Source organism: Streptomyces sp. BB1-1-1 (assembly GCF_031597775.1).
Classification (GTDB): domain Bacteria; phylum Actinomycetota; class Actinomycetes; order Streptomycetales; family Streptomycetaceae; genus Streptomyces; species Streptomyces thinghirensis.
This window is the reverse complement of the sequence record NZ_CP134203.1, coordinates 1,708,252-1,763,454: the sequence shown is the minus strand read 5'-3', so window position 1 is coordinate 1,763,454 and position 55,203 is coordinate 1,708,252. Positions and strand designations below refer to the sequence as shown.

Annotated in this window: 57 protein-coding genes (2 of these 57 cut by a window edge); 28 read left to right on the top strand and 29 right to left on the bottom strand. The window is 73.4% G+C overall.

Features of this window, described 5'->3' with window-relative positions; genetic code table 11:
- The 10 genes from cysD to RI578_RS08155 form a co-directional block, all read right to left on the bottom strand.
- On the bottom strand, nt 1-922 hold the 5' portion of the coding sequence (gene cysD / locus RI578_RS08200; protein ID WP_310870478.1) for a sulfate adenylyltransferase subunit CysD. 17 nt of this gene lie to the left of the window's left edge; 922 of the gene's 939 nt are visible here — the first part of the coding sequence; its start codon is at nt 920-922; its stop codon lies off the left edge, out of view.
- Complete coding sequence (cysC, locus tag RI578_RS08195; protein ID WP_310870477.1) at nt 919-1,488, bottom strand: adenylyl-sulfate kinase; 570 nt, start codon at nt 1,486-1,488, stop codon at nt 919-921. Before cysC ends, cysD begins: the two co-directional genes overlap by 4 nt.
- Before the next feature lies 1 nt (nt 1,489).
- Entirely contained in the window at nt 1,490-2,200 is a 711-nt protein-coding gene (locus RI578_RS08190; protein ID WP_310870476.1) for a phosphoadenylyl-sulfate reductase, read from the bottom strand.
- Nucleotides 2,197-2,376, bottom strand: coding sequence for a hypothetical protein (locus RI578_RS08185; RefSeq protein ID WP_121749832.1), 180 nt, complete (start codon nt 2,374-2,376; stop codon nt 2,197-2,199). Before RI578_RS08185 ends, RI578_RS08190 begins: the two co-directional genes overlap by 4 nt.
- Nucleotides 2,373-4,070 (bottom strand): sulfite reductase SirA, encoded by a 1,698-nt coding sequence (gene sirA / locus RI578_RS08180; RefSeq protein ID WP_310870475.1) that lies wholly within the window; start codon nt 4,068-4,070, stop codon nt 2,373-2,375. Before sirA ends, RI578_RS08185 begins: the two co-directional genes overlap by 4 nt.
- 139 nt (nt 4,071-4,209) lie before the next feature.
- Nucleotides 4,210-4,293, bottom strand: coding sequence for a putative leader peptide (locus tag RI578_RS08175; protein ID WP_309475039.1), 84 nt, complete (start codon nt 4,291-4,293; stop codon nt 4,210-4,212).
- Nucleotides 4,294-4,407: 114 nt separating this feature from the next.
- Nucleotides 4,408-4,980, bottom strand: a complete 573-nt coding sequence (locus RI578_RS08170; protein WP_310870474.1) for a GNAT family N-acetyltransferase — start codon at nt 4,978-4,980, stop codon at nt 4,408-4,410.
- Nucleotides 4,981-5,053: 73 nt separating this feature from the next.
- Complete coding sequence (locus RI578_RS08165) at nt 5,054-6,361, bottom strand: hypothetical protein (protein ID WP_310870473.1); 1,308 nt, start codon at nt 6,359-6,361, stop codon at nt 5,054-5,056.
- A gap of 207 nt (nt 6,362-6,568) precedes the next feature.
- Nucleotides 6,569-7,858 (bottom strand): GAF domain-containing protein, encoded by a 1,290-nt coding sequence (locus RI578_RS08160; protein ID WP_310870472.1) that lies wholly within the window; start codon nt 7,856-7,858, stop codon nt 6,569-6,571.
- 273 nt (nt 7,859-8,131) lie between these two features.
- Complete coding sequence (locus RI578_RS08155) at nt 8,132-9,781, bottom strand: acyl-CoA dehydrogenase family protein (RefSeq protein WP_310870471.1); 1,650 nt, start codon at nt 9,779-9,781, stop codon at nt 8,132-8,134.
- A 99-nt stretch (nt 9,782-9,880) separates the two neighbouring features.
- Here RI578_RS08155 and RI578_RS08150 point away from each other — a divergent pair, with 99 nt between their 5' ends.
- Nucleotides 9,881-11,014: a YihY/virulence factor BrkB family protein gene (locus RI578_RS08150; RefSeq protein ID WP_310870470.1), complete on the top strand. Its 1,134-nt coding sequence runs from the start codon at nt 9,881-9,883 to the stop codon at nt 11,012-11,014.
- 22 nt (nt 11,015-11,036) lie between these two features.
- Here RI578_RS08150 and RI578_RS08145 read toward each other — a convergent pair whose 3' ends face one another.
- A complete protein-coding gene (locus tag RI578_RS08145; RefSeq protein WP_310870469.1) occupies nt 11,037-11,891 on the bottom strand; it encodes an NmrA family transcriptional regulator in 855 nt (284 codons plus the stop codon).
- 127 nt (nt 11,892-12,018) lie between these two features.
- Here RI578_RS08145 and RI578_RS08140 point away from each other — a divergent pair, with 127 nt between their 5' ends.
- Nucleotides 12,019-12,951 carry an AraC family transcriptional regulator gene (locus RI578_RS08140; protein WP_310870468.1) on the top strand — a complete coding sequence of 311 codons (933 nt, stop codon included), beginning with the start codon at nt 12,019-12,021 and terminating at the stop codon, nt 12,949-12,951.
- Between the two features lie 10 nt (nt 12,952-12,961).
- On the top strand, nt 12,962-13,654 hold the full coding sequence (locus RI578_RS08135) for a helix-turn-helix transcriptional regulator (protein ID WP_310870467.1): 693 nt from the start codon (nt 12,962-12,964) through the stop codon (nt 13,652-13,654).
- Here the strand turns inward: RI578_RS08135 and RI578_RS08130 are convergent.
- Entirely contained in the window at nt 13,634-14,038 is a 405-nt protein-coding gene (locus tag RI578_RS08130) for a VOC family protein (RefSeq protein WP_310870466.1), read from the bottom strand. The two genes, RI578_RS08135 and RI578_RS08130, sit on opposite strands and share 21 nt — an antisense overlap.
- A 148-nt stretch (nt 14,039-14,186) precedes the next feature.
- Here RI578_RS08130 and RI578_RS08125 point away from each other — a divergent pair, with 148 nt between their 5' ends.
- Nucleotides 14,187-14,516 carry a hypothetical protein gene (locus RI578_RS08125; RefSeq protein WP_310870465.1) on the top strand — a complete coding sequence of 110 codons (330 nt, stop codon included), beginning with the start codon at nt 14,187-14,189 and terminating at the stop codon, nt 14,514-14,516.
- Nucleotides 14,517-14,546: 30 nt separating this feature from the next.
- On the opposite strand, the gene RI578_RS08120 is transcribed toward RI578_RS08125, so the two are convergent.
- The gene (locus RI578_RS08120) at nt 14,547-15,176 is read right to left on the bottom strand and encodes a VOC family protein (RefSeq protein ID WP_310870464.1); all 630 of its coding nucleotides are present in this window, start codon (nt 15,174-15,176) and stop codon (nt 14,547-14,549) included.
- A 60-nt stretch (nt 15,177-15,236) separates the two neighbouring features.
- Between RI578_RS08120 and RI578_RS08115 the strand changes: the two genes are divergently transcribed.
- A complete protein-coding gene (locus tag RI578_RS08115) occupies nt 15,237-15,890 on the top strand; it encodes a hypothetical protein (protein WP_310870463.1) in 654 nt (217 codons plus the stop codon).
- Nucleotides 15,891-15,931: 41 nt separating this feature from the next.
- Nucleotides 15,932-16,576, top strand: a complete 645-nt coding sequence (locus tag RI578_RS08110) for a ThuA domain-containing protein (RefSeq protein ID WP_310870462.1) — start codon at nt 15,932-15,934, stop codon at nt 16,574-16,576.
- Here RI578_RS08110 and RI578_RS08105 read toward each other — a convergent pair.
- From RI578_RS08105 to RI578_RS08085, 5 genes are all read right to left on the bottom strand, one after another.
- Nucleotides 16,573-17,469, bottom strand: a complete 897-nt coding sequence (locus tag RI578_RS08105) for an ABC transporter permease (RefSeq protein WP_310875704.1) — start codon at nt 17,467-17,469, stop codon at nt 16,573-16,575. The genes RI578_RS08110 and RI578_RS08105 overlap by 4 nt on opposite strands.
- 47 nt (nt 17,470-17,516) lie before the next feature.
- The gene (locus RI578_RS08100) at nt 17,517-18,431 is read right to left on the bottom strand and encodes an ABC transporter ATP-binding protein (protein WP_310870461.1); all 915 of its coding nucleotides are present in this window, start codon (nt 18,429-18,431) and stop codon (nt 17,517-17,519) included.
- Nucleotides 18,428-18,787, bottom strand: coding sequence for a transcriptional regulator (locus tag RI578_RS08095; RefSeq protein WP_310870460.1), 360 nt, complete (start codon nt 18,785-18,787; stop codon nt 18,428-18,430). Before RI578_RS08095 ends, RI578_RS08100 begins: the two co-directional genes overlap by 4 nt.
- Entirely contained in the window at nt 18,784-19,296 is a 513-nt protein-coding gene (locus RI578_RS08090; RefSeq protein ID WP_310870459.1) for a hypothetical protein, read from the bottom strand. The genes RI578_RS08095 and RI578_RS08090 overlap by 4 nt, the downstream gene beginning before the upstream one ends.
- Nucleotides 19,297-19,380: 84 nt before the next feature.
- Nucleotides 19,381-19,719 carry an STAS domain-containing protein gene (locus RI578_RS08085; protein WP_310870458.1) on the bottom strand — a complete coding sequence of 113 codons (339 nt, stop codon included), beginning with the start codon at nt 19,717-19,719 and terminating at the stop codon, nt 19,381-19,383.
- Between the two features lie 160 nt (nt 19,720-19,879).
- Between RI578_RS08085 and RI578_RS08080 the strand changes: the two genes are divergently transcribed.
- Complete coding sequence (locus RI578_RS08080; RefSeq protein ID WP_310870457.1) at nt 19,880-21,376, top strand: carboxylesterase family protein; 1,497 nt, start codon at nt 19,880-19,882, stop codon at nt 21,374-21,376.
- On the opposite strand, the gene RI578_RS08075 is transcribed toward RI578_RS08080, so the two are convergent.
- Together RI578_RS08075 and RI578_RS08070 are read right to left on the bottom strand one after the other, a co-directional pair.
- Nucleotides 21,333-21,506: a DUF397 domain-containing protein gene (locus RI578_RS08075; protein ID WP_079160081.1), complete on the bottom strand. Its 174-nt coding sequence runs from the start codon at nt 21,504-21,506 to the stop codon at nt 21,333-21,335. The genes RI578_RS08080 and RI578_RS08075 overlap by 44 nt on opposite strands.
- A complete protein-coding gene (locus RI578_RS08070; protein WP_310875703.1) occupies nt 21,503-22,405 on the bottom strand; it encodes a helix-turn-helix transcriptional regulator in 903 nt (300 codons plus the stop codon). The genes RI578_RS08075 and RI578_RS08070 overlap by 4 nt, the downstream gene beginning before the upstream one ends.
- A gap of 28 nt (nt 22,406-22,433) precedes the next feature.
- Here RI578_RS08070 and RI578_RS08065 point away from each other — a divergent pair, with 28 nt between their 5' ends.
- A complete protein-coding gene (locus RI578_RS08065; RefSeq protein ID WP_310870456.1) occupies nt 22,434-22,895 on the top strand; it encodes an ATP-binding protein in 462 nt (153 codons plus the stop codon).
- Here RI578_RS08065 and mmuM read toward each other — a convergent pair.
- A complete protein-coding gene (mmuM, locus tag RI578_RS08060) occupies nt 22,861-23,769 on the bottom strand; it encodes a homocysteine S-methyltransferase (protein ID WP_310870455.1) in 909 nt (302 codons plus the stop codon). The two genes, RI578_RS08065 and mmuM, sit on opposite strands and share 35 nt — an antisense overlap.
- A gap of 162 nt (nt 23,770-23,931) precedes the next feature.
- Here mmuM and RI578_RS08055 point away from each other — a divergent pair, with 162 nt between their 5' ends.
- The 5 genes from RI578_RS08055 (at nt 23,932) to RI578_RS08035 (ending at nt 28,963) form a co-directional block, all read left to right on the top strand.
- The gene (locus tag RI578_RS08055; protein ID WP_310870454.1) at nt 23,932-24,768 is read left to right on the top strand and encodes a CPBP family intramembrane glutamic endopeptidase; all 837 of its coding nucleotides are present in this window, start codon (nt 23,932-23,934) and stop codon (nt 24,766-24,768) included.
- On the top strand, nt 24,765-25,961 hold the full coding sequence (locus RI578_RS08050; protein ID WP_310870453.1) for a histidine kinase: 1,197 nt from the start codon (nt 24,765-24,767) through the stop codon (nt 25,959-25,961). Before RI578_RS08055 ends, RI578_RS08050 begins: the two co-directional genes overlap by 4 nt.
- Nucleotides 25,958-26,617, top strand: coding sequence for a response regulator transcription factor (locus RI578_RS08045; protein ID WP_310870452.1), 660 nt, complete (start codon nt 25,958-25,960; stop codon nt 26,615-26,617). Before RI578_RS08050 ends, RI578_RS08045 begins: the two co-directional genes overlap by 4 nt.
- Nucleotides 26,618-26,756: 139 nt before the next feature.
- Nucleotides 26,757-27,854, top strand: coding sequence for a glycoside hydrolase family 43 protein (locus tag RI578_RS08040; protein ID WP_310870451.1), 1,098 nt, complete (start codon nt 26,757-26,759; stop codon nt 27,852-27,854).
- Nucleotides 27,851-28,963 (top strand): rhamnogalacturonan acetylesterase, encoded by a 1,113-nt coding sequence (locus RI578_RS08035; RefSeq protein WP_310870450.1) that lies wholly within the window; start codon nt 27,851-27,853, stop codon nt 28,961-28,963. Before RI578_RS08040 ends, RI578_RS08035 begins: the two co-directional genes overlap by 4 nt.
- Here RI578_RS08035 and RI578_RS08030 read toward each other — a convergent pair.
- Nucleotides 28,908-29,444, bottom strand: coding sequence for a hypothetical protein (locus RI578_RS08030; RefSeq protein WP_310870449.1), 537 nt, complete (start codon nt 29,442-29,444; stop codon nt 28,908-28,910). The genes RI578_RS08035 and RI578_RS08030 overlap by 56 nt on opposite strands.
- 119 nt (nt 29,445-29,563) lie before the next feature.
- Here RI578_RS08030 and RI578_RS08025 point away from each other — a divergent pair, with 119 nt between their 5' ends.
- The 3 genes from RI578_RS08025 to RI578_RS08015 are packed head-to-tail and all read left to right on the top strand — an operon-like array spanning nt 29,564 to nt 31,560.
- Entirely contained in the window at nt 29,564-30,046 is a 483-nt protein-coding gene (locus RI578_RS08025; RefSeq protein ID WP_310870448.1) for a hypothetical protein, read from the top strand.
- A complete protein-coding gene (locus RI578_RS08020; protein WP_310870447.1) occupies nt 30,043-30,831 on the top strand; it encodes an isocitrate lyase/phosphoenolpyruvate mutase family protein in 789 nt (262 codons plus the stop codon). Before RI578_RS08025 ends, RI578_RS08020 begins: the two co-directional genes overlap by 4 nt.
- A gap of 9 nt (nt 30,832-30,840) precedes the next feature.
- Nucleotides 30,841-31,560, top strand: a complete 720-nt coding sequence (locus tag RI578_RS08015; RefSeq protein WP_310870446.1) for a hypothetical protein — start codon at nt 30,841-30,843, stop codon at nt 31,558-31,560.
- Here the strand turns inward: RI578_RS08015 and RI578_RS08010 are convergent.
- Nucleotides 31,554-32,144 carry a TetR-like C-terminal domain-containing protein gene (locus RI578_RS08010; protein ID WP_310870445.1) on the bottom strand — a complete coding sequence of 197 codons (591 nt, stop codon included), beginning with the start codon at nt 32,142-32,144 and terminating at the stop codon, nt 31,554-31,556. The two genes, RI578_RS08015 and RI578_RS08010, sit on opposite strands and share 7 nt — an antisense overlap.
- A gap of 151 nt (nt 32,145-32,295) precedes the next feature.
- Between RI578_RS08010 and RI578_RS08005 the strand changes: the two genes are divergently transcribed.
- The 3 genes from RI578_RS08005 (at nt 32,296) to RI578_RS07995 (ending at nt 35,907) form a co-directional block, all read left to right on the top strand.
- Nucleotides 32,296-34,014, top strand: a complete 1,719-nt coding sequence (locus RI578_RS08005) for a PHP domain-containing protein (RefSeq protein WP_310870444.1) — start codon at nt 32,296-32,298, stop codon at nt 34,012-34,014.
- Nucleotides 34,011-34,544: a hypothetical protein gene (locus RI578_RS08000; protein ID WP_310870443.1), complete on the top strand. Its 534-nt coding sequence runs from the start codon at nt 34,011-34,013 to the stop codon at nt 34,542-34,544. Before RI578_RS08005 ends, RI578_RS08000 begins: the two co-directional genes overlap by 4 nt.
- Nucleotides 34,545-34,641: 97 nt before the next feature.
- Nucleotides 34,642-35,907 (top strand): MFS transporter, encoded by a 1,266-nt coding sequence (locus tag RI578_RS07995; protein WP_310870442.1) that lies wholly within the window; start codon nt 34,642-34,644, stop codon nt 35,905-35,907.
- A gap of 3 nt (nt 35,908-35,910) precedes the next feature.
- On the opposite strand, the gene RI578_RS07990 is transcribed toward RI578_RS07995, so the two are convergent.
- The gene (locus tag RI578_RS07990) at nt 35,911-37,167 is read right to left on the bottom strand and encodes an FAD-binding protein (RefSeq protein ID WP_310870441.1); all 1,257 of its coding nucleotides are present in this window, start codon (nt 37,165-37,167) and stop codon (nt 35,911-35,913) included.
- Between the two features lie 106 nt (nt 37,168-37,273).
- Here RI578_RS07990 and RI578_RS07985 point away from each other — a divergent pair, with 106 nt between their 5' ends.
- From RI578_RS07985 to RI578_RS07965, 5 genes are all read left to right on the top strand, one after another.
- Nucleotides 37,274-38,593, top strand: a complete 1,320-nt coding sequence (locus tag RI578_RS07985) for a radical SAM protein (RefSeq protein WP_310870440.1) — start codon at nt 37,274-37,276, stop codon at nt 38,591-38,593.
- A gap of 225 nt (nt 38,594-38,818) precedes the next feature.
- Nucleotides 38,819-40,366 (top strand): cellulose binding domain-containing protein, encoded by a 1,548-nt coding sequence (locus RI578_RS07980; RefSeq protein ID WP_310870439.1) that lies wholly within the window; start codon nt 38,819-38,821, stop codon nt 40,364-40,366.
- A 240-nt stretch (nt 40,367-40,606) separates the two neighbouring features.
- On the top strand, nt 40,607-41,725 hold the full coding sequence (rsgA, locus tag RI578_RS07975; protein ID WP_310870438.1) for a ribosome small subunit-dependent GTPase A: 1,119 nt from the start codon (nt 40,607-40,609) through the stop codon (nt 41,723-41,725).
- Nucleotides 41,726-41,759: 34 nt separating this feature from the next.
- Nucleotides 41,760-43,241 carry a DNA-3-methyladenine glycosylase 2 family protein gene (locus tag RI578_RS07970; RefSeq protein WP_399059676.1) on the top strand — a complete coding sequence of 494 codons (1,482 nt, stop codon included), beginning with the start codon at nt 41,760-41,762 and terminating at the stop codon, nt 43,239-43,241.
- Nucleotides 43,238-43,759, top strand: a complete 522-nt coding sequence (locus tag RI578_RS07965; RefSeq protein WP_310870437.1) for a methylated-DNA--[protein]-cysteine S-methyltransferase — start codon at nt 43,238-43,240, stop codon at nt 43,757-43,759. The genes RI578_RS07970 and RI578_RS07965 overlap by 4 nt, the downstream gene beginning before the upstream one ends.
- 195 nt (nt 43,760-43,954) lie before the next feature.
- On the opposite strand, the gene RI578_RS07960 is transcribed toward RI578_RS07965, so the two are convergent.
- Entirely contained in the window at nt 43,955-44,437 is a 483-nt protein-coding gene (locus RI578_RS07960; protein WP_310870436.1) for a DUF456 domain-containing protein, read from the bottom strand.
- A gap of 103 nt (nt 44,438-44,540) precedes the next feature.
- Nucleotides 44,541-45,524: a helix-turn-helix domain-containing protein gene (locus tag RI578_RS07955; RefSeq protein ID WP_310875701.1), complete on the bottom strand. Its 984-nt coding sequence runs from the start codon at nt 45,522-45,524 to the stop codon at nt 44,541-44,543.
- Nucleotides 45,525-46,495: 971 nt separating this feature from the next.
- Between RI578_RS07955 and RI578_RS07950 the strand changes: the two genes are divergently transcribed.
- From RI578_RS07950 to RI578_RS07940, 3 genes are all read left to right on the top strand, one after another.
- The gene (locus RI578_RS07950; RefSeq protein ID WP_310870435.1) at nt 46,496-48,193 is read left to right on the top strand and encodes a protein phosphatase 2C domain-containing protein; all 1,698 of its coding nucleotides are present in this window, start codon (nt 46,496-46,498) and stop codon (nt 48,191-48,193) included.
- 28 nt (nt 48,194-48,221) lie between these two features.
- Complete coding sequence (locus tag RI578_RS07945; protein WP_310870434.1) at nt 48,222-49,964, top strand: pyruvate dehydrogenase; 1,743 nt, start codon at nt 48,222-48,224, stop codon at nt 49,962-49,964.
- Between the two features lie 114 nt (nt 49,965-50,078).
- Nucleotides 50,079-50,477, top strand: a complete 399-nt coding sequence (locus RI578_RS07940; protein ID WP_310875700.1) for an ATP-binding protein — start codon at nt 50,079-50,081, stop codon at nt 50,475-50,477.
- A 33-nt stretch (nt 50,478-50,510) separates the two neighbouring features.
- Here RI578_RS07940 and RI578_RS07935 read toward each other — a convergent pair whose 3' ends face one another.
- A complete protein-coding gene (locus RI578_RS07935; RefSeq protein ID WP_310870433.1) occupies nt 50,511-51,569 on the bottom strand; it encodes a DUF2637 domain-containing protein in 1,059 nt (352 codons plus the stop codon).
- Nucleotides 51,570-51,861: 292 nt separating this feature from the next.
- Nucleotides 51,862-52,707, bottom strand: coding sequence for a (2Fe-2S)-binding protein (locus RI578_RS07930; protein ID WP_310870432.1), 846 nt, complete (start codon nt 52,705-52,707; stop codon nt 51,862-51,864).
- A 167-nt stretch (nt 52,708-52,874) separates the two neighbouring features.
- Here RI578_RS07930 and RI578_RS07925 point away from each other — a divergent pair, with 167 nt between their 5' ends.
- Nucleotides 52,875-53,726, top strand: a complete 852-nt coding sequence (locus RI578_RS07925) for a GntR family transcriptional regulator (protein WP_310870431.1) — start codon at nt 52,875-52,877, stop codon at nt 53,724-53,726.
- A gap of 78 nt (nt 53,727-53,804) precedes the next feature.
- Here the strand turns inward: RI578_RS07925 and secD are convergent, their stop codons facing one another.
- Nucleotides 53,805-55,203 carry the 3' portion of a protein translocase subunit SecD gene (secD, locus tag RI578_RS07920; RefSeq protein ID WP_399063054.1) on the bottom strand. Its footprint extends 884 nt past the window's final position, so 1,399 of the gene's 2,283 nt are visible here — the last part of the coding sequence; its start codon lies beyond the right edge, outside the window; the stop codon is at nt 53,805-53,807.

Below are 55,203 nucleotides of genomic sequence, written 5' to 3'. Positions count from 1 at the left end.
GCTTGCGGTCTTCCATCGCGGCCTCGGACATCTTGTCGTCGGCGCGGGTCGCGCCGCGCTCGGTGAGCCGGGAGACGGCGATCTCCGCGATCACCTTCTCGATGCTGTCGGCGTCCGAGTCGACGGCTCCGGTGCAGGACATGTCGCCGACGGTGCGGTAGCGAACCCGCCGCTTGACCACCGTTTCCTCGTCCTTCGGGCCGCCCCACTCGCCGGCGGTCAGCCACATGCCGCCGCGTCCGAAGACCTCGCGCTCGTGGGCGTAGTAGATCGCCGGCAGTTCGATGGACTCGCGGGCGATGTACTGCCACACGTCCAGCTCGGTCCAGTTGGAGAGCGGGAAGACGCGGACGTGCTCGCCGGGGGCGTGCCGGCCGTTGTACAGGTTCCACAGCTCGGGGCGCTGGCGGCGCGGGTCCCACTGGGAGAACTCGTCGCGCAGCGAGAACACCCGCTCCTTCGCCCGCGCCTTCTCCTCGTCGCGGCGCCCGCCGCCGAAGACGGCGTCGAACTTCTCCGCCTGGATCTTCTCGGTCAGCGGCAGCGTCTGCAGCGGGTTGCGGGTGCCGTCCGGGCGCTCCTTGAGCACACCGCGGTCGATGTAGTCCTGCACGGAGGCGACGTGCAGGCGCAGCCCGTGCTTCTCGACCGTGCGGTCGCGGTAGTCGAGGACCTCGGGGAAGTTGTGCCCGGTGTCCACGTGCAGCAGCGAGAACGGGACCGGCGCGGGGGCGAACGCCTTCAGCGCCAAGTGCAGCATGAGGATCGAGTCCTTGCCGCCGGAGAAGAGGATCACCGGCCGCTCGAACTCGCCCGCCACCTCGCGGAAGATGTGCACCGCCTCGGACTCGAGGGCGTCGAGGTGGGAGAGGGCGTACGGGCTGTCCGTACCCTCCGCCACTGTGGCCACGGACGTCGTCATGCCAGTCCCCTTTCGGTGAGCAGGGCGTGGACCGCCGCGGCGGACTCCTGGACGGTCTGGTCCTGCGACTCGATGCGCAGGTCGGGCGCGACGGGCTCCTCGTACGGGTCGTCGACCCCGGTGAGCCCGGTCAGCTCACCCGCGGCCTGCTTGGCGTACAGGCCCTTCACATCGCGCACCGAGCACACCTCGACCGGGGTGGCCACGTGCACTTCCACGTACGCCGTGCCGTTCGCCTCGTGCCGCTTGCGGACCGCGTCCCGGCTGTCCGCGTACGGTGCGATCACCGGGACCAGCGCCGTGACGCCGTTGCGGGCGAGCAGTTCGGCGACGAAGCCGATGCGCTGCACGTTGGTGTGCCGGTCCTCGCGGCTGAAGCCGAGGCCCGCCGAGAGGAACTCGCGGATCTCGTCGCCGTCGAGGAGCTCGACGCGCCGGCCCTGCTCGCGGAGCCGGCCGGCCAGTTCGTGGGCGATGGTGGTCTTGCCGGCGCTGGGCAGACCCGTGAGCCAGACGGTGGCTCCGGTCGTCACAGGGTTCTCCTGAGTCTCAGTGGTCGTCGTCATGTCAGCCGTGCAGTCCGCACTCGGTCTTGGAGCGGCCCGCCCAGCGGCCGGCGCGGGCGTCCTCGCCCTCCAGCACGCGGCGGGTGCAGGGCGCGCAGCCCACGGAGGCATAGCCGTCCATCAGCAGCGGGTTGGTGAGGACACCGTGCTCGTCGACGTACGTTTGCACATCTTCCTGTGACCACTTGGCGATGGGAGAGACCTTCACCTTCCGCCGCTTCTCGTCCCAGCCGACCACCGGTGTGTTCGCGCGGGTCTCGGACTCGTCGCGGCGCAGGCCGGTCGCCCAGGCCTGGTAGCCCTTCAGACCCTCCTCCAGCGGCTTCACCTTGCGCAGCGCGCAGCACAGGTCGGGGTCGCGGTCGTGCAGCCTCGGCCCGTACTCGGCGTCCTGCTCGGCGACCGTCTGCCGCGGGGTGAGCGTGATGACGTTGACGTCCATCACGGCCTCCACGGCGTCCCGGGTGCCGATGGTCTCCGGGAAGTGGTAGCCGGTGTCGAGGAACACCACGTCCACGCCGGGCAGGGCGCGGGAGGCGAGGTGGGCGACGACCGCGTCCTCCATCGAGGAGGTCACGCAGAAGCGGCTGCCGAAGGTGTCGGCCGCCCACTGGAGGATCTCCAGCGCGGAGGCGTCCTCCAGCTCGCGGCCCGCCCGCTCGGCGAGTGCCTTGAGTTCCTCGGTCGTACGCTCTTCCTGAACCGCAGTCATATCGGTTCCCCTCCCGTGGAGTTGGGCTGAAGACCCCGGGCGAGAAGCCCGAGGAACTTCAACTGGAATGCGCGGTTGCACGCTCCGCATTCCCAGGCGCCGTGACCTTCCTCGTGCGGACGCAGGTCCTCGTCCCCGCAGTAGGGGCAGTAGAACGGCGCGGCACGCTCCGTCACGACAGGGCCTCCTCGGAGGCGCGGGCCGCCCAGGTGGCGAAGCGCTCGCCGTCCTCGCGCTCGGCCTGGTAGCGGGTCAGGACGCGCTCCACGTAGTCCGGCAGCTCCTCCGCCGTGACCTTCAGGCCGCGCACCTTGCGGCCGAAGCCGGGCTCCAGGCCGAGGGCGCCGCCCAGGTGCACCTGGTAGCCCTCGACCTGCTCGCCCTCGGCGTTCAGGACCAGCTGGCCCTTGAGACCGATGTCCGCGGTCTGGATGCGGGCGCAGGCGTTCGGGCAGCCGTTGAGGTTGATGGTGAGCGGCTCGTCGAACTCCGGGAGGCGGCGCTCCAGCTCGTCGATCAGCGAGGCCCCGCGCGCCTTGGTCTCCACGATGGCGAGCTTGCAGAACTCGATGCCGGTGCAGGCCATCGTGCCGCGCCGGAAGGTGGAGGGCCGGGCGGTGAGGTCCAGTGCCTCCAGGGACTCGACCAGCGAGTCGACCTGCCCCTCCTCGACGTCGAGGACGATCATCTTCTGCTCGACGGTGGTGCGCACCCGGCCCGAGCCGTGCGCCTCCGCCAGGTCGGCGACCTTGGTCAGGATCGTGCCGTCGACGCGGCCGACGCGCGGGGCGAAGCCGACGTAGTAGCGGCCGTCCTTCTGCCGGTGCACGCCGATGTGGTCGCGCCAGCGGCTGGTCGGGTCGGCGGGTGCCGGGCCGTCGGTGAGCTTCCGCTCCAGGTACTCGTCCTCCAGCACCTGGCGGAACTTCTCCGCGCCCCAGTCGGCGACCAGGAACTTCAGGCGGGCGCGGTTGCGCAGCCGCCGGTAGCCGTAGTCGCGGAAGATCGAGATGACGCCCTCGTAGACGTCGGGGACGTCCTCGATGGGCACCCAGGCGCCGAGGCGCACGCCCAGCTTGGGGTTGGTGGACAGGCCGCCGCCGACCCACAGGTCGAAGCCCGGCCCGTGCTCGGGGTGCTCGACGCCGACGAACGCCACGTCGTTGATCTCGTGCACCACGTCCAGCACCGGCGACCCGGAGATCGCGGTCTTGAACTTCCGCGGCAGGTTCGAGTACGCCGGGTTGTTCAGGACCCGGCGCTTCATCTCCTCCAGCGCCGGCGTGCCGTCGATGATCTCGTCCTCGGCGATGCCCGCGACCGGGGAACCGATCATCACGCGAGGAGTGTCGCCGCAGGCGGTGACCGTGGACAGGCCGACGCCCTCCAGGCGGTTCCAGATCTCGGGGACGTCCTCGATGCGGATCCAGTGGTACTGGACGTTCTGCCGGTCGGTGATGTCGGCCGTGCCGCGCGCGAACTCCTGCGAGATCTCGCCGATGACCCGCAGCTGCGCGGTGGTCAGCGCGCCGCCGTCGATGCGGACCCGCAGCATGAAGTAGCTGTCGTCCAGCTCCTCCGGCTCCAGGATGGCCGTCTTTCCGCCGTCGATGCCCTGCTTGCGCTGGGTGTACAGCCCCCACCAGCGCATCCGGCCACGCAGGTCACCGGGGTCGATCGAGTCGAAACCCCGCTTGGAGTAGATCGTCTCAATACGTGTCCGTACGTTGAGACCGTCGTCGTCCTTCTTGGTCTGCTCGTTGGCGTTGAGCGGGGTGAAGTGACCGGCCGCCCACTGACCCTCGCCGCGGTGACGGCTCACCTTGCGGCGGGGGGTCGCGGCAGCAGGATTCGGCGGCGTGGCGGCCATGGTTTGACACGTCCTTCGGGACAGGCGGAAAGCGGCTCTGACCTGCGCGCACGGCGCATGGCATACGTGAGGCGTACGTGCGCTTCGTCGCGCGGGAATCAGGCGAATGCGGGGAATCCGGAGGTGCTGGAGGGGGCTCTCAGCGGCCCGGACAGATGGCGCTGGACATGCGGCCGAGGTCGACGTGCCGCCGACTCACCAAGGCAATTCCAGTTCCAGGCATGGCGGAAGCCTGGCACGGCGATCTGGACACAGTCCAGCTTCGTCCAAGATGCGGACACCCTTGTCTCGTGCAGCGAGACAAGGGTGTTGTGGATCACAGCGGAGCGGTGGTCGGTCAGGCGGGGAACGCTCCGGGCCAGGGCCCCGGAGCGGCCACCTCAGCCTCTTCCTCGACCTTGGTGTCGAACAGGCGGAAGCCCCGGCGCTGGTAGTTGTCCATCGCGAAGTCGCCGTCCTTGCTGCACGTGTGCAGCCACACCCGCTTGGTCGTGGCCAGCCCCGGCCACCGGTCCGCCAGGTCCCAGGCACGGGCGGCGCCGTACGAGAGCAGGTGGCCGCCGATGCGCCGGCCCCGGAAGGCCGGGATCAGGCCGAAGTACTCGATCTCCACGACCCCGTCGCCCCCGGGGGTCAGCTCCACGTACCCGGCGGGCGTGCCGTGGTCGTAGGCGACCCAGGTCTCCACGCCGGTCCGCTCCAGGTGCTCCCGCCACCGCGCGTAGCTCCAGCCCAGCCGGTCCGTCCAGCGGATGTCGCCGCCGACCGAGGCGTACAGGTAGCGGCTGAACTCGGGGGAGGGCACCCCGGCGCGGACGATCCGGACGTCCCCCTCCGGTGCGGCGGCCGGCAGCAGATCGGTCGGCGCCGTCTGCTCCAGGGACCAGGTGGTCACGGCGATGTTGGTCATGCCGGTCAGGGAATCATCCGGTCCGCGGATCTGTCGATCCCCGCCCGCGCGCACCCCCGGGGGCCCGTGGCCGTCAGTCGAGCGCGTCCTCGATCGAGGTCAGCGGCAGCGCGAACAGCATGCGGCCCGACTGGGACCAGACCTCACCGGTCTGCGCCCAGTACGACAGGGAGCCCGCCTGTCCGCTCCAGCACCGCTGCGAGCGGTCCGCCCCGCACTCCGTGGCCCGGGCCTCCTCCGTGTCCTGGCGCCACAGGGTCCCGCGCCCGTCGTGCCCGCCGGCCGCGCGTCCCAGGTACCAGTCGGACCGTGCCGCGCCGGCCGGGCGGTGCGAGAGCACGCCTCCGACCTCGGCCGCCCCGGTCTCGTACGCCTCCACCGCGTCGACGTGTCCGTACGGGTCGGTGGCCGGCAGTCCGGTGCGGGCCGGGTCCGTGCCGAACGCGTAGCGCCACAGCCGGGTGGGGCGGTCGTCGCCCGCGGGCACCCGCTCGCTCGCCACCAGGCTGTCGGGGACCGTGCCGCGGTCCAGGGAGATCGCGCCGGGGCGGGCGGCCCCGTCGGCGTCGGCCAGCCGGTACGAGGCGACGGCGGGCAGCACGTACGGGTGGCCGTCCGCCGCCCAGCCCCCGGGCACCCGCCCGACGGCGTCCGCGTCGGTGGTGGCGCGCTGGACCCGGTCCACGTCGTACACGTACAGCGCGTCGCGGTCCCCGGAACCGGCGGTGACCAGCAGCTTGTCCTGGTACCAGACCATGCCGGAGACGGGCGAGGCGAGCCCCCGGTAGTCGTGGCCGCCGTCGACCGGGACGGCGAGGAGCGCCGAGGTGTAGCTCAGGTGGTCGGGGTCGTCGGCGTCGACGAAGGAGACCCGGGCGAGGCCGCCCTCGGGCGTCCCGTCGTCGCGGGTCCAGGCGGACAGGATGACGCGGTGGGCGCCCCAGCGCCCGTCCTCGTCGGCGTCCCCGGAGGTGGTGACCGCGCCGGGCCGCCAGCCCTCGGTGTCGCCCTCCTCCCAGCAGTAGGCGCGGGTGGCCGCGGGGGAGACCGGCAGGGCTTCGCGTTCCCCGGCCGTGCAGTCGGCGGCCTCGCGCAGCGTGCGGTCGGCGGAGCCGAGGACGGCGTCGACGCCCACCGGGTCGCCCATCGCGGTGGAGAGCCGGTCCAGCCAGGGCCGCGGCACTCGGTGCTCCGTCAGCCGCAGCGCGTCGGTCTCGGCGGCGGAGGTGAGGGGTTCGAGAGCGCCGGGGTCGTCGGCGACCGTGGCCTGCGAGGCGCTGATCAGCGTGGCGGCACCCGTCAGTGCGAGGGCGGCCCCGGTCAGGGCCGCGCGCAGCGCCCTGCCCCGCCTGCGTCGGCGGTGTCTGCCGCGCTGCTTCATAGAACCTCCACGGGCACCGGACCAACTGGGCTCGACGGTGGCCACGTTGACCGAGGAGCGGATGGGGCGGTCCGTAGAGGATGCTACGACAGACGGACGGGTTCGCGGACGCGGACGATGCAAATATGCGAAAACGTGCCGTCTTTCCGGCCGTCCCGGACAGCCCGCCACGCGGTTGCCCGGGCCCCTGAAGGAGCCCGCGGCCGTTCAGGGCGCCGGCAGCGACGCCCTGCGTTCCGTCACCGCCGGGGCCGTCGAGTGGGGGAGGAGGTCGCGCGGGTCGTCCGGGAGGACCACTTCGATCTCCGCCTCCTCGCAGAAACGATACGGCCGGTGTTCCAGGTACGCCCCGAGGTACCTCCGCACCCGCGACATCTCGGCCCGTACCGTCACCGTGCGGGCCGGGTCGCCGAACATGTCCTCGGCCAGCCCCGACGCGCTGCGGCCGGCGCGGTGCACGGCCAGCAGATACAGCAACTCGGCATGCCGGGGACTCAGTTCCCGGACCCACGCCGCCGCGCCGCCCAGCACCCGGACCGACCAGCGGCGCGGCTGCCCGAGGTCCAGCACGATCCGGACGGCGCCCTGCGGCACCGGCTCCTCGGCCGCCCGCACCAGCCAGCCCTCGCCCAGCGGCTCCACGGTGCACGCCCCGAACGCCGGCAGCCACCTCGGCCCCGCCGCCGGGGACTTGGGCAGCGTCACCCGGTCCAGGTACGGCATCCCCGTCACCGCCGCCGTCCAGCCGTCGCGGTCCGTCACCAGGGCCCGCCCGCCGAGCCGGGCCAGCACCGGCGCGGCCACCGCACGCAGCCGCTCCAGCGTCAGCACGTGCGACTCGCGCAACCGGGCCTCGGCGAGCTTGGCCACCGAGTCGACCCAGGCGAGCGTCGCCGGGTGCATCGTCTCCAGCGGCCCGCTCACGTCGACCACGCCGAGCAGCCGGCCACTGCGCGGATCGGTGATGGGCGCTCCGGCGCAGGTCCAGGTCGCCTGGGACCGGACGAAGTGCTCGGAGGCGAAGACCTGTACGGGCCGCCGGGTGACCGCCGGCGTGCCCACGCCGTTGGTGCCGACCACCTCCTCGCGCCAGTCCGCCCCGAGTTCGAAGCCGAGACCGTCGGCCTTGCGCAGCACCGGCGCGCTGCCCTCCCGCCACAGCACCCGGCCCTCGTCGTCGGCGACCACCATGATGTGGTGCGCGACGTCCGCGACCGACAGCAGACCCTCCCGCAGCACCGGCAGCACATGCCGCAGCTCCGAGGCCTCCCGCCGCCGCTGTACCTCCTCGGGGGCCAGCAGCCCGGAGCGGAAGTCGTGCTCGGGATCGACCCCGCTGCGCAGCATCCGCTCCCAGGACTGCTCGATCACCGGACGCGGCGCCACCGGAGCCCGTCCGCCCGAGAGTTTCGCGGAACGGACCTCGTTGAGCGTCCGCGCCGCACGTGCCGTGTCGACGGCGGCGAACTGCGTCACGTCCATCGGCGAGAGAGCCACTGGTCCCCGTCCTCCCGGAAGCCGGATGTTCGGATACTCGAATGTTCGGACACTCGGATGTTCGTCTGATACTGACCGCCTGCCCGTGACAGGAGGACACAGTCCGCACACAGTCGGCAGCAAGTTGCAACCCCCTGCAACCCTGGTGGACGGCCGTACCGGTGTCCAAACTTGAACCACGTCGCCCCGAGCGGCGTACACGGCCTGAACAGGCCGGTGTGGCGGGGGTGGTGCCGTGTCGGCGCAGCACCACCCCCGCGCCACCCGGTGGGATCAGGCCACTGCCGGCGGCCGGGCCCGCTCCACCACCGACGCCAGGTCCAGCGTGGGCGGCAGCGTGCCGAAGGCCGCGCCCCCGTCACCGCCCAGCCGCGCGGCGCAGAACGCGTCGGCGACCTCCGGCGGTGCGTAGCGGACCAGCAGCGCGCCCTGGAGCACCAGCGCCAGCCGCTCCGCCAGCCGCCGCGCCCGCCCCTCGGCGGCCCCGAGATCGGCCAGCTCGGTCAGCAGGCCCCTGATCGCCGCGTCCAGCCGGTGATCGGCGCCGCGCGCCAGACCCACCTCCGTAAGGTACGCGTCCAGCGCCAGCGGCTCCCGCCCGAGCGCCCGCAGGATGTCCAGCGCCTGCACGTTGCCGGCGCCCTCCCAGATCGAGTTCAGCGGCGACTCGCGCACCAGCCGGGGCATCCCGGACTCCTCCACGTACCCGTTGCCGCCCAGGCACTCGGCGGCCTCCACCGCCACCGGCGCACACCGCTTGGTCACCCAGTACTTGGCCACCGGCACCGCGATCCGCAGCAGCGCACGCTCTCGCTCGTCACCGCCCTCGGCGGCGTCGTAGGCCGCCGCCAGCCGCACCGCGAGCGTGGTGGCCGCCTCCGACTCGATCGCGAGGTCCGCCAGGACGTTGCGCATCAGCGGCTGGTCGACCAGCTTCGCGCCGAAGGCCTCCCGGTAGGCGCAGTGGTGCACCGCCTGCGCGACGGCCTGCCGCATCAGACCCGCCGAACCCAGCACGCAGTCGAGCCGGGTCGCCGACACCATGCCGATGACGGTGCGCACCCCGCTCCCCTCCTCGCCGACCCGGCGCGCCCAGGTCCCCGCGAACTCGACCTCGGCGGAGGCGTTGGACCGGTTGCCCAGCTTGTCCTTGAGCCGCTGGATCAGGAACACGTTGCGGGTGCCGTCCGCCAGCACCCGCGGCACCAGGAAGCAGGTCAGCCCTCCCGGGGCCTGCGCCAGCACCAGGAAGCCGTCCGACATCGGCGCCGAGCAGAACCACTTGTGCCCGGTCAGCTCGTACGTGCCGTCCTCGGCCAGCGGCCGCGCCGAGGTGGTGTTCGCCCGTACGTCGCTGCCGCCCTGCTTCTCCGTCATGCCCATCCCGAAGAGGGCCCCGGCCTTGAGGTGGGCGGGCCGCAGTTCCCGGTCGTACACGCGGGAGGCCAGCCGCGGCTCCCACTCCGCCGCGAGGTCCGGGTCGGCGCGCAGGGCCGGTACGGCCGCGTGGGTCATCGACAGCGGGCAGCAGTTCCCGGCCTCGACCTGGGTCCACATGAGGAAGGCGGCGGCACGCCGCACATGCCCGCCCGGCCGGGACCAGGCCACGGTCAGGCCCGCCGAGACGCCCTTGCCCAGCAGCCGGTGCCAGGCCGGGTGGAAGCCGACCTCGTCGACACGGTGGCCGTAGCGGTCGTGGGTGCGCAGGACCGGCGGGTTCTCGTTGGCCTGCGCGCCCCACTCCTGGGTCTGGACCGATCCGCAGCTGCGGCCGAGACCCGACAGCTCCTCCAGCGCCTCCTCGTGCAGCCCGGGTGCCAGATGCCGCTCGACGGCGGCCGTCAGGGCCCGGTCGGCGGTGAAGACGTCGTAGCCGACCAGCGGCGGCGCCTGATTCGTCACGGTGTGGGTGCTGCCTGCCATGACCGTGAACCTACCGTGCCGGGGGCCTGCCGGGAGCCGTCACCGGCAGGAGGGCGTCAGTGGATGAGTGGGACCCCCGGCGACGGATACCTTTAGGTCGTGCAGCCAGCAAGTGAATCCCCCGAACGGCCCTCCGGCCGGCTCCATCGCGCCCGGGTCCTGTACCGGAACGTCTCCAAACGCAGGACCGCCTGGCTGCTGCTCAAGGACACGGTCAACTCGTGCATGGAGTACCGCATCCTCGGTCTGGCCGCCGAGGCCGCGTTCTTCACCCTGCTCTCGGTGCCGCCCCTACTGCTGAGCCTCCTCGGCCTGCTCGGCTACGTCGACTCCTGGATCGGCGCCGACACCACCGAGAGCCTGCGCACCAACATCCTGGACGCCTCCCGCGCGGTGCTCTCCGAGAAGGGCGTCCAGCAGATCACCGAGCCCATCCTGGACGACGTGATGAAGGGCGGCCGGCCCGACGTCATCTCCATCGGCTTCCTGTTCGCCCTGTGGTCGGGCTCCCGCGCGGTGAACGTCTTCATCGACACCATCACCGTGATGTACGGCCTGGACGGCGTCCGGGGGATCGTCAAGACCCGCCTGATGGCCTTCCTGCTGTTCCTGGTGGCCCTGCTCATCGGGTCGATCGCGCTGCCGCTGATGGTGGCCGGTCCGGACGCGGTGGTGCGGATCGTGCCCTGGTCGACGACGGTCGTCCAGGTGCTCTACTGGCCGGTCGTCATCATCCTGTCCATCGTGTTCCTGACCACGCTGTACCACGTCTCCGTGCCCGTACGGTCACCGTGGATCGAGGACGTGCCCGGCGCGCTGGTCGCCCTCGGCATGTGGGTGCTCGGCAGCTTCCTGCTGCGCATCTACCTCACCAACACCGTCGAGGGCCCCACCATCTACGGCTCGCTGGCCGCGCCCGTCGCCGTGCTGCTGTGGATCGGCGTGTCCGCGTTCGCCGTGCTCGTCGGAGCCGCGGTCAACGCGGCCATCGACCGGGTCTGGCCGGCCGCCGCCACCGCGGCCGCCCGTGAGGCCAACGAGCGGCTGCGCCAGGCCCAGGTCGCCGAGTACGTGGCCCGCACCGCCGCGAACGGCGAGGCGGACCCCGACATGCCCTCCGAGTTCCCGGAACGCTGGTCCCGCTTCCTGCCCCCGGAGGACGTCACGTCCCGCCTGCGCACCCACGTGAAGAACACGCCGCCCGCCAACCACAACAAGCCCGAGGCCTCGTAACCGGACCGCCCTCCCCGCCCTCCTAGGACCGGCCGGACGGGCCCGGGGCCCAGGCCCCCGCCGCCGCGCCCTCCCGCACGAAGTCCCCGAAGTCCCTCGGCGCACGGCCCAGCACCTGCTGGACACCGTCCGACAGATGCGCGTTGCGGCCGTCGAGCAGGGCGCCGAACAGCTCCACGAGGAACGCGACCTCCTGCTCGGGCACCCCGAACCCGGCCAGGGTCTCGCCGTACTCGTGCGGCGACACGGCCCGGTACGTCAGCGCGTGACCCGTCTCCTTCGCGATCTCGGCGACCGCCTCCCCGAAGGTCAGCAGCCGCGGCCCCGAGACCTCCAGCACCCGCCCGGCGTACCGGTCGCCGGAGGTCAGCGCCGCCACCACCACGTCCGCGACGTCCCGCAGGTCCACGAACGGCTCCCGGGCCTCGTCACCGGCCGGGAACACCAGCTCCCCGCGCTGCCGCAGCTCCGCCACCAGCGGCCCCTCGCTGAAGTTCTGCGCGAACCACGCGGCCCGTACGACCGTCCAGTCCGCGCCCGCCCCGGCCAGCGCCTCCTCGGTGGGCCGCGCCTGCTCCTCGCCGCGCGCCGACAGCAGCACCAGCCGCCGCACGCCGAGCCCGGCCGCCTCCCGCGCCAGTGCCCCGACCGCCCCGGCGGCGTCGGGGGCGCCGACGTCGGTGGGGTGGGCCAGATAGGCCGCGTCGGCGCCGCGCAGGACGTCCGCCCAGGTCGACCGGTCCCGCCAGTCGAAGCCGGTCGCCCGGGACGCCGCCCGCACGGTCAGCCCGGCCGCCCGCGCCGCCTCGGCCACCCGCCGCCCGGTGCGACCGGACGCCCCCGTCACGACGACCGTCATGTTGTCTTGGATATTCATGCCTGCCGTGTCTGCTGTGGCTGTCATGGCTGTCATGGCTGTCATGGCTTCAGTCAACTGCCGGGCGCCGTACGTTCCCATCGCCGAACGGCTCGTTCCCATACGCGTGCGTCTACGCTGGGACGCCATGGACGCACTCGCCGGTCTGCTGGAGGGCCCCCGCGCCCGGGGCGCGTTCATGATCCGCGCCTGTTTCGACCCGCCGTGGGCCGTGCGCATCGAGGACCGGGCGCCGCTGACGGTGATGCTGATGGTCCGCGGCGACGCCTGGATCGTCCCGGACACGGGCGAGCGGCTGCGGCTGCGGGCCGGCGACCTCGCCATCGCGCGCGGCCCCGACCCGTACACCTGCGCCGACGACCCCGGTACCCCGCCGCAGGCGGTGATCCTTCCGGGCGGCGTGTGCAGCTACCCCGACGGACGACCCCTCAACGGCTCGATGGACCTCGGCGTGCGCACCTGGGGCGACCGCCCCGACGGCGGCGCGGTGCTGCTGATCGGCACCTACCTGGTCCGGGGCGAGATCGGCGGCCGGTTGCTGGACGCCCTGCCGCCGCTGCTGTCCCTCACCTCCGACCAGTGGGACTGCCCGCTGACGCCCCTGCTGACGACGGAGGTCACGCGGGACGAGCCGGGGCAGGAGGTCGTCCTGGACCGGCTCCTCGACCTGCTGGTCATCGCCGCGCTACGGGCCTGGTTCGCCGGTCCGCGGGCCGAGCCGCCCGCCTGGTACCGGGCGCTGGGCGATCCGGTCGTCGGCCGGGCGCTGCGGCTCATTCAGGACGACCCGGCGCGCCCCTGGACGGTGGCGTCGCTCGCCGCCGAGGCCGGGGTCTCCCGCGCCGCGCTCGCCCGGCGCTTCACCGACCTGGTGGGCGAACCCCCGATGGGGTATCTCACCGGCTGGCGCCTCGCCCTCGCCGCCGACCGGCTGCGCGACACCGAGGACACGCTCGGCGCGATCGCCCGCCAGGTCGGTTACGGCAGTGCGTTCGCCCTGTCCACCGCCTTCAAGCGGGTGTACGGCGTCAGCCCGCAGGAGCACCGGACACCGGCGTAGCCTGGCAGGCGTGTACGCGGAACGGGCGTCCCGGCTGACCGGCGCGGTGGTGTGGACCAACACCCCGACCGCACCCGGCGGCCCGGGGCGTGTCCTGCCCGACGGCTGCATGGACCTGCTCTGGTACGACGGCCGGCTGCTCGTCGCGGGCCCCGACACCCGCGCCCACGTCACCGAGGGCGCCCCCGGCCCCTGGGCGGGCGTCCGCTTCTACCCCGGCACCGCGCCCGCCCTCCTCGGCGTCCCCGCCCACGAACTGCGCGACCGGCGCGTCGAACTCGCCGACCTCTGGCCGGCCCCCCGGGTGCGGCGGCTGACCGCGCGGGTGAACGCGGCCCGCGACCCGGCGAGCGGCCTGGAGGAGGCGGCGCTGTCCCGGGCGGCCGACACCGAGCCCGCCGACCCGATGCTGCGCCGGATCGTGACCGCCCTCGACGCCGGCCGCCCGGTGGCCGACACCGCCGACGAACTCGGCATCGGAGCCCGCCGGTTGCACCGCCGCTCCCTGGCCGCCTTCGGTTACGGACCCAAGACGCTGGCCCGCGTACTGCGGTTGCAGCGCGCCCTCGCCCTGGCCCGGGCCGGCACGCCCCTCGCCGAGACGGCCGTCCGGTCCGGTTACGCGGACCAGGCCCATCTGACGCGGGACGTGCGGCGGTTGGCGGGCGTGTCACCCGGGGAACTACTCGGCCGGCGTGGATAGCGGCGCGAACAGGTCGACGCCGTGGCCGTCCGGGTCGTTCACGACGGCGTAGCGCTGCCCCCAGACGGCGTCCCAGGGCTTGAGTTCGCCGTGGCACCCGGCGCCGGTCAGCTCGTCGTAGAGCGCGTCGACCTCGGCGGGTGTGTCGCACAGCAGGGCGAGCGAGTGCCGCCCGCCGCCGGCCGGCGGCTGCCATCCGGGGTGGAAGGAGCGGACGGTCTCCTCGGTGTCGAGCAGCAGCCGGATCCCGCCCGGCAGCTCGGCCTCGGCGTGCGGCTGGTCCCCGGCGTCCTCGGGGAACGCGAAACCGAGCCGGCGGTAGAAGGTCACGGACGCGGCCATGTCGGAGACGACGAGGCCGATGGCGTTGAATCGTGCGGTCATGGGGTCACCGTAGGCAGGGCCCGGCGGCCCGGTCTTGAAGGAATCGGACACGCGGGAACGGGTCCGGAAGGGCCGCCGGGAGGGGCCTTGCCTCAGAAGCCCCTCAAGTCACTTGAACCGCACAGGTCACGGCAACGACCATGGCTCCATGTTCGGACGCGGCAGACAACCGGAACTCAACGTCCTCGTCCTGCGCGACGCGGACGTCATCGCCCACGGCATCCGTCAGGCGCTCGCCGAGGCGACGCCCGAGCAGCGGCCCGGGCTGGAAAACGCCGCCGCCCTGGTCGAGCGGGCCGCCGCGGCCTCCGACGCGGAGCTGCGCGCCCGCTGGGTCCACGAGCGCTTCGCCATGGCCGGTTACCAGGGCCCCGCGGACTCCGTGCAGGCCGTCAAGGTCCTCCGCGAGGCGGCACCCGGCCTCAGCCTGCTCTCGGCCGTCCAGCTGACGAAGGACGCAGCGGCGCACCGACCCTGACCCTGGAGCGACGGTCCCGTCCCGGCCGCCTCACGGCGGGCCCAGCGACACCGGCCCCCGCGGCGTGTCCACCGTGCAGCACAGGCCCGTCGGACCGGTGGTGAGCGGGAGCGCCGTGCCGAGCGCGGACAGCGGTGGGCGGATCCCGGCAGGGTCGGGCGCGGTCGCGGTGAGGGCCAGCAGGGGAGTGACGGGCAGGCCCGCCGAGGGGTGGGGCGTGGTGCCCCAGTCGATGAGGAAGGGCACCAGGCCGGAAGGGTGGACGCCGTCGGTCAGGCGCCACTCCAGGAGCGTACCGTCGGGCCGGCGGCGGCTCATCGGGCGTACCGCGCCGGGGTCGTGGCCGCGCGCCCGGGCCGCCAGCACGGCCGCGTCCAGGTCGGGCGGGCGGATCGCCCAGGACACGAACCGCGGGGCGGTGAGCCGCTCGAGCCACGAGGGGCGCGGGCCGTCCGGCGGGGACTGCTCCGGGTCGGGGCCGATGATCTCCAGGTAGCCGGTGCCGCCCAGCCCGACCAAGTGGTTGCGGGTGCCCGAGCCGAGGTGCGAACCGCCGGGCGCGGGGGCGACACCGGTGCGCCGGGTGAAGTCGGCGACGGTCGCCGCGAGATCGGGGGTCGCCAGGACCAGGTGGTCCAGCAGGGCGGGAAGGGCGTTCATCGCGGCCGAGCGTAGGCGGCCCGGCCCTGCTGTGGAACACCTGTGCGGCAGGATGGCCGCATGATTCGTCCCACGCGCGTCCTGCCGGTGCTGCTGCTGGCCCCGCTGCTGCTCACCGCCTGCGGCTCCGAGAAGGCCGACGCCGACCCCGCGGCCGGCCCCACCGCAAGCGTGACCGAGGCCGCCGACCAGGGTGAACTCGACGCCCGCGCACAGGCGCTGGGCGTGGCGCCCGAGCTGGTCTACGTCACCGAAGCCCCCGGTTTCACCCTGGCCCAGCAGTCCGTCGGCGTACTCGGCGACGACGGGTTCTCCGCCACCTGGGTCTCCCGCGAGACCGGCGCCCACCTGCGTCTCTCCGTCGACCGGGGCTCGATCACCGACGGCACCTGCCCCGAGCAGCCGGTCGGCGACATGTCCGGCGAGCGCACGGCGTGCGAGCGGGACGGCGACGTCTGGTACCGCACCGGCGCCGGACGACACGAGTACGCCGTGCCCGAGGAGGGCCATGTCGTGCGCGTCTCCGCCGAGGCGGACGCCGTACCGCGCGACGTCCTGCGCGAGGCAGCCCTGGGCGCCCACCGCCCCGACGCCTCCGAGGCCGCCGCCCTCCTGCCCTCCGCCGAACCCGCGCCCAGCGCACCGGTGGAGCGCGGCGACCTGCCCTCGTTCGGCGACGGGGCACCCGACAACAACGTGGACGTGGGCGGCTGACCCGGTCCCACCGCCCGGTCCGGCCGTCTAGGGTCGGCGCCATGGCCCCCCGACTGCTCCTCTACACGCGTACCACCGCCTACCGCCACGACTCCATCCCGGAAGCGGTCGACGCCGTGGGGACGCTGGGGGAGTTCGAGGCCGACCACACCGAGGACCCGGCCGTCCTCGAGGGGCCCCTCGACGCCTACGCCGCCGTCGTCTTCCTCTCCACCAGCGGCGAGGTGCTCACCCCGGCCGGGCGCACCCGGCTCGCCGAGTACGTCGAGTCGGGCGGCGGCTTCGTCGGTGTCCACGCGGCGGCCTGCACCGAGGACGACTGGCCGTACTACGGCGAACTGCTCGGCGCCCGCTTCGACCGGCACCCCGCCCACCAGCCGGGCCGGGTGCTCGTCGAGGACCGCGACCACCCCGCGACCCGGGACCTGCCCGCCGTCTGGGAGTTCACGGACGAGTGGTACGACTTCCGCACCAACCCGCGCGGCGCGGTCCGGGTCCTCGCCCGCGCCGACGAGTCGTCGTACGAGGGCGGCGGCATGGGCGCCGACCATCCACTGGTCTGGTGCCGCGACCAGGGCGCGGGCCGCGTCTTCTACACGGCCCTCGGCCACGCCGCCGACGCCTACACCGACCCGGACTTCCGCGCCCATCTGCGGGGCGGCATCGACTGGGCGGCCAGGCCCTAGACGGACATCGCCCCGCTCCGTGCGGCCCTGCGGTGGCGCGCGGTCAGGCGGGAGCCGGACTCGCGGCGGGCCGCGCGGCGCAGGAGGGGTACGGCGAGCAGGAACCCGAGGACCGTCCAGGCGGCCAGTACCAGGGCGACCATGGGCAGCTCCCAGGAGCCCGCGACCTCGGCGGCCCGTGCGGAGTCCGGCAGCAGCGCCGAACGAAGCCCCTGCGCCATCCACTTGAGCGGGAAGACCGAGGCGACCTGCTGGACCGGCACGGGCAGCGAGGTGATCGGGAAGACCGCTCCGGAGGTGAACAGCAGCGCCATCGTGGGCAGCATGATCAACGCCAGCGCCTCGCGCGGGTTGGGCAGCACGGCGCCGATGGCCGCGCCCAGCGGCACGACGGCGAGCAGCCCGAGCGTGGTGACCCACAGCAGTGTCAGCCAGTCGCCCGGCCCGCGCGGCAGCGGCCCGTCCACCAGCAGCGCCGCGGCAGCCAGGAGCAGGGCCAGGGTGCCGGCCGCCATGACGACCACCAGCAGGCACTTGGCGATGAGGTAGGCCGGTATTCCGCCGGGCGTCGCGCGCAGTCGCAGCAGGGCGCCCTCCTCCCGCTCGGTCACGAGAATCTGCGGGAGGTTGATCAGCCCGATCTGGAACAGCAGGTAGGCGGCGAAGCCGGCGAGTACCAGGTGGGCCATCGGGGTGTGGGTGCCGGGCACGTCGTCGCTGATGTAGGCGGCGATCAGCAGTGCGACGACCACGTTGCTCAGGTGGCCGGACATCTCCTTGGGGTTGCGCAGGAGGTGCCGCAGCTCGATGCCGCCGCGGAGGAGGCCGGCCCGCCAGTGGTGGCGGGCGGGGCGGCCCGGCCGCTTCGTCCCTCCGGGCGTCTCGTCCGTCATCTCCGCCTTGTCGGCCGTACTCGTCTCGTTCGTCATGTGTGTCCCCCTCATGCGGCCCGTGCCTCCCGGTCCGCGGCCTCGTCCGTGCCGTCGGCCGCCCGGTGCACCATGTGCAGATAGGTGTCCTCCAGCGTCGGGCGGCGGACCTCCAGGTCGGTGATCGGGCCGTCCGCGTTCCGGTGGAGCTCCCAGACCAGTTGTGAGGGGTCGTCGGTGCGTTCGCGGCGGGGCGTCCCGTCGTCGGCCGTCCAGCGGACCTCGGCCCGGGCGGCGGCCCGACGGGCCAGCTCCGACGGGGTGCCGCAGGCCCGGATCCGGCCGCCGACCAGCATCGCGATCCGGTCGGCGAGCCGCTCGGCCTCCACCAGGTCGTGGGTGGTGAGCAGGACGGTGACGCCTTCGTCGCGGGCCAGCCGTTCGACCAGGAGGTGGAACTCGCGCCGTGCCTCGGGGTCGAAGCCGGTGGTCGGCTCGTCCAGGAAGAGGAGTTCGGGGCGGCCGACGATGCCGAGCGCGACGTCCAGCCGCCGGCGTTGGCCGCCGGACAGCCGGTTCACCTGCCGGTCGGCCTGGTCGGTGAGGCCGACCAGGGCCAGCAGTTCGGCCGGGTCGCGCGGGTCGGGGTAGTACGTCGCGAAGTGCGTCAGCAGCTCGGCGACCCGCCAGCGGGGGTGGTCGCGCCATGATTGCAGGACCAGGCCGATACGGCCGCGCCAGGTGTCGTCGCCCCGCTCCGGGTCCGCGCCGAGGACGCGGACCTCGCCGGCGGAGCGCTGCCGGAAGCCCTCCAGGATCTCGACGGTGGTGGTCTTGCCGGCGCCGTTGGGCCCGAGCAGGGCGAAGACCTCGCCGCGGTGGACGTCGAGATCGATGCCGTGGAGGACGTCGACGGCCCCGTACGCCATGGTCAGGTCGCGCACCTGGATCACGGGCTGGGCGGGCGAGTGCTCGAACCGCGTCATCGTGCTGCCTCCGAGTGGTGCTGCCGCTGTGGCTGTGGTGCCTCCTCGGCCGCCGTCGTGGGCCCGGCGCCCTCGACGATCGCCCGGAGCGCCGCCACATGCCCCTCGAAGGCGGTGCGGCCGCGGTCGGTCAGCCGTACCTTCGTGCGCCGCTTGCGGCCGCCGCCCTCCTTGTGGATCTCCAGGTATCCGGCCTCTCCCAGGGTGTGCAGTTGTTTGGAGAGCGCCGAGTCGCTGAGCGAGAGGCTGTCGCGGACGAACGCGAAGTCCGCCCACTCGGTGGTGGCGAGCAGCGCGACCACCGACAGCCGGGTGGCGGGATGGATCAGCTCGTCGAAGCCGGCGGGAATGCTCATCGCCCGGCCCCCTCGCGGGCCGCCCGTTCGCCGCTGCCCCGCAGCGAGCCCGCCGCCCAGCGGTTCGTCGGCCCGACGAAGACCAGGAACACGGCCGCCGAGACGGTGGCCTGGACGAGGCCGGAGAACATCGGGTCCAGTGGTTCGAGCAGGCGGCCGGACAGTACGACGGTCCCGGCGGTCACCACCGCGGCCGCGACGAACGCGGCGAGCATCCGCCAGTTGGAGCGGGAGTGGTGCAGTCGCATCCGGCTCCTGCGGCTGTGCACCACGGCCAGCGCGCTCAGCAGCCCGACGTACGCGGCGAGGACCAGCCAGACACCCCACCGGGGCAGATCCAGGCCCAGTACGGCCAGGAAGACCCACATGATCGCGGCCGTGACGTAGTTGGTCCACGGACGGCCGGACGTGGTCCGCTCGAACTCGTCGTACACGCGCTCCTGCGGCACCCGGATGCGCTGCAGGTCCCTCCACGCCTGTTCGGCGTCCACCGGCGTGCTCACGACCATCCCCTCCCCATGACGGACTCTACTTTCCCGCTGGGAAAGTTATCCTCGACTTTCCTGGAAGGCAAGTCAGGGGGCCGGGGCGCGTTACTCCTCGAAGGTGGCGACGGTGTCGAGACCGGCGTGCCGCAGGGTCCGGTGCACGGCCGGGCGGGCCCCGCGGACGGTGATGGCGGCCGGTTCCGGGGCCCGGGTGACCGCGCGCAGCAGCGCGTAGGCGCAGGCCAGGTCGATGTGGTGCAGGTCGCTCATCTCCAGCGTCCACGTGCCCGGCTCCCGCAGACGGTGGTCGAGGAGGAGTTCCTCCAGTACGCGCAGCCCGTGGGAGTCCAGGTCGCCGGAGAACGCCAGCACGGCGTGCTGCCCGTCGGCCTCCGCGATCCTCACGGGGGCGGGCCGGCTCGGGCGGTGAGGGTCGACGGTCACGACGGCCTCCTCGGCAGCGCATGGCGGGCGTGCGTGTCCTCCATTGTCCCTCAGTCGCGCACAGCGGGACGTGCGGAGCGGATCTCCGGAATAGATCGGCTCGCCGCGCCGCTATGACATGCGCAGTGCATCAGTGCGGCGAAGGGCTGGTGAGCGCGTGATGGCAGACCGGGCGAACCCCGTGGTCGGTACGCCGCACGGGGCCGTACGCGGCAGATACGAGCACGGCATCGCCGTGTTCCGGGGCATCCAGTACGCGGCGCCCCCCTTCGGACCCCGCCGGTTCCGGCCGCCTGTGCCGCCCGAGCCCTGGGACGGAGTACGCGACGCCGGCTCCTTCGGCCCCACGGCGCCGAAACCGCCGTACTCCGAGGCCTTCGCCCAGTACCTCTCCGACCCGGCGATCCCCGGCGACGACTGCCTCAACCTCAACGTGTGGACCCCCGAGCCGGGCCCCGGCGCCCGCCTGCCGGTCCTGGTCTGGCTGCACGGCGGCGCCCTCACCAGGGGCTCCTCCGCCGTACCCGTCTACGACGGCCGCACCTTCGCCCGGGACGGCGTGGTCTGCGTGTCGGTCAACTACCGGCTGGGCGTCGAGGGCTACGGACTGTTCCCCGACGCCCCCGCCAACGCCGGCCTGCGCGACCAGCTCGCCGCCCTGAAGTGGGTGCACGAGTCGATCGCGGCCTTCGGCGGCGACCCCGACCGGGTCACCCTCGCCGGGCAGTCCGCCGGAGCCATCAGCACCGGCGCCCTCCTCGCCGCCCCGCGGGCCCACGGCCTCTTCCGGCGGGCCGTGCTGCAGAGCGGTGCCCCGGAGGCCGCCGACCGCGACAAGGTGCGGCGGATGGTCCGCCGCATGGCCTCCCGCCTCAAGATCCCCGCCACCGCCGAGGCCTTCGCCGCCGCCGACCGCGACCAGCTGCTGCGCGCCCAGGCCGAGGTGGGCAGGCTCAGCAGCCCCGTACTCGGCGGACCTGCCTTCGGCATCGTCGTCGACGGGGACGTGCTTCCCCGCGATCCGCTGGAGGCGCTCGTCGAGGGCGGGGCCGCACCCGGCGTCGACCTGCTGATGGGCTGGACCCGCGACGAGTACCGGCTGTGGCTGGTACCCGGCGGCCTCCTCGAACGCGTCGACCGGCTCGGCGCCGTCGCCCTCGCCGGTGCGCGCGCCCGCGTCCACTGCGGCAACGAGGTCGTACGCGGCTACCGCGCCGTGCACGCCGGCGCCGCCGAGACCGTCGGTCAGCTGGTCACCGACCACCTGCTCCGCATCCCGATGCACCGCCTGGCCGACGCGCGGCCGGGATCGTCGTACGTCTACGAGTTCGCCTGGCCGTCCGGCCTGCCCGGCCTCGGCGCCTGCCACGCCCTGGAACTGGGCTTCGTCTTCGATTCCGGGGACACGCCCGATTCGCGCAGGCTCGCGGGCGAGGGGGCTCCGCGGGAGCTGGCCGACGCGATGCACGGGGCGTGGGTGCGGTTCGCGGAGTCCGGGGACCCGGGGTGGACGGCGTGGGACGCCACGCATCCCGTGCGGGTCTTCGGCGACGGCGCCCCGCACACGGCGTTCGGGCCGCGCGACGCCGAGTTCGACCTGTGGCAGGCCGACGTCACCATGCGAGGAATGCGGTCCAGGCGGCTGGTTCGACGGTGATGGTGTCGCCGACGGTTGTTTTGGAGTCGCGGATGTGGATGGTGGTGGGTTGGATGGCGACTTCTACGCAGGCGCCGCCTTCGCTTCCGCTGTAGCTGGACTTGAACCACTTGAGTTCGGTGCCGCTCATGCTTCTCCCAGAAGACGATCCAACATGGCCCTCGTCTCCTCGGTGTTGAGGGCCTGCGTTCGCAGCATCGCATACTTCTGAGTCAGGATCCCCACCCCATCGGGATCGGCGATCAACTGGCTGCCCCGCTGAGTTTCCATGTAGGCGAGCCGCTGGTATTCGGGTGTTTCGAGCAGGATGAACGGGCCATCGAGTCCGGCGTGGGAGGTTCGGCCGAGTGGCAGGACCTGGAGGGTGATTCCAGGTACGTCGACGTGCTCCCGCAGCTTCCGCACCTGCTCGACGTATACGTCGCGTCCGCCCAAGTGGTCTCGCAGCGCGGCCTCCCAGATGACGAAGCTCACGGTGGGCGGCACTTTGCGGTGAAGAATTGATTGACGGTCGATGCGACCAGCGACCAACTGCGCGATCGAGTCGTCGTCATAGACCGGTACCCGGCTCCGGAAGACGGCTTGGGCGTAGGCCTCTGTTTGCAGCAGACCGGGAATGGCCAAACCCTCATACCACGAGATCGCGAAGGCCTCCCGCTCCCTGTCGATGTACTCCTCCGCCCACAACGGAACCAGATCCACCTCCGGCATCCTGCTCAACGCAGTGGACAACGCCCCCTTCGTCCCCAGCAATTCGTCGAGCTGCTCGGCGAGGTCCGGCTTCAGTGGCCGTCTGCCCTGCTCGATCGACGCGATCTGCTGCTCGCCGATGACGAACCTCTCGCCCAGCGACCTCTGCGTGTGTCCGGCCGCCTGGCGGTAGAGGGCGAGCAGCGCCCCCACCATCTTCATCGCGGAGGCGTTCCTCCGTGTCGTCGTGCCCATGAGGTCGAACTCCCCACCCGCGCGCGTACGTTCACCGTCGCGCACCCGTACAGACCGGCCGTACGGCAGCGCGCTCTGTCTCATCATGGCCACGGAGCGTGACCCTCGTCACGTGAACAAGGAAACTCAACCCCCGTCCCCACGTGAACGCCTCTACCGCCGGGAACGCCGGTCGGTCCCCGCCGCGCGGGCGTTCGCGCGGGAGGCCCTCGCCGAGTGGGGCATGCGCGAGCGTGCGGACGACGTCGTGCTGTGCGTCAGCGAACTGGCGACCAACGCCCTGCTGCACGGCGTACCGCCCGGCCGGGGCTTCCTGCTGCGCCTGCTGCCGTACGGCGACGGTGACGGCGTCCGCGTCGAGGTGCACGACAGCGGGGACGGCGTACCGGCGATGCCGCAGGCGGAGGAACGGGAGCCCGGAGAGGGCGGGCGCGGGCTGCTGCTGGTGTCGGAGCTGGCGGACAAGTGGGGCGTGGGGGAGCGGGGCCCCGGCAAGATCGTGTGGTGCGAGGTGGGCGCCGCCTGGGCGCGGCCACCGGTCACGGCGAGGACAGCGCCGACGCGATCGACGTGATCGTGTCAGGGCCCACCCGGCAGCACCCGCCGACCAGCCGGGCACCGGCCGCCCGCCAGTCCCGTACCCGCTCGGGGGCGAACGACGAACTCCCCCGCCACGCCCGCGCCTGGGCGTCCCACGCCTCCCCGCTGTTGGGATAGACGACGACCGGCTTGCCGGTGACCCGGGCCGCGGTCTCGACCGCGCCCGCCACGTCCTCTGGGGCGCAGCAGTTCACGCCCACCGCGATCACCTCCTCCGCGTCCGCCGCCAGGGCGAAGGCCTCCGCCAGCGGCTGACCGGCGCGGGTCCGGTCGCCCGCGACGGTGTACGACAGCCAGGCCGGCACGCCCAGTCCGCGTACCGCCCGCAGCAGTGCCGCCGCCTCGTCGGTGTCGGGGACCGTCTCCAGCGCGAGCACGTCGGGGCGTGCGGCGGCCAGCACCTCGAGGCGCGGCCGGTGGAAGCGCTCCAGTTCACCGGCGCCGAGCCCGTACCGGCCGCGGTACTCGGAGCCGTCCGCGAGCATCGCCCCGTACGGGCCGGCCGATGCCGCCACCCACAGCGGACGGGCCGCCCCTGCCCGGCGGGCCGCGTCCCGGGCCAGCTCCACGCTGAGAGTGAGCAGTTCGGCGGCCCGCTCCCGCCCGATGCCGCGCCGGGCGAAGCCCTCGAAGGTGGCCTGGTAGCTGGAGGTGATCGCCACGTCCGCACCCGCCTCGAAGTAGGCGAGATGCGCCTCGGCGATCGCGCCCGGCTCCTCGGCGAGCAGCCGGGCCGACCACAGTCCGTCGCTCAGGTCGTGCCCGGCCGACTCCAGTTGGTTGGACAGCCCGCCGTCGAGCACGAGCGGGCGGCCGGAGGCGAGGGCATCGGCGAAGTCGCTGGTCATGCCGCCAGGCTAGCCAGTACGCGCGGGGACGCGGGGGGCTTGTCCCCCGTGCGAGCTACGGCCGGGTGTCCACCGTGAGGTGACGATCTTCGGCCGCCGGATCCGTAGCGTCCAGTGCAGTCCGCGGCACTCCGGCCGCGGTCCTGATCAAGGAGTTTCCCCGTGAGGTTTGTCTGGCAGTTCCTCGCCGTCATGGTGGTGTTCGCCATCACCGGCAGTGCCGTCGGCGCGGTGAAGGACAACGACTGGCTGTCGCTCGTCGTCGGTCTCACGTCGGCCGCGCTCGCGATCCTCGTGTACGCGTGGGTGGTACGGCGCACCGAGCACCGGGCGGCCCTGGACGTGGCCCGGGAAGGCGCCGCCGCCAAGACCGGCTGGGGGATACTGATCGGTGTCGGCATGTTCGGTGCCGTCATCGCGAACCTCTACGTCGCCGGTCACTACGAGATCGACGGCCTGGCCTCGCCGGCCGGGGCGGTGGGACTGGTCGGCTTCATGGCCGGCGCGGCCGTGGCGGAGGAAGTGGTCTTCCGCGGTGTCCTGTTCCGGATCATCGAGGAGCGCACCGGCACGTACATCGCGCTCGTGCTGACCGGCATCGTGTTCGGCCTCATGCACCTGTTCAACGAGAACGCGACCCTCTGGGGCGCGATCGCCATCGCCATCGAGGCCGGCTTCATGCTCGCCGCCGCCTACGCCGCCACCCGCAACCTGTGGGTCCCGATCGGCGTGCACTTCGGCTGGAACTACGCCGCGGCCGGCATCTTCAGCACCGAGGTGTCCGGCAACGGCGCCAGCCAGGGTCTGCTCGACACCGCGACGTCGGGGCCGGAGCTGCTCACCGGCGGCGGGTTCGGACCGGAGGGCAGCGTCTACGCGATCGGCTTCGGAGCACTGCTGACGATCGTGTTCCTGTGGCTGGCCCACCGGCGCGGCAACATCAAGCCCCGTTCCGGGCGAGCCGTGCGTGTCAACTCCACCGTTACACTTCCCCGGTGATCGACCGTCGGCGGGTTCCGGAGCTGTGGCACCGGCTCGACGTCACGGTCCGGGACCTCCCGTTCGGGGTGCTGCTCCTCGTCGCGTCGTTCCTGCCGGGGCTGCGCGGCAACGGGACGGAGGTCGGCGGCCTGCCGACCCAGCCCGTCGACACGCTGGGCGGCGTGGCGGCCGTGCTCCAGTGCCTTCCGCTCGCCCTGCGCCGGCGGTGGCCGGCCCTCTGCCTCGCGCTGGTCCTCCTCGGCTTCGCCGTCGACCAGCTCAACGGCTACCACCTGGTCGCGGGCACCGCGCTGCCCATCGCGCTGCTGAGCGCGGGCTCCTACCTGGAGCGGTACCGGCGCGTCACCCTGTTCGTCCTGTCCGCCGCGTACGTGCCGCTGGCGGTCGCGCTCCACCGGCGCGGTCCGGGTGAACCGCCGGCCGAGTTCGTGACGTTCTACCTGGCGGTCGCCCTCGCGTGGGGCGTCGGCGCGTGGATGCGCTCCGCCCGGACGGCGGAGGCCGAACGCCGCGGCCGCGTGGCCGAGGACGCCCGCGCCGCCGAACGCGGCCGCATCGCCCGCGAGTTGCACGACGTCGTCACCCACCATGTGACGGCGATGGTCGTGCAGGCCGAGGCGGCACGGTATCTGACCGCCGCGCCCGAGCGCCTCGACCAGACCCTGACCGCCGTCAGCGACACCGGCCGGCGGGCCATCACCGACCTGCGGCACCTGCTCGACCTGCTCAACCCCGATCACGGCACCGGCCACGACCGCGGCGGCGATCACGGCACCGACCACGGCACCGAGGCCAGGACGCCGCCCGTCGGCAGACTGCTCACGCTCGTCGAGCAGACCCGCCGCGCCGGGCAGCCGGTGGAGTTCACCGAGGAGGGCACGCCGGCGGCATCGACCGGCAGCGCCGATCTCGTGGCCTACCGGGTCGTGCAGGAGGCCCTGACGAACGCCCTCAAGTACGACCACGGCAGCCGCACCTCGGTGCTGGTGCACCATGGCGAAAGGGAGATCACCGTGGAGGTCGGCACGGACGGTTCCGGTTCGCCGGCCGCGTCACCCGGCGGCAGCGGACGGGGCCTGGCAGGGCTGCGCGAACGGGTCGACGTCCTGGGCGGCGACTTCGACGCGGACCGCCGGGCGGGCGGCGGCTTCGTCGTCCGGGCCCGGATACCTTCGGGGAGCCCGTCGTGAGCGCACCGGTCCGCGTCCTGGTCTGCGACGACCAGGTACTGATCCGCACCGGCCTGGCGACGATCATCGACGCCCAGCCCGACCTGGAGGTGGCGGGCGAGTGCGGGGACGGGCAGGCCGCGGTCGACCTGGCCGGCGAACTGCGCCCGGACGTCGTGGTGATGGACGTACGCATGCCGGTGCTCGACGGCATCGAGGCCACTCGCCTGCTGGCCGGTGCCGGGGTGCGGCACCCCGTCAAGGTGCTCGTGGTGACGACGTTCAACCTGGACGAGTACGTGTACGAGGCGCTGCGCGCGGGAGCGAGCGGGTTCCTGCTCAAGGACGCGCCGCCGGACCGGCTGCTGCACGGCATCCGGACCGTGGCCATGGGTGCGGCACTGCTGGATCCGGAGGTGACGCGGCGGCTCGTGGGCCGGTACGCCGCCCGCATCCGGCCCGCCCGTGGCACCCCGAACGACATCCCGCTGACCCCCCGGGAGACGGAGGTCCTCCGCCTCATCGCGGACGGCCTCTCCAACAGCGAGATCGCCGCCGCCCTCGTGATCAGCCCCGAGACCGTCAAGACCTTCGTCTCCCGCATCCTCACCAAGCTCGACCTGCGCGACCGCGTCCAGGCCGTCGTCTACGCCTACCGGCACGGGCTGGTGGCCTGACGCGCGCGCCGCGAGAGCAGCGGTGCCGGACCCGTTGACCTCTCCTCGTCACACCCTTACCTTTTCGACGTTCGTAATTACAGATGGTGTTCGACACCACGAACAAATCGTGTCGTGCACCCCCGTCGAGAGGCCCCGCATGAGCCGCGCCGACGATCAGCCCGTACAGCCCGCCCAGCCCGCGGCACCCGGCCGACGCCTGCTGTTGAAGGGTGCCGCGGCCGCGGGAGCCCTGGCGGCCGTCCCCGCCGTCGCCTCCGCCTCGTCCGCCGCCCCCGGCAGGTCGGCCCCGTACGTGAACCCGCTCGTCCGCAACCGTGCCGACCCGCACATCCGCCGGCACACCGACGGCTTCTACTACTTCACGGCGACCGCCCCCGAGTACGACCGCATCATCCTGCGCCGGTCCCGCACCCTGAACGGCCTCGCGACCGCCCACGAGTCCGTCGTCTGGCGCAAGCACGCCACCGGCGACATGGGCGCGCACATCTGGGCGCCGGAGATGCACCGCGTCGGCGGCAAGTGGTACATCTACTTCGCCGCCGCGCCCGCCGAACGCGTCTGGGACATCCGCATCTGGGTCCTGGAGAACTCCCACCCCAACCCCTTCCGGGGCACCTGGGTGGAGCGGGGCCAGGTGAAGACGGCCTGGGAGACCTTCTCCCTCGACGCCACCACCTTCACCCACCGCGGCACCCGCTACCTCGCCTGGGCCCAGTACGAGCCCGGCATGGACAACAACACCGCCCTGTGGCTGTCGGAGATGGCGAACCCCTGGACGCTGAAGGGCCCGCAGATACGGCTCTCCACGCCCGAGTACGACTGGGAGTGCGTCGGCTTCAAGGTCAACGAGGGCGCGTCGGTCATCGCCCGCAACGGCCGCCTGTTCATGACCTACTCGGCCAGCGCCACCGACGCCAACTACTGCATGGGCCTGCTGACCGTCGACGCGGACGCCGACCTGATGGACCCCGCGAACTGGTCGAAGTCGCCGGCCCCCGTCTTCACCAGCAACGACACCACCGGTCAGTACGGTCCCGGCCACAACTGCTTCACCGTCGACCGGGACGGCCGCACCGACGTCCTCGTCTACCACGCCCGCCAGTACAAGGAGATCGACGGCGACCCGCTGAACGACCCCAACCGGCACACCCGCGTCCAGAAGCTCGGCTGGAAGGCGGACGGCACCCCGGACTTCGGCGTCCCGGTCGCCGACACGGCGAGGGGACGGGCGTGAGACGCTTCGCCGCCACGTCGGCGGTGGCCGTCACGCTGGCCGCCGGTGCCCTGACGGTCGTACCCGCTCAGGCCCGGGCCCAGGACCAGGCACCGGACCGGCCCTCCGGGACGGCCAACTGCACGGCTGCGGCCTGCCACTTCGACGTCCCGCCGGGTACGTACGACGTCAAGGTGCTGCTCGGCGGCGAGGACGCCGCCGGTACCGCCATCGGCGGCGAGAGCAGGCGGGCCCTGCTTCCCGAGACCGCCACGGCGGCCGGCGAGCGGATCGCCCGCAGCTTCACCGTGGACGTCCGCACACCCGAGGGCGAGCCCACCGGGCCCGACGGCAGCCCGGGCCTGGACCTGACGATCGGCGGGTCGGCGCCCGCCCTGGCCGATATCAGGGTGACCCCGGCCCGGCACGCGCGGCAGATCATCCTCGTCGGGGACTCCACGGTCTGCGACCAGCCGGGGGAGCCGTACTCCGGCTGGGGGCAGCAACTGCCGCGGTACCTCCGCAAGGGCCTGTCCGTCGCCAACCACGCCGACTCCGGGGACAGCACGGTCAGTTACCTGGCCGATCAGCGGCTCTGGGGTACCGTCCGGTCGCGGATTCACCCGGGTGACCTGGTGCTCGTCCAACTCGCGCACAACGACAAGACGACGGACGAGGCCACCTACCGGGCCAACCTTCAGACGCTGGTGGCGGGTGTACGGGAGCGGGGCGGCCGGCCCGTCCTCGTGACACCGGTCGTGCGCCGCTGGTTCAACGCCGACGGCACCCTCAACAACGGCACCGCGCTGCTCGTCAACGGTCTCGGCGTCGACCACCCGGCCGTCGTCCGCTCGGTCGCCGCCGCCGAGGACGTGCCGCTGATCGACCTGACCGCGAAGACGAAGGCGCTCGTGGAGTCCCTGGGCGTGGAGGGCTCCAAGGCCCTCTACCTCTACGACGAGAAGCGGGACAACACCCACACCTCCGCGCACGGCGCCACCGTCTACGCGGGCCTGGTCCGGGACGGGCTCGTCGACCAGCACCTGGTGCCGCGCGGTGCCGTACGGGCGGGACTCAGCCCTGCAGCCGGCTCCGCATCTGCGACAGGCGCCGGTCGAAGCGGAGGTTGAACCAGGTCAGCCAGCCCAGGAAGGCGACTGCCAGGGCGAGGGTCAGGCTCCCTGCGGTGACGGAGCCGGAGATGAACCATGCGACCGACGTACCGGAGAAGACGACAACCAGGAGCGGGAACGCCCACCAGCGGTTGCGCCGCAGCCGCCGCTGACGGGAGTCGACCAGCGCCGCCATGGCCTGCCGCTGTCGCGGATCCTCGGGGGGCGGCCCGCCCTTGAGGATCCGCCGTTCCATGGCGGGCACATCGCCCGGCTCCGCACCGGTGTCCCGCGCGTCGTGCCGACGGCGGCGGCGTACCAGGAACACGATCCAGACGCTCATCAGGGCGGCACCGACGAGTGCCGACGGCCACGCGTCGGCACCGTTGAGGAGCAGTCGCACCACCAGTCCCACGGCCAGTGCGACCAGGCCGATGACCGACAGTCTGTCCCGCCACTTCGGCTCGGAGAAGTCGTCGGGTCGCTCGCGTCTCTTCATGTCCACCTCTCGGGGCAGTCGGAACCTGGGGTGACGCCGGGGTGACCGTCCAGATACCCGCCCGAAGGCCGGGAACACTTCGGCCGGCACCGAACCAACCGGCCCGTAGCGTGCGGGACATGAGCGACACGAACACCGTCACGGCCACCCCTGCCACCGCCCTCACGCCCGCCGACGCCGTCACCGGCATGGTCGACCACGTCCTGGCCCTGGCCGCCACCTGGACCCGCTGGGACGGGCGGCCCGCGCACGTCGACGACCGCGTCTACACCCCGCACAAGGCGATCCGGCGCGTCGCCGACCACATGGTCGACCATCTCGCGGAGCTGGAGGCGCGGTTGGCCGGAGAGGAGACGCAGCCCGACCACTGGCACGCCTCCATGGTCACCACGGACGCGGACCGCGCCCCCTTCACACAGGAGGACCTCGACGAGGCCCGCAGCCGCCTCACCCGGCTCGCCCGGATCTGGGCCAACCGCCTCGACGCGCTCACCGGCGAGCAGCTCGACCACTCGCCCGCCGAGGGCTGGAGCTTCCGTGAACTCGCCGTGCACCTCACGGAGTCCGCGTACTACGCCGACGCGGTGGGTGACCTGTCGTGACCGCCTTCGCCGACCTCCACCGTGCCGGTGAGCCCCTGCTGCTGCCCTGCGCCTGGGACCACGCCTCCGCGTTCGCCCTCGCCGGGCAGGGCTTCCGGGCGGTCGGCACGACCAGCCTGGGTGTCGCGGCGGCGGGCGGGCTGCCCGACGGGGCGTCGGTGACCCGCGACGAGACGCTGCGGCTGGCCCTCGCCCTGGGGTCGGGGCCGTTCCTGCTGTCCGTCGACGCGGAGGACGGCTTCAGCGACGACCCCGACGAGGTGGGGGAGTTCGCGCGGCAGCTGGCGGCGGTCGGAGCCGCCGGCATCAACCTGGAGGACACCCTGGGCCCCGCCGGCCGGCACGCGGCCAAGATCGCCGCGGTCAGGTCGGCGGCTCCCGGCCTGTTCGTCAACGCCCGTACGGACACGTACTGGCTCGGGGACCACGACGGTGACGGAGAGAGCCGCGTCGCCGAGACGATGCGGCGCCTCGACGCCTACCGGGAGGCCGGCGCGGACGGCGTCTTCGTCCCCGGCCTCACCGACCCCGGCCGGATCGCGGCCCTCGTCGCCCACTTCGACGTCCCGCTCAACATCCTCTACTCGCCCACCGGTCCGTCCCTCCCGCACCTCGCCGACCTCGGCGTGGGCCGGGTCAGCCTCGGCTCGCTGCTGTACCGGCGGGCACTGGGCGCGGCCCTGGAGACGGCGGCCGACATCGGCGCGGGCCGTGAAGTGCGGGGCGCGGCACCGGCGTACGACGAGGTGCGGGCGCTGAGCGGGGGGCCCGCGGACCCCGGATAGGGTCGGGGCATGTCGAACGAGTATCCAGCCGCACCGGGTTCCGACGGGCGGCCCACCGCCGACGGGCAGCCCACCGGGCACCAGGGCGGCCCGTACGGTCCTCCGCCGGGGGCCACTCCGCCGGGCGCCCACCCCGCACCGCCCGTCCCCGGCACGCAGGGAGGATTCGGCGCTCCCGGCGGATACGCCGCCCCCGCCGGGCACGGCGGCCAGGCCGGCTACGCCGCCCCGGCCGGGTACGGCGCCCCGGGCTCCTACGGTGCGCCCGGCGGCTACGGCGCCCCCGGCGCGTACGGCGGCGCTCCCGGCGGGTACCCGGGCGCCCCGTACCCCTACGCCCCCGTGCCGCCGCCGACCATGCCGGGCAGTGTGCGCGCCGCGCAGATCCTGATCTGGGTGATGGCGGGGCTGGTGATGCTGGTCGTGGTCATCTGGGGAGCCGGTGTCGGCGCGGAGGACGCGGGCCGGCTCTTCGCCACGAACCTGATGGGATGGGTGCTGTTCGTCCTCGCCTTCAGGTACGGCACGGGCGGCAACGGTGTGCGGGTCGCGTCCATCGTGCTGGCGAGCGTGCAGATCGTGATGTCGCTGGGCGGGATCGCCCAGGGGAACGGGGGCGGAGGCCTCCCGCTGTTCGGCGCGATCGCCATCGTGGTCCTGCTCAACCAGAGTGCCGCGGCGCAGTGGTTCAAGCGCCCGCGCGCGGGCGGACTGCCGTACGGTCAGTGACCGCGGGAGCCGTCCGGCTCCCGGGGCCAGTTCGCCAGCGCCACGTGCAGCGCGTCGACCGCCTTGTCCCAGGACGCCTGTACGTCGCGCGGGGCGCCGAAGCCGCCGGCGGCCTCCAGGGCGCAGTAGCCGTGGAAGGTGCTGCGCAGCAGGCGTACCGCGTCGGTGAGGTCGGGTTCGGCCAGGCCGTAGGCGCGGAGCATGCCGTAGGTGATCTCGGCGGTGCGGCGCAGGGCGGGGGAGTCGGCGACGAGGGACTGGTCGACGCGGATCTGGGTCGCGGCGTAGCGGCCGGGGTGGCGCAGGGCGTACGCCCGGTACGCGCCCGCGAAGGCGGCCAGCGCCTCCTTCCCGGCCCGGCCGGCCACCGCCGCCGCGATCTCGTCGATCAGCTCGCCGCCGGCCAGCAGCGCGACCCGGACGCGCAGGTCCTGGAGGTTCCTGACGTGCGTGTAGAGGCTGGCGTCCTTCACCCCGAAGTGCCGGGCGAGCGCGGAGACGGTGACGCTCTCGAACCCGGTCGCGTCGGCGAGGTCGGCGGCGGCCGCGACGACGCGGTCGGTTGTAAGACCCGCTCGGGGCATGGGCCACCTTCCCGGCTTCCTAGGGCTCCTAGGTTTCATGCTAGGGCAGGCCGGGCGGCAGTCGCGGCTCACCTCTGAGTCGTTAAACGTTCATCTTCTGCCTCGATTCTCCTCACAGCCGCGCACGGCGGCGGTATCCAGGAGGATCTTCATGGGGCACGGACACGGGCACGCGCACGGCCATCACCACCACGGACACGCACACACCCACGACCACGACCACGAGGCCGCGCAGCCCCTGCCCGCCGCCTTCGACACCAGCGTCCCCGACGAGGCCCTGAGCCCCGAACAGCAGTCGCGCCGCGGCCTGCTGCGCCGCGCGGGCCTGCTCGGCGCCGGACTCGCCGCCGGCACCGTCCTCGCCCAGACCGCGACCGCCGCACCCGCCCAGGCAGTGGGCAACGGCCGCCGCAAGAAGGGCTTCCTCTGGCTGGCCGGCGACCACCACATCCACACCCAGTACAGCAGCGACGGCAAGTACCGCGTCGTCGACCAGGTCCGCCAGGGCGCCCGGCACGGCATGGACTGGCTGGTCATCACCGACCACGGCAGCGTCACCCACGCCAAGATCGGTGTGGAGAAGGTCAACCCGGACATCCGCGAGGCCCGCGACGCCCACGAGGACACCCTCGTCTTCCAGGGCCTGGAGTGGAACATCCCGGCCGCCGAGCACGGCACCGTCTTCGTCCACCCCGGCCGCCACGAGGTCTCCGTCCTCAAGCAGTTCGAGACCGACTACGACGGCGGCGTCAAGGGCGCCGGCGACTCCACGCCCGCCAACGAGGCCCTCGCCGTCGCCGGCCTCTCCTTCCTCGCCGACCAGGTCAAGCGGCGCAAGGTCAAGGACGCCCTGATGCTCGCCAACCACCCGGCGCGCAAGGGCATCGACTCCCCGCACGAGATCCGCGCCTGGCGCGACGCCACCTCCCGCCACCACCAGATCGCCGTCGGCTTCGAGGGCGCCCCCGGCCACCAGGCGGCCGGCCTCCCGAAGCCGCTCGGCATGGGCCGCGCCCGCGGCATCTACGACGGCAGCCCCGGCGCCAACTCCTTCCCCGGCTACCCGCTGGAGAGCTACCGCACCTGGGGCGGCTTCGACTGGATGACCGCCACCGTCGGCGGCCTGTGGGACAGCCTCATCGCCGAGGGCCGCCCCTGGTGGATCACCGCCAACTCCGACTCCCACCAGGTGTACGCCGACACCGCCGCCCGCGGCGGCGGCGACTTCAACGCCAACGGCCGCTACGACGACCCCGTCTACGCCGGACAGATCGACGTCACCCAGGGCGACTTCTGGCCCGGCCAGTACAGCCGCACCCACGTCGGCTCCGACGGCTTCTCCTACGGCGCCGTCATGGACGGCATCCGCGCCGGACGCATCTGGGTCGACCACGGGCAGCTCATCAGCGGACTCGACGTCCGCGTCTCCGGCGGCGGCCGCTGGGCCACCCTCGGCGGCGCCCTGCACGTCCGCAAGGGCACGCGGGTCACCCTGTCGATGGACGTGGCCCTGGCCGGCGGCCCCAACTGGGCCGGGTTCACCCCGAAGCTGGCCCGGGTCGACGTCATCCAGGGCGACGTGACCGGCACGGTCGCCGACCAGGACACCTTCACCGCGCCGACCGCCCGCGTCGTCAAGTCGTACGAGGTGAACAAGGACACCGGCACCGTCCGGCTCACCTACGACCTCGGCCGCGTCGACCACCCCGTCTACCTCCGCACCCGCGGCACCGACGGCAACCGGTCCGCCGTCGGCGCCCTGGGCGCCAAGGTCGACCCGGCAGGCCCCGCCATCGACGTCGTCGGCGACGCCGACCCGTGGCGCGACCTGTGGTTCTACTCCAACCCGGTGTGGATCCTGCCGTCGTGACGCCGCCCTCCGCGCCGTACGCCATCGGCATCGACACCGACGCGACGACGCTGCGCGAGGCCGATCACCTGCTCCAGGCGCTCGCCGCCGAACTCGACCTTCCCGAGGGCGTCTTCGGCTGCACGCACCTGGTGCGGGACGGCCGTCCGCGCGTCGCCCTGTCGCTCGCGGCGGAGACCGCGGCGGCGGAGCCGGTCCTGCGCACCGCCCGGGACCGGCTCACCGCCCAGGGGTACGAGGTCCGCGACGGCGCCCCGGACGAGGTCGGCCGCGCCGTCCTCTACCCGGGCGCGGGCGCCCTCACCGGCACGCTGACGCTCGCGGAGCTGCTCGCCCGCTCCGCGATCGACCGGGTGACGGTACTGGGCACGCCGGACGAACCGGCCCCGGACGCCCGGCTGGTCACCCGGGACCACGTCCGCCCCCAATGGCAGCACGGCCGCCTCGTCCTGGCCGCCATGCCCGCCGCGGGCGGCACCCTGGTGCCGTTCGAGGACCCCGACCCGACGCCGTGCTGCGCGGACCACTGACCCGTCCGTAAGGTGGTCGCCGACCGGACAGGGGCGGGGCGGGGGAGGCGACCGGCATGCGAGGGCCGCTAGGGCGACGACGGACGGCGACGACCCGATGACCCACGAGGCACGGGACACCGGACGCGCCGCCGGCCGTTCCCCGAAGGAACCGCGCCCCCTGTGGCGGCAACGGGACTTCGGCGTCTTCTGGGCCGCGCAGACCCTCTCCGTCCTCGGTGACTCCTTCGCCCTGATCGCCCTGCCCCTGCTGGTGCTGGAGGCCACGGGTTCGATCGCGCGGATGGGGCTGCTGACGGCCGTCGGCGGCGCGGCCGCGGTCCTGGCGGCCGTGTTCGCCGGGGCCGTGGTCGACCGGGTGGACCGCCGCAGGCTGCTCATCGGCTGCGACCTCGTGCGGATGGCCGTCTACGGGCTGGTGCCCGTCGTCTGGCTGTTCGGCCCGCAGATCTGGCTGCTCTACGTCGTGCTGCCGCTGTGCGAGGCCGTCGGCATGCTGTTCGCCGTCGGCTACGTCACCGTCGTGCGCAGCCTGGTCGGCACCGAACAGCTCACCGAGGCCAACGGACGCCTCAACGCCACCGCCGCCGCGGCCGGCGTGCTGGGACCGCTGTGCGCGGGAGTGGTCGCCGGCTGGTCGGGACCGGCGACCGCCATCGGCGTGGACGCGGCCAGCTTCGGCGTCTCGGCCGCCTGCGTCGTCTTCGTCCGCTTCCGTTCCCGCCCCGCCGACGACGCCCCGGCCACCGGGAAGCGGCCCGGCCTGTGGCAGGACCTGCGCACCGGAGTCGCCTTCCTGTACGGGCATCCGGTGCTGCGCTCGCTCACCGTGCTGCTGTGCGGGTTCAGTTTCCTCACCCTCGGCCTGAACGACCTGGTCATCTACCACCTCAAGCACGACCTGGGCCGCGACGACGGCACGGTCGGCACCGTCATGGCGATCGGCGCGCTGGGCACCATCACCGGGGCGCTGCTGGTGGCACGCGCGCGCCGCGTGCTCGGCTTCGGCCGGACCTGGACCGGAGCGGTCGCGGTGTGCGGGCTGGCCTTCGCCGGTCTCGGCTGGGTGAGCGAGGTGCCCGCCGTCGCCGTGCTGAGCGCCGTCTTCCTCGCCTGCGTCGGCATGGCGGGCACCTGCTCGATGTCCCTGCGCCAGGAGGTGACCCCGGAGCACCTGCTCGGCCGGGTCACCTCCGCCTTCTGGACCCTTCAGTACTCGGTGGCACCCATCGGCGCGGCCGTGCTCACCTGGGCGGCGGAGCGGCGCGGCACCACGCCGGTCGCCCTGGCGGCCGGCGCGTGCTGCGTACTCATCGCGGTCGCCGCGCTGTTCACCCCGATCCGCCGGGCGGGCCGCGCTTGATCCTCAGCCCGCCAGCACCCCGCGCACGAACGCGTTGGTGAACTTCCCCGCCGGATCCAGCGCCTCGGTCAGCGCCCGGAAGTCGGCCAGCCGCGGGTAGAGCGCGCGCAGTTCGCCCGCCGGCGTCGTGAACACCTTCCCCCAGTGCGGCCGGGCCGCGAACGGGGCCAGCGCCTCCTCCAGCCGCCGCACCACCGGCAGCACCGCCGCCGTGTCCTCGACCCAGGTGAAGTGCGCGGCCACGGTGTCCCGCCCGTATGCCGGGCTCAGCCACTGCCCGTCGGCGGCGACCGTGCGCACCTCGCAGGTCTGCAGCACCGGCGCGACGGTCTCCCGTATCGCGTCCATCGCGCGCAGGGCGCCCAGGGCGTGCTCGCGCGGCATCAGGTACTCCGACTGGAGCTCGGCGCCGCTGCTGGGCGTGAACTCGGCACGGAAGTGCGGCAGCCGCTCGTGCCAGGGCCCAGGCACCCCGAACTGCTCGGTGCAGTTCACGGCGGGCATGCCCGGCACCGGATGCATCTTCTCGGCGGCCGGGGCGGCGTACGGGAAGTCGGGCAGCGGCTGGTCGGTGCGCCGTTTCAGCCACACCTGCCGGAAGCCGGGGGCCCGCCAGTCGGTGAAGAGGCTCACGCTGTACGCCGCCGCCATCACCGTGTCGAACGTCGCCGCGTCCAGTCCGGCGAGCGGCAGCTCGGTGAAGACGTGTTGCTCGACCTCGTAGGCCGGCTCCAGGTCGAGGGTGAGCGCGGTCACGACACCCAGCGCGCCGAGCGAGGTCACCGCCCCGCCGAACCGCTCGTCGCCCCGGGCGACGGTCACCGTGGAGCCGTCCGCGGTGACCAGCTCCACCTCGCGCACCACCGACGCCAGCGAGCCGTTGCCCACCCCCGAACCGTGCGTGCCGGTCGCCACCGACCCGGCGACCGAGATGTGCGGCAGCGACGCCATGTTCGGCAGCGCCAGCCCCCGCCCGTGCACCAGCCGGGCCAGCTCCGCGTACCGGACGCCGCCGCCCACCCGCACCGTACGGGCCGCCGTGTCGACGTCCACCTCGGCCGGGAGCGCGGCCAGCGACAGCAGTACGCCCTCGGGGCCCGGCTCGGCGATCTCGTTGAAGGAGTGCCCGCTGCCCAGCACCCGCACCCGCGCGCTGTCCGCCACCAGGGCCCGCAGCGCGTCCAGTGAGTGCGGCCGCAGCAGCTCCTTGGCCGTGTAGGTGATGTTGCCGGCCCAATTGGTCACGGTGATGTCGGTCATACCGCGGAAACCTACCCGGCGCGCCTGGAAGGGGCCCCGGGCGGGAAGCCGCACCGGCGGGGGCATACCGTGAGAAGTCGAACGCCTGAGCCGGGAGGAGACACGGATGGGCAGCCGCACCGCGCTGGTCGAGGATCTTATGGAGCGCTTTCCGCATGTGCCGCGGGAAGCCGTCTTCAAGGAGGACCTGCTCCGCGGCGGGGTGGCCTTCGACCCCTCCGCACTCAGTGACAACGAGGACGGCGAGGTCAAGCCGAAGTCGTACTTCATCTTCTCCTTCGACCACGGCACCCTGCCGGAGCTGGGCGAGGCCGCGCTGCGCCGCCCGCCCGAGGAGATCATCCTCACCGGCGGCCCCTACGACCTGCGCCGCACCGTCGTCTCGGTCCGCGTGAACCCGGCCTCCCCCTACCGGGTCGCCGCGGACGAGCACGGACAGCTCGGTCTCTACCTGGACGGCAAGCGGATCTCCGACGTCGGCGTGCCGCCCATGCCGGAGTACTACCGCCACAAGCTCGCCAACGGGAAGTCGGTCATGGAGGTGGCCCCGACCATCCAGTGGGGCTACCTGATCTACCTGACCGCCTTCCGGGTCTGCCAGTACTTCGGCGCCAAGGAGGAGTGCCAGTACTGCGACATCAACCACAACTGGCGCCAGCACAAGGCGGCGGGCCGCCCGTACACGGGCGTGAAGGACGTCGACGAGGTCCTCGAAGCACTGGACATCATCAACACCTACGACACGGCCAAGACGTCCACCGCCTACACCCTCACCGGCGGCGCCATCACGTCGAAGGTCCAGGGCCTGGACGAGGCGGACTTCTACGGGCGCTACGCCAAGGCCATCGAGGAGCACTTCCCCGGCCGATGGATCGGCAAGGTCGTCGCCCAGGCCCTGCCCAAGGACGACGTCCAGCGCTTCAAGGACTACGGCGTCCAGATCTACCACCCCAACTACGAGGTGTGGGACGAGTACCTGTTCAAGATGTACTGCCCCGGCAAGGAGCGGTACGTCGGCCGCGACGAGTGGCACAAGCGCATCCTGGACTCCACCGACGTCTTCGGCGCGCGCAACGTCATCCCGAACTTCGTCGCGGGCGTCGAGATGGCCGAGCCCTTCGGCTTCAAGACGGTCGACGAGGCCATCGCCTCCACCACCGAGGGCCTGCGCTTCTTCATGTCGCACGGCATCACGCCCCGCTTCACCACCTGGTGCCCCGAGCCCACCACCCCGCTCGGCAAGGCAAACCCGCAGGGCGCGCCGCTGGAGTACCACATCCGGCTGCTGGAGGCCTACCGCGCCACGATGGACGAGTTCGGCCTGTCCTCGCCCCCCGGCTACGGCCTGCCCGGCGCCGGCCGCGCGGTCTTCTCGGTCAGCTCCTTCATGGACAGCCTGCCGGAGGACGAACCCGTCGAGGTGTGAGCCGCGAGTTGAGACGTCCCGGCCCGGCTTCCGTACGACTCCTGCGGGGGCCGGGCGGCTCCGGGCCGGCGGTCCGCGCACCTCGGGCGCCGCTTGTGAACACGGCGCTTGTCAGTTGTGCCGGAGACGTGCGAAGCTCTGCGCCTGCCGTGCGGCCCTGCCCCAACTCCATCGCCGGTGCGGTGAGTTGGCCTCGCCCGTGGACGCAGTGGATGCAGGAGTCCGATGCCCGACCTGCCGAGCCCCCAGGACGCCGCCGAGACCGCGCTGCTCGACGAGTGCTGGGACACGGTGCTCTCCTACGCCGACCTGTGCACCGCCGGCTCGGAGGCCGCCGTCCGGCTCGCCACCGAGGCGTTCGCCCACGGCATGCGCGAGGTCCGCGCCGCCGACGCGGCCGAGGCGCGCAGCACCGCCCGCCGCCCGTCCCGACTGCCCCGCATCCCGCTGCTCCTGACCGCCGTACGCACCACCGCGGCCGCCTGGGAGGACGACGGGCGGGGTCACGAACTCGACGCCGAACTGCGGCTCTGGCTGGGCTCCGACCGGGCCGCCCGCTACGCCGGACCGCCGCCGCGCCGCCCGCTCGCGCTGCGCGGCCTCAAGGACATGCAGGCACCGGACGCGGAACTGCTGTGGCTGGCCGACGTGGAGGCCCTGCCGCTGCCCGTGGTGGCCCGCCGGCTCGGCCTCGACCCGGCCACCGCGTCCGACGAACTCGCCCAGGTGCGCGAACTGTTCCGGGACCGCTGCCGCCGGGGCCACCTCGACGCGCCGCCGGACGCGCGGTGCCGCGGCTACGCCCGGCTGCTGGACGCGGTGACCAGGTCGCCCGCCGCCGACACCCCCGAAGACCTCTCCCGCCACCTCGCCACCTGCCCCGACTGCGCCGAGGCCGCCGCCTGTCTGCGCCCGCACGGCGGCGGCCTGCCCGCGGCCCTCGCCGCCGGCGTCATCGGCTGGGGCGGCCTCGCCTACCTGGAACGCCGCCGCCGCGCCGCCGAAGTACGCCTCGGCGCCGGGCGCCCCGCACCGGCCGACGACGACCTCGTCGACGAGCCGCGGGACGGCGGCCACAAGGCACGCGTCGTCCGCGGCAGCCTCCTCGCCACCGCCGTCCTGGTCTCGCTGCTGGCGCTCACCGTCTCCCTGATGCCCTTCGGCGACACCACCGAGGACACCGCGGCGCCCACCGACACCGTGGACCGCCGCCCGCCCGCCGCCCCAAACCGCGCACAGCCGACGGACGCACAGCCGACGGCGGACGCACAGCCGTCGCCGGACGCGTCACGGCCACCCGCCGACAGCACCGTCCCCGCAGCCGGCAGGACCCCGGAGCGAAAGGACCCCGGCCCACCCGACCCGGAACCCCAGGGCACCGCCACGCCCACCGCGAGCACCGAGGCCCCGCCGGGCCGCGACCGGCACCCCGCCCCGGACCCCGGCACGGCCGCCCCCGCCACGTGCCGCGTCCGCTACGACCTCGTCAACCAGTGGCCCGACGGCTTCCAGGCCACCGTCACCGTCACCACCCGCAGCGCCCTCGACTCCTGGCACGTCGCCTGGACCTTCCCCGACGGCCAGCGGATCGGCCAGATGTGGGATGCGGACCACTCCCGGAGCGGCCCCCGGGTCACCGCCACCGCCACCGCCTACAACGGCTCGGTCCCCGCGGGCGGCCGCATCGCCTTCGGCTTCCTCGCCTCCTGGCGCGGCAAGAACTCCCCGCCGGACGACTTCACACTGAACGGCGGGACGTGCGAACGGGCCTGACGCCCCGGGCCCGGAAAAAGGCGTTGACGCACCGCGGTACCGACGGGCTACTGTGGCGGCACGTCACGCGGTGATCGCCGCGGGGTGAAGAACGCAGGAGTGAGGAGGTGTCGACCGATGGCTGTCGTTGCGAAGGGCGCTGCCCGCATCCAGGAATCCATCAAGTCCACCTCCGTGGCCACCGGCTGACCTCAGCCCTCCTGAGTCCTCCGCCGGGGCCGCCCCCCGAAGGGTCACCCCTTGTCTTCCACGTCTTCGACGTCTTCCACATCTCTCTTCACCGCTCACTCCGCGCTGACTCCCCACGGCTGGGACGAGGACTGGGCCGACGCGTTCGCCCCGTACGCCGCCGAAGGGCTGCTGCCCGGCCGCGTGATCCGGGTCGACCGCGGACAGTGCGACGTCGTCACCGCCCACGGGGTCCTGCGGGCCGACACCGCCTTCGTCACCCCGCACGACCCCCTGCGCGTCGTCTGCACCGGCGACTGGGTCGCCGTCGAACCGGACGGCAACCCGCGCTACGTACGGACGTATCTGCCGCGCCGTACGGCCTTCGTGCGCTCCACCTCCTCCAAGCGGTCCGAGGGGCAGATCCTCGCGGCCAACGTCGACCACGCGATCGTCGCCGTGTCGCTCGCGGCCGAGCTCGACCTCGCCCGGATCGAGCGGTTCCTCGCGCTCGCCTGGGAGTCCGGGGCGCAGCCCCTGGTGGTGCTCACCAAGGCCGACCTCGTTCCCGACCCGGTGACCCTGGGCCACCTCGTCCAGGACGTGGAGACCACCGCCCCCGGCGTGCCGGTGCTGTCCGTCAGTGCCGAGCAGGGGGAAGGGCTCGACGTCCTCGCCGCCGTCGTCGCCGGCGGTACGGCGGTGCTGCTCGGGCAGTCCGGCGCGGGCAAGTCCACCCTCGCCAACGCACTGCTCGGCGAGGACGTGATGGACGTCCAGGCCATCCGGGACGTCGACGGCAAGGGACGGCACACCACCACCACCCGCAACCTCCTCGTCATGCCCGGCGGGGGAGTGCTGATCGACACCCCCGGGCTGCGGGGCGTCGGGCTCTGGGACGCGAGCAGCGGGGTCGGCCAGGTGTTCGCCGAGATCGAGGAACTGGGCCGTGACTGCCGGTTCCACGACTGCGCCCACGAGAGCGAGCCGGGCTGCGCCGTCCTGGCCGCCCTGGACACCGGCGAGCTGCCCCAGCGGCGGCTGGAGAGCTACCGCAAGCTCATGCGGGAGAACCAGCGCATCGTCGCCAAGACCGACGCCCGGGTGCGCGCCGAGATCCGCAAGGAGTGGAAGCGCCGGGGCGCCATCGGCAAGGCGGCGATGGAGGCCAAGCGGGGCCGCGTGCGGTAGCCGCCACGGCCCCTGCCGCCGCCCCGCCAACGCCATGTCCGATTTCCGCCAGCCCGGTACCCCGGTCTGGCGGAGACTGGAGGGCGTGACGGTGAACGGGACGAAGACCGCGGAGCACCTGACGGACGAGGACAGCAGGTACGAGGCCGTACGCAGCCGGGACGGCCGGTTCGACGGCGCGTTCTTCTTCGCCGTCGAGACGACCGGCATCTACTGCCGGCCCAGCTGCCCGGCGGTCACGCCGAAGCGGCGCAACGTACGGTTCTTCGCGACGGCCGCCGCCGCGCAGGGCTCGGGATTCCGGGCCTGCCGGCGGTGCCGTCCCGACGCCGTGCCCGGCTCGGCGGACTGGAACGTCCGCGCCGACGTCGTCGGCCGGGCCATGCGGCTCATCGGCGACGGCGTCGTCGACCGCGAGGGCGTCGCCGGACTCGCCGGCCGGCTCGGCTACAGCGCCCGCCAGGTGCAGCGGCAACTCACCGCCGAGCTGGGCGCCGGACCGGTGGCCCTGGCCCGCGCCCAGCGGGCGCACACCGCGCGCGTCCTGCTGCAGACCACCGGCCTGCCGGTCACGGAGATCGCCTTCGCGTCGGGGTTCGCCAGCGTGCGCCAGTTCAACGACACGATCCGGGCCGTGTACGCGGCCACCCCGAGCGGGCTGCGCGCCGCCGCCCCCGCACGTGACCGGGCGGCCTCCCGGCGCGCGGCCACCCCCTCCGCCGGCATCCCCCTGCGGCTCGCCCACCGCGGCCCCTACCAGGCCGGCCCCGTCTTCGACCTGCTCCAGCGGGAGGCCGTCGCGGGAGTCGAGGAGGTCAGCGGCGTGCCGGGCCGCCGCCTCTACCGGCGCACCCTGCGCCTGCCGTACGGCACCGGGATCGTCGCCGTCGACGAACGGCCGGGCCTGCCCGGGACGGGCAGCGGCGGCTGGCTCGACGCCCGCCTCCACCTGACCGACCTCCGCGACCTGACCACGTCCGTACAGCGGCTGCGGCGGCTGTTCGACCTCGACGCCGACCCGTACGCCGTGGACGAACGGCTCGGCGCCGACCCCCGCCTCGCCCCGCTGGTCGCCGCCCGCCCGGGGCTCCGCTCACCGGGCGCCGCCGACCCCGACGAACTCGCCGTACGGGCCCTGGTGGGGCGGGAGGAGGCCGAGCGGCTGGTCCAGCGGTACGGCAAGACGCTGGACGCGCCCTGCGGCACCCTCACCCACCTCTTCCCCGAACCGGCCGTCCTCGCCGGGGCCGAGCCGGACGGCACCCCGGGGGCGCTCGCCGCCGCGCTCGCCGACGGCGCCGTACGCCTGGACCCGGGCGCCGACCGGGACGACGCCGAGCACGCCCTGCTCGCCGTGCCCGGCGTGGACGCCCGTACCGCCGCCGTGGTCCGCACCCGCGCCCTCGGCGACCCGGACGTCGCACCGCCGGACCACGCCGTCCCCGACACCTGGCGCCCCTGGCGCTCGTACGCCCTGAACCACCTGCGCGCAGCGGGAGAATGGGAACACCGATGACGACCACCAGCATGACCACCACCATGACCACGACGTACTGGACCGAGACCGACAGCCCCGTCGGCACACTGCTCCTCACCGCCGACCAGGGCGGGACGCTCACCTCCCTGTCCGTGCCCGGACAGAAGGGCGGCCGGAGCGTCCAGGAGGGCTGGCGGCACGACGCCGGGCCGTTCCGCGCGGCCGAGGAGCAGCTCGCCGCCTACTTCGCCGGGGAGCTGAAGGAGTTCCGGCTGCCGCTGTGCGCCGAGGGCACCGCCTTCCGGGAGCGCGTGTGGGCCGCCCTGGACGACGTGCCCTACGGGGCGACCACCACGTACGGCGAGATCGCCGCCCGCATCGGGGCCTCCCGGCCCGCGGTACGCGCCGTCGGCGGCGCGATCGGCGCCAACCCGCTGCTGATCCTGCGCCCCTGCCACCGGGTCATCGGCTCCGACGGCTCCCTGACGGGCTACGCGGGCGGCCTGGAACGCAAGACGGCGCTGCTCACCCTGGAGGGCACTGCGCCGGCCCGCTAGGGCCTGTCTGACAATTCCCGCCTGCCTCGCGACGCCATGCACGCACTCTCGCCGCACCGGGCGCAGAGCCGAGTACATCCAGTACGAGGCTCTACGCCCGGCACTCCCCCAGCCTCCGGCCGGGGGACCCCCAGAGCACGCACCTGACGCCGCGAGGCCGCCCTCCGGGCGACGACGGGAATTGTCAGACAGGCCCTAGCCCGCCAGTACCGCGCCCAGCCAGGCCCCGGTGATCAGCAGGCAGGCGAACAGCTCCGTCAGCACACTGGAACCGCCCGAGCGCATCGCCGTGCGCAGCGCCGCCATCGCCTCGCCGTGCCGGCCGAGCCGCAGCCGTTCGGCGAGGTAGATGCCGCCCATGAAGCCGGGTATCGCGCCGAGCACCGGGACCAGGACGAAGCCGAGGAACGCACCCGCGCCCGCGTACGCCGTGACGCGGCGGGTGGCGTCGTCCGCGCGCAGCCGCCGGGGCGGCAGTGCCCAGCGCACCGCCTGGGACAGGAGGAGGACGACCGTGGCGCCGACGAGCACGGCCCACGAGAGGGGCTGCGGATCCTTCAGCGCCCACCACAGGACCCCGGCCCACACCAGCCACGACCCGGGCATGCCGGGGAGCAGTACTCCGCACAGCCCGAGCAGGATGACCAGGCCGGACAGCAGGAGGTCCCACGCTCCCATCTGTCCAGGGTGCAGCAGCCGGGCGCGGTCCGCAGATGTCGGTCGGAGCGGGCGGAGTGGGCGGGGGCGGCCGGGGACCGGGGGTCTAGGGCCGGGGGCCGGTTCAGCGTTTCCGGGCCACCCAGTCCCGCTCGTACGCGTGCCAGCCCAGCTGGAGCCGGGTCGTGACCCCCGTCAGCTCCATCAGGCGCTTCACCCGCCGCTGTACGGTCCGCAGACCCAGGTCGAGCTGTTTGGCGACGCTCGCGTCGGTCAGGCCGGCCAGCAGCAGGGAGAGGATCTCCAGGTCGGTGGCGTCGGGCCCGTCCGGGCCGTGCTCGCTCACGCCGGCGGCGCCGAGCCGCAGCGGCAGCGCGTCCCGCCAGACCGACTCGAACAGGCCCGACAGCAGTTCCAGCAGGCCGCTGGCGTGCACGACCAGCGCGGCCGGCTCCGAGGAACGCGCCGTGAGCGGCACCAGGGCCAGGGCCCGGTCGGCGATCACCAGCTTGGTCGGCACCCGGTCCACCACCCTCACCTGCTCGTCGCGGCCCAGCGCGGCGGTCAGTTCGGTGATGCCGGTGGGCAGGTCCAGTACCGACCGCTCGACCACCACCCGGTACCCGACCCCGCGTCCGGCTGCCTGCTCCTCCGCGTCGTTCTCCATGCCGGTGACGGCGACGGGGTTGCCGGTGACCAGCGCGCACACCTCGTCGCTCGCCCCCAGCTGGAGCTGCAGGAAGCGCTGGGCGACCGCCGAGGCGCCGGTCACCACCTCCACCAGGTCGTGCACGGCGGGCTCGGCCGCCGCCGCCCGGTACTCCTCGGCCAGCAGCGCCGCCGCCAGCTCCGCCTTCTCCAGCTCGTGCCGCTGCTGGGTGAGCAGCGCGCCCAGCGCCACCCCCGGCGGCGCGGCGACCCAGCGGCCGGGCCGGGCCGACGACTGGGCCGCGAGCCCGTTCTGTTCCAGCCGGCGCAGCGCGTGCTCCGTGTCCCGCTCGCCGAGCGCCAGCCGCCGGGCCAGATCGGGCACGTCCGCCGCGCCCAAGGACACCAGTGCCCGGTACGCCGACTCGTGCGTGTTCTCCAGCCCCAGCACTCCCAGCATCAGGCGTTGCCCCTCCCCGAGAACAAACCTCACCACCACAACGTGCGGAGCGTCCGTGGCGGGAAACGGCCACGGCGCAAACCCGCCTCCGGACATCATCGCCGTACCGCCGGTCACTCTGCCAAGGTGGCGTCGCCGAGCGGTTCTCCCGTGGGGGGTGGGACCGCTCGGCCACCCCACCTCGCAACACGTGTTCGACACGTCCCCCGACACGCCGTCCGGCGCGGTGCCGGTCCGCCGGAATTTCCGGATGCCCCGTTTTCATACGGCTCCGTCGGTGGACAATCAGGAGCATGAGTCAGCAGGGGGGAACACCCACCGGTCGTGACGACGACTGGTGGGGGCAGCTGTACGACGACTCCACCGGCGACACCGGCCCCACGGCCGCGCCCGATTCCCTGGACGACCGCTTCGCCTCCGCGGCGGGAACGGTGGGCAGCCGCCCGGATCACGACACCAGGGTCACCACGAAACCGCCCTCGCCCGCGGCCGATCCCGCCCGGGCGGCGGGGGCCTCGCCCTCGCCTGTGGCAGATCCCGTCGGGGCGGCGGGGGCCTCGCCCTCGCCTGTGGCAGATCCCGTCGGGGCGGCGGGGGCCTCGCCCTCGCCTGTGGCAGATCCCGTCGGGGCGGCGGGGGCCTCGCCCTCGCCTGTGGCAGATCCCGTCGGGGCGGCGGGGGCCTCGCCCTCGCCTGCGGCAGATCCCGTCCGGGCGGCGGATGATCCGCCCTCACCCGCGGCAGGCCCCGTGCGGGCGGCGGATGACCCGCACCCGCCCCCGGCAGGCCGCCCCTGGTCCGGGGGAGGCCGGACCCCGCCTGCGGCGCCGCACCCTTCCGCCGAGCGGAATCCCTCTCCCGCCGCGGACCGGCCCCTCTGGTGGGCAGCCGCCGAGCCACCGAACATCCCCGCTCCCCGCACCGCGCCGCCAGCCCCGCCGCAGCCCGGAGCCTCGCCGTCCGTCCCGCCGGTGACCGGCCCGCGGGAGTCCGGCCCCGCGCCGTCCGCCCCGCCGCAGCCCGGCGCCCCTCCGCCCGTTTCGCCGGTGCTCGGCCCGCTGGAATCCGGTCCCGTGCCGTCCGCCCCGCGGGAGTCCGGCCCCGCGCCGTCCGCCCCGCCGCAGCCCGGCGCCCCTCCGCCCGTTTCGCCGGTGCCCGGCCCGCTGGAATCCGGTCCCGTGCCGTCCGCCCCGCGGGAGTCCGGCCCCGCGCCGTCCGCCCCGCCGCAGCCCGGCGCCCCTCCGCCCGTTTCGCCGGTGCTCGGCCCGCTGGAGTCCGGCCCCGTGCCGTCCGTCCCGCCGGTGACCGGTCTCCCGCCGTCCGTCCCGCGGGAGCCCGGCCTTCCGCCGTCTGCCGCGCCGCAGCCCGGCCGCGCGCCGTCCGCCCCACCGCAGCCTGACCCCCCGCAGTCCGCCCCGCCCCAGCCCGCGCGCCGACCAGGACCGTACGGGCGTACCACCTCGGGGACCGGTCCCGCCGACCTCACGGAACCCCCCGACCCGACCCTCCCGGCCGCCCGGTCGGCCCCGGGCACACCCCCGCCTCCGCCTCGGACCGCTCCGGGCCTGCCCCCGCTTCCGCCTCGGACCGCTCCGGGCCTGCCCCCGCTTCCGCCACCGTTCCTCCCCTCGCAACCTCCGGAGTCCCTGCCGACGCCGTTCCGGGACGGCGTCGGCGAGGGGTCGTCGGCCGCAGGTGACTTCGTCGGCTCCGGGCCGCCCACCTATGACGCCGAGCCCACCGCGCTGCCGTCGGCGGACCCCGACGGGCTCGACGGGCTGGTGGCGGACACGGTGCTGGAGGGTGCCCGGTACGGGACCTGCACGCTGCGGGCCGTATCCGTGCGGGGGGACTCCGCGCGGTACCGGGGCGACCCGCGTCGCGACGCGCTGCTCGTGGCGCGCTTCGGCGCGGGGGAGCAGGCACTGGTCCTGGTGGCGATGGCGACCGGCGCCCGTGCGACCGCCGGGGCGCACCGTGCCGCCGCCGAGGTGTGCCAGTGGATCGGCCGGGCCGTGGGACGCAGTCACGCCCGGCTGGCCGAGGATCTGCGGGCCGCCCGGCGCGGCGAGCTGAAGTCCGGGCTGCACCGCCTCACCGACCGCAGCCTCGGCAGGCTCCGGGCCGGCGCCGCCGAGCAGGGTCTGGCCCCGGACGAGTACGCGGCCACCCTGCGCTGTCTGCTGCTGCCCGCCGACCCCGAGTGCCGTACGCGGGTCTTCTTCGGCGCCGGCGCGGGCGGACTGCTCCGGCTGCGGGACGGCGCCTGGCAGGACATGGAGCCGGGGGTCGGCGAAGTGGCCGGCGAGCCCGTCGTCGGGTTCGGCTCGACGCCCCGGGCGAAGCCGGGCGGGACGCCGGACCAGACCTCCGGGGGCGACCGGCTCACCATGGACCTGGGCATCACCGCACCATCCGGACCGTACGACGGACCGCCCGCCGAGCCCTTCCGCTTCCGGGCCTCCATAGCCCGCCCGGGTGATGTGCTGCTGATGTGCACCGCGGGCCTCGCCGAACCCCTGCTGAACGAACCCGAGCTGGGTGAACTCCTCGCGCGGCGATGGGCCGGCCGCACCCCGCCCGGTCTCGCCGAGTTCCTCACCGACAGCCGGGTCCGGGTCAAGGGTTACGCCGATGACCGTACGGCCGCCGCCGTTTGGGAGGCGTGACGCCGCTCGCTGTGCCATAGCTGGAGCCATGGCCAAACAGAACGTCGCGGAACAGTTCGTCGACATCCTCACCCGCGCCGGAGTCAAACGCCTCTACGGAGTCGTCGGCGACAGCCTCAACCCGGTCGTGGACGCCGTGCGCCGCCACTCCGGCATCGAGTGGGTGCACGTCCGGCACGAGGAGACCGCCGCCTTCGCCGCCGGGGCGGAGGCCCAGATCACCGGGAAGCTGACCGCGTGCGCCGGCTCCTGCGGCCCCGGGAACCTCCACCTCATCAACGGCCTCTACGACGCCCACCGCTCGATGGCGCCCGTCCTCGCCCTCGCCTCGCAGATCCCGTCCAGCGAGATCGGCCTCGGCTTCTTCCAGGAGACCCACCCCGACCAGCTCTTCCGCGAGTGCAGCCACTACAGCGAGCTGATCTCCAGCCCGAAGCAGATGCCCCGGCTGCTCCAGACCGCCATCCAGCACGCCGTCGGTCAGGGCGGCGTCAGCGTCGTCTCCCTGCCCGGCGACATCGCGGACGAGCCCGCGCCGGAGAAGGCCGCCGAGACGGCCCTCGTCACCTCCCGGCCGACCGTCCGCCCCGGCGACGAGGAGATCGACCGGCTGGTGCGGATGATCGACGACGCCGACAAGGTCACCCTGTTCTGCGGCGCCGGCACGGCGGGCGCGCACGCGGAGGTGATGGAGTTCGCCGGGAAGATCAAGTCGCCGGTGGGCCACGCTCTGCGCGGCAAGGAGTGGATCCAGTACGACAATCTGTACGACGTCGGGATGAGCGGCCTGCTCGGGTACGGCGCCGCCTACGAGGCCACCCACGAGTGCGACCTGCTGATCCTGCTCGGCACGGACTTCCCGTACAACGCCTTCCTGCCCGACGACGTGAAGATCGCCCAGATCGACGTCCGGCCCGAGCATCTCGGCCGCCGTTCAAAACTCGACCTCGCGGTGTGGGGCGACGCGAAGGAGACCCTGCGCTGCCTGATCCCGCGGGTGAAGGAGAAGAAGAGCCGCCGCTTCCTCGACCGGATGCTGAAGAAGCACGCGGACGCGCTGGAGGGCGTCGTCAAGGCGTACACGCGCAAGGTCGACAAGCACGTCCCGATCCATCCCGAGTACGTCGCCGCCGTGCTCGACGAAATGGCCGACGACGACGCGGTGTTCACCGTCGACACCGGCATGTGCAACGTCTGGGCCGCCCGCTACATCTCACCCAACGGCCGTCGGCGCATCATCGGTTCCTTCTCGCACGGCTCGATGGCGAACGCCCTGCCGATGGCGATCGGCGCCCAGTTCACCGACCGGCACCGGCAGGTCGTCTCCATGTCCGGTGACGGCGGGTTCACCATGCTGATGGGCGACTTCCTCACCCTCGTCCAGCACGACCTGCCGGTGAAGGTCGTCCTCTTCAACAACTCCTCGCTCGGCATGGTCGAGTTGGAGATGCTGGTCGCGGGCCTGCCCTCGCACGGCGTGGCCAACGTCAACCCCGACTTCGCCGCCGTCGCCGAAGCCTGCGGTGCCTTCGGGGTGCGGGTGGAGAAGCCCAAGGAGCTGGCCGGGGCGCTGAAGGCCGCGTTCAAGCACAAGGGCCCTGCCCTCGTCGACATCGTCACCGACCCCAACGCCCTGTCCATCCCGCCGAAGATCAGCGCCGACATGGTCACCGGCTTCGCCCTGTCCGCCTCGAAGATCGTGCTGGACGGCGGTGTCGGACGCATGCTCCAGATGGCCCGCTCGAACCTGCGCAACGTGCCGCGACCGTGACCGGCGAGCGACCGTTCTGTAATCCACATGACTGGCGGGGGTCCGAACGGGCAAGGCTTCCCCGTGAACACGTTCGAACGGGAGGGAAGCGACATCAGCACGCGGACGGGGGACATGAAGGGACACACGGCACCACAGCTCAGGCGACGGCTGGGGCGGGCGGACCTGCGGGCGGTGCCCGAGGCCCGGCGCGCCCTGCGTGAGCTGCTGCGGCACTGGGGCGGGCCCGGAAGATCGGATGTCGCGGAGCTGCTCACCAGCGAGCTCGTCACCAACGCGCTCGTCCACACCGACGAAGGCGCCGTCCTGACCGCCACGGTCGGACCACGCGCGCTGCGGGTCGAGGTACGGGACTTCGTCGGCCGGCTGCCCCGGCCGCGCGCCCCGGAGGCGGAGGAGAGCACCAACGGCAGAGGCCTGGTCCTGGTGCAGTCCCTCGCCGACGACTGGGGCGTGCGCCCCTGCGAGGTGGGGAAGTCGGTCTGGTTCGAACTGGACGCCGAGGCCGTGTGAGGCGCCGGGAGCCCCCGGCGCCTCACACCTCGGCTAGCCGAACTGCTGCTCCAGATCCTTGAGCTTGCGCTCCAGGGAGTCCAGGCGCGGCAGGGCCTGGGTGTCGTCCTCCGCGGTGAGGTCGACCGTGACCTGGTCAGTTCCGTGGCGTACCGGCTGCAGGGAGGGCCGCCGGGCCGCGGGCAGGGGTTCCGGCGCGGATATGGCAGGCTCCGCGGTGGCGGCGCGCTCGGTGCCCCGCTCCACCTGCTGCACCTCGACCTCGACCGGCCGGCCGCCGCGACCGGGGAAGCCCCGGGGGCCGCCGTGGCCCCGGCTGATCGCCTTGAGCTGCGCCCGCTCCAGACGCTCCTGCTCGCGCCGGCGCTGCTTGGTCTCTTCCTTCTTGCGCATGTCGTCGCGCACCTCCTCGACGGCCTCGTCGAGGCTGCGCACGCCCTCCAGGAGCATCAGCGACCAGGCGCGGTACGTCTCCCGGGGCGCCCGCAGCCAGCGCACCATGCGGATCTGCGGGAGCGGGCGCGGCACCAGGCCCTGCTCGCGCAGGGCGGCCCGGCGGGTCTGCTTCAGGGCCCGGTCGAACAGCACCGCCGCCGACAGGGACATGCCCGCGAAGAAGTGCGGGGCACCCGCGTGACCGATGCCGCGGGGCGCGTGCACCCAGTTGAACCACGCCGCCGCGAACGCGAACGTCCACACGAGTATGCGGGAGCCGAGCGCCGCGTCACCGTGGCTGGCCTCGCGCACCGCGAGGACGGAGCAGAACATCGCCGCCCCGTCGAGGCCGAACGGGACCAGGTACTGCCAGCCGCCGCTCAGGCCGAGGTTCTGCTCGCCGAAGCCGACCAGACCGTGGAAGGAGAGCGCCGCGGCGACCGCGGCGCAGCAGAAGAGCAGGACATAGGAGAAGGTGCCGTAGAGGGCCTCCTTGCGCCTGCGGCGCTCCTCCATGCGCTCCCACGAGTCGTCAGCGCCCGCGTCCTTCCCCGAGGAACGCTTGCCGCGCGCGAGCACCGCCACCGCCGCCAGCATGCCCAGGAGCAGCACGGCGCCCGGAAGCAGCCAGTTCAGCGATATGTCGGTCAATCTCATCTGGGGGTCCCTTGCATTGGGATAGGGCGTAACGCCCGCCATGGTGGCCCAAACCCGGCGGCCCTCAGAGGGTTTCGGGGCAAGAGGCAGCCAAGGGAGTGCGAGGGGATGCCCAGGGCGGCGTTCTGCTCGAACTGCCGCATGAGGGGCGGGAGTTGAGTTCGAATAAGACTACCCGTACGAGTGGTTCCACGGAAAGTTCCCGCGACGCGTGAGGGAGTTGTGAAACGACGCCGGTGATCTTAGCCGACGATCATAGGAGTGACCGCGCGTGAGTACGCCCGGGGAAGGCTCAACCCGCCGTGGCGAGCAGCTTGTTGACGCGGTCCGCGTCACAGGTGCGCGGGCAGGTGGCGCAGGTGTCCTCGGGGCGCAGGGTGTAGAACATGCAGCAGCTCGCCCGGTCCCGGGTGTGCAGCGGCTCACCGTCCGGTCCGGTCAGCTCGCGGAACGCCGCCTTGCCGACGTACGGCTTGGTCGCGCCCGGCAGCAGCAGCTCCAGTTCGTGCCGCGCCCGCTCCTGCTCGCCGAGCAGATGAGCGACGTACCACAGGCCCTCGACGACCTCGTCGGTCGCCATGCCCCACAGGGCGCGGCCGCGCCGTCGCATGCGTGGTCCGAACCCCGCCAGCACCGGCTCCATGTGCTCGGCGACCGCGGCGCGCACCTCGGCCCGCAGCGCCTCCTCGTCGGCGACCACGCGGGCGCCGGGCAGCGCGGCGGCGGGATCGCCGGGCAGGCAGGCGAAACCGGCGGGGCGCACGGCCATGCGGCCGAGGGGGAGCCCGGCGGCGGAGCGGTCGTAGGCGACGTGAGTCGCGGGGTAGCGGGGCACCCTGCGGTGCAGGAACCACGGCACGGTGATCAGCAGGCAGGCCGGCCACGCGTACCGGTGCAGTCCGAAGCTCGCGACCACGTCCGGCCGGGCCCGTTGCCCGTAGTCCCGGACCACCTGGGCGTCGTCCCAGGCGAGGAACGCCTCCAGCTCCGCCCCGCCCGCGGCGAGCGCGCCGGCCGCGACCCATCCGCCGCCGCGCGGGACCTCGCCGGCCGTGTCCAGCTCGGTGACGCCCAGCCCCGGAAGGGCCTCGGACAGGCGCGCGTAGGCGTCCGTGAGGGCCGAGCGGGTGACAGGCATGCGGGACCACCGATCCACGTCCGAGCAACGGGCTGCTTGAGGTAAGCCTTACCTTACCCAAGATCCTTGGGATTTGAACTGGCGGCCCGTGCCCTTATGGTGCTTGACGGACAGGTGACAACCCGCCGTAATGACCCCAAGTACCGACACGTCCCGCAGGAGGACCCGTGAAGCCGAGCGCGCAGGGTCCCGCGGGGACGGGGACCGGACGGGTCCGCACCACCGAGCCGACCGGATCGGCCGCGTCGCGCGAAGCGGTCGCACCGGTGCGGGTTCCGGCGCAGCCGAGTGCCTCGGACATGGACTGGGACAGGGCGCGCGGCGCCGTGGAACCGGCCGGAGCCGCGCGCGGCGAGCACACGCACAGCGAACCTCCCCCGCCCCGCCCGCGCGCTCTCGTCCAGCGCTCCTCGGTGCGCGGGCAGGTACTCGACGCCCTGCGCACCGCGCTGGTCTCCGGCGAGCTGCGGCCCGGCGAGGTCTACTCGGCGCCCGCGCTCGGCGAGCGCTTCGGCGTCTCGGCCACGCCCGTTCGGGAGGCCATGCAGCAGCTCGCCCTGGAGGGCGCGGTCGAGGTCGTCCCCAACCGCGGCTTCCGCGTCGTCGAGCGCGGCGACCGGGAACTGGCCGAACTCGCCGAGGTCCGGGCCCTGATCGAGGTCCCCGTGCTGCTCCGCCTGGCCCGTACGGTGCCCGCCGAGCGCTGGGCGGAACTGCGCCCGCTCGCCGAGGCCACCGTCCGGGCCGCGTCGTCCGGCTGCCCGGCCACGTACGCCGAGGCCGACCGTGCCTTCCACCGCGCGGTGCTCGCGCTGGCCGGCAACGACCAGCTCGTCCGTATCGCCGGCGACCTGCACCGCCGCGCCCAGTGGCCGCCGGCCGGCGCCCCCGCGGTTCGAGGGCGGGCCGATCTGATCGCCGACGCGCACGAGCACACGGCGCTGCTGGACGCGCTGATCGCCGGCGACCCGGACCTGGTCCGGACCCTGGTGGGGGAGCACTTCGGCGAGGCGCGCTGAGCGCGACGACGCGGGCGCGACCCCACCGGGTCCCCGCGAGATGGCTCGCGAGGTGGCTACGGGGTGCCTACGGGATGGTTATGAGACCTCCTGCCGTTCCGTGCGGCTCGCCGGCACCCGCTTCTCCGTGGGCCGCCCCTCGCGACGCGCGGGACGGGACCCGGAGCCGCGGTCGTACATCTCGATGGCCAGCGGAGAGGCGGTGAACACCGACGAGTACGTGCCGACCCCCACGCCGATCAGCAGCGCGAGGGCGAAGTCGGTGAGCGAGTCGTCGGCGAGGACGGCCAGCGAGGCGAGGATGAGCACCGCGCCCATGCCCGTGTTGACCGTGCGTGGCAGGGTCTGCAGGATCGCCTGGTTCGTGAGCCGGGCGAACGGCTGCTTGCGGTCCTTGCCGCCGAGCAGCTCCCGGACGCGGTCGAAGAGCACCACCGAGTCGTTGACCGAGTAACCGATCACGGTCAGCAGCGCGGCCAGGAACACCCCGTCGATCGGCTTGCCCAGCCAGGCGAACACTCCGACCAGGATGACCACGTCATGGGCGAGCGCGCCGACCGCCGCGGTGCCGAACAGCAACCGGAAACGGACGGCGAGATACAGCAACTGGGCGGCCAGGGCCAGGCCCAGCGCGATCAGGGCGTCCTTGCGCAGCTCCTCGCCGAGACTCGGGCCGATCAGCTCGTCGCGGACCTTCTCCGTCTCCCCGCCCAGCTCGCCGATGGCCTTGGTGACGGTCTCGGCCTCGGCGTCGGTCAGCTCCTCGGTGCGCACCGTGAGGTCGCTGTCACCGGAGGACTGGACGACGGCGCGGGGGAAGCCCGCGTCGGCGAGGGCGTCCCGTGCCCGGTCGGCGTCGACCGGGGTGGCCGTCGAGTACTCGATGAGCCGTCCGCCGGTGAACTCGATGCCGAAGTCGAGGCCGCGGACCAGGATGCCGGAGCCGGCCGCCACGAGCACGACCGCGCAGGCGGCCAGCCAGCGGCGCGGGCGGCGCATGAGGAACGGGTCGCGGCGCAGCAGGGCGTCACGGACCGGACCGGTGGTCGAGATGCCGGTGATGTGCGGGCGGCGGAAGACCGAGGGGCGGCTCGCGGCGAACTCGGCGAGCACCCGGGTGATCACCAGGGCGCTGACCGTGGAGGCCAGGACACCGATGCCCAGGGTGACGCCGAAGCCCTTCACCGGACCCGAGGCCAGGAAGAACAGCAGGGCGGCGGCGATCAGCGTGGTGATGTTGGAGTCGGCGATCGCGCTGAAGGCGCTGCGGAAACCCGCGGTCAGCGACGAGCGCGTGCTCGGGCGGGTACGGGCGGCCTGTTCCTCGCGGGCGCGTTCGAACACGAGGACGTTGGCGTCCACCGCCATGCCGATGGCCAGGACGAAGCCGGCCAGGCCGGGCAGGGTCAGGGTGGCGCCGATCGCGGCCAGGGCGGCGTAGGAGATCAGGCCGTAGCAGAGCAGGGCCACGGTCGCG

Excerpts from the sequence above, each read along its gene's own strand:
- cysC (WP_310870477.1), bottom strand. The coding sequence starts at position 1,488 with ATGACGACGACCACTGAGACTCAGGAGAACCCTGTGACGACCGGAGCC.
- RI578_RS08190 (WP_310870476.1), bottom strand. The coding sequence starts at position 2,200 with ATGACTGCGGTTCAGGAAGAGCGTACGACCGAGGAACTCAAGGCACTC.
- sirA (WP_310870475.1), bottom strand. The coding sequence starts at position 4,070 with ATGGCCGCCACGCCGCCGAATCCTGCTGCCGCGACCCCCCGCCGCAAG.
- RI578_RS08175 (WP_309475039.1), bottom strand. The coding sequence starts at position 4,293 with ATGCCTGGAACTGGAATTGCCTTGGTGAGTCGGCGGCACGTCGACCTC.
- RI578_RS08170 (WP_310870474.1), bottom strand. The coding sequence starts at position 4,980 with ATGACCAACATCGCCGTGACCACCTGGTCCCTGGAGCAGACGGCGCCG.
- RI578_RS08165 (WP_310870473.1), bottom strand. The coding sequence starts at position 6,361 with ATGAAGCAGCGCGGCAGACACCGCCGACGCAGGCGGGGCAGGGCGCTG.
- RI578_RS08155 (WP_310870471.1), bottom strand. The coding sequence starts at position 9,781 with ATGGCAGGCAGCACCCACACCGTGACGAATCAGGCGCCGCCGCTGGTC.
- RI578_RS08145 (WP_310870469.1), bottom strand. The coding sequence starts at position 11,891 with ATGAATATCCAAGACAACATGACGGTCGTCGTGACGGGGGCGTCCGGT.
- RI578_RS08140 (WP_310870468.1), top strand. The coding sequence starts at position 12,019 with ATGGACGCACTCGCCGGTCTGCTGGAGGGCCCCCGCGCCCGGGGCGCG.
- RI578_RS08130 (WP_310870466.1), bottom strand. The coding sequence starts at position 14,038 with ATGACCGCACGATTCAACGCCATCGGCCTCGTCGTCTCCGACATGGCC.
- RI578_RS08125 (WP_310870465.1), top strand. The coding sequence starts at position 14,187 with ATGTTCGGACGCGGCAGACAACCGGAACTCAACGTCCTCGTCCTGCGC.
- RI578_RS08120 (WP_310870464.1), bottom strand. The coding sequence starts at position 15,176 with ATGAACGCCCTTCCCGCCCTGCTGGACCACCTGGTCCTGGCGACCCCC.
- RI578_RS08115 (WP_310870463.1), top strand. The coding sequence starts at position 15,237 with ATGATTCGTCCCACGCGCGTCCTGCCGGTGCTGCTGCTGGCCCCGCTG.
- RI578_RS08110 (WP_310870462.1), top strand. The coding sequence starts at position 15,932 with ATGGCCCCCCGACTGCTCCTCTACACGCGTACCACCGCCTACCGCCAC.
- RI578_RS08105 (WP_310875704.1), bottom strand. The coding sequence starts at position 17,469 with ATGACGGACGAGACGCCCGGAGGGACGAAGCGGCCGGGCCGCCCCGCC.
- RI578_RS08100 (WP_310870461.1), bottom strand. The coding sequence starts at position 18,431 with ATGACGCGGTTCGAGCACTCGCCCGCCCAGCCCGTGATCCAGGTGCGC.
- RI578_RS08095 (WP_310870460.1), bottom strand. The coding sequence starts at position 18,787 with ATGAGCATTCCCGCCGGCTTCGACGAGCTGATCCATCCCGCCACCCGG.
- RI578_RS08090 (WP_310870459.1), bottom strand. The coding sequence starts at position 19,296 with ATGGTCGTGAGCACGCCGGTGGACGCCGAACAGGCGTGGAGGGACCTG.
- RI578_RS08080 (WP_310870457.1), top strand. The coding sequence starts at position 19,880 with ATGGCAGACCGGGCGAACCCCGTGGTCGGTACGCCGCACGGGGCCGTA.
- RI578_RS08075 (WP_079160081.1), bottom strand. The coding sequence starts at position 21,506 with ATGAGCGGCACCGAACTCAAGTGGTTCAAGTCCAGCTACAGCGGAAGC.
- RI578_RS08070 (WP_310875703.1), bottom strand. The coding sequence starts at position 22,405 with ATGAGACAGAGCGCGCTGCCGTACGGCCGGTCTGTACGGGTGCGCGAC.
- mmuM (WP_310870455.1), bottom strand. The coding sequence starts at position 23,769 with ATGACCAGCGACTTCGCCGATGCCCTCGCCTCCGGCCGCCCGCTCGTG.
- RI578_RS08040 (WP_310870451.1), top strand. The coding sequence starts at position 26,757 with ATGAGCCGCGCCGACGATCAGCCCGTACAGCCCGCCCAGCCCGCGGCA.
- RI578_RS08030 (WP_310870449.1), bottom strand. The coding sequence starts at position 29,444 with ATGAAGAGACGCGAGCGACCCGACGACTTCTCCGAGCCGAAGTGGCGG.
- RI578_RS08025 (WP_310870448.1), top strand. The coding sequence starts at position 29,564 with ATGAGCGACACGAACACCGTCACGGCCACCCCTGCCACCGCCCTCACG.
- RI578_RS08015 (WP_310870446.1), top strand. The coding sequence starts at position 30,841 with ATGTCGAACGAGTATCCAGCCGCACCGGGTTCCGACGGGCGGCCCACC.
- RI578_RS08010 (WP_310870445.1), bottom strand. The coding sequence starts at position 32,144 with ATGCCCCGAGCGGGTCTTACAACCGACCGCGTCGTCGCGGCCGCCGCC.
- RI578_RS08005 (WP_310870444.1), top strand. The coding sequence starts at position 32,296 with ATGGGGCACGGACACGGGCACGCGCACGGCCATCACCACCACGGACAC.
- RI578_RS07995 (WP_310870442.1), top strand. The coding sequence starts at position 34,642 with ATGACCCACGAGGCACGGGACACCGGACGCGCCGCCGGCCGTTCCCCG.
- RI578_RS07990 (WP_310870441.1), bottom strand. The coding sequence starts at position 37,167 with ATGACCGACATCACCGTGACCAATTGGGCCGGCAACATCACCTACACG.
- RI578_RS07985 (WP_310870440.1), top strand. The coding sequence starts at position 37,274 with ATGGGCAGCCGCACCGCGCTGGTCGAGGATCTTATGGAGCGCTTTCCG.
- RI578_RS07980 (WP_310870439.1), top strand. The coding sequence starts at position 38,819 with ATGCCCGACCTGCCGAGCCCCCAGGACGCCGCCGAGACCGCGCTGCTC.
- RI578_RS07970 (WP_399059676.1), top strand. The coding sequence starts at position 41,760 with ATGTCCGATTTCCGCCAGCCCGGTACCCCGGTCTGGCGGAGACTGGAG.
- RI578_RS07965 (WP_310870437.1), top strand. The coding sequence starts at position 43,238 with ATGACGACCACCAGCATGACCACCACCATGACCACGACGTACTGGACC.
- RI578_RS07960 (WP_310870436.1), bottom strand. The coding sequence starts at position 44,437 with ATGGGAGCGTGGGACCTCCTGCTGTCCGGCCTGGTCATCCTGCTCGGG.
- RI578_RS07955 (WP_310875701.1), bottom strand. The coding sequence starts at position 45,524 with ATGCTGGGAGTGCTGGGGCTGGAGAACACGCACGAGTCGGCGTACCGG.
- RI578_RS07945 (WP_310870434.1), top strand. The coding sequence starts at position 48,222 with ATGGCCAAACAGAACGTCGCGGAACAGTTCGTCGACATCCTCACCCGC.
- RI578_RS07940 (WP_310875700.1), top strand. The coding sequence starts at position 50,079 with ATGAAGGGACACACGGCACCACAGCTCAGGCGACGGCTGGGGCGGGCG.
- RI578_RS07935 (WP_310870433.1), bottom strand. The coding sequence starts at position 51,569 with ATGAGATTGACCGACATATCGCTGAACTGGCTGCTTCCGGGCGCCGTG.
- RI578_RS07930 (WP_310870432.1), bottom strand. The coding sequence starts at position 52,707 with ATGCCTGTCACCCGCTCGGCCCTCACGGACGCCTACGCGCGCCTGTCC.